The organism is Hungatella sp. (assembly GCF_046966825.1).
In genome coordinates this window covers 57672-115342 of record NZ_JBKVCZ010000002.1, presented here as the reverse complement: position 1 = coordinate 115342, position 57671 = coordinate 57672, and the positions used below count along the sequence as shown (strand labels likewise).

General features: G+C 42.0%; 49 protein-coding genes and 4 pseudogenes (2 of these 53 cut by a window edge). 43 read left to right on the top strand and 10 right to left on the bottom strand.

Translation table 11 applies throughout. The features are described from left to right. A protein-coding gene (locus tag ACLTD4_RS01455; protein WP_117623113.1) for a sensor histidine kinase crosses the window boundary here: on the top strand, window positions 1–41 show its 3' end. It extends 1108 nt beyond the left edge of the window; 41 of the gene's 1149 nt are visible here — the last part of the coding sequence; its start codon lies beyond the left edge, outside the window; the stop codon is at window positions 39–41. A 269-nt stretch (window positions 42–310) separates the two neighbouring features. On the opposite strand, the gene ACLTD4_RS01450 is transcribed toward ACLTD4_RS01455, so the two are convergent. The 5 genes from ACLTD4_RS01450 to ACLTD4_RS01430 form a co-directional block, all read right to left on the bottom strand. After that, on the bottom strand, window positions 311–439 hold the full coding sequence (locus tag ACLTD4_RS01450; protein ID WP_263870212.1) for a hypothetical protein: 129 nt from the start codon (window positions 437–439) through the stop codon (window positions 311–313). 68 nt (window positions 440–507) lie between these two features. Next, window positions 508–1206 (bottom strand): ABC transporter permease, encoded by a 699-nt coding sequence (locus tag ACLTD4_RS01445; protein WP_117623112.1) that lies wholly within the window; start codon window positions 1204–1206, stop codon window positions 508–510. Then, window positions 1203–1886 carry an ABC transporter permease gene (locus ACLTD4_RS01440; protein ID WP_117623111.1) on the bottom strand — a complete coding sequence of 228 codons (684 nt, stop codon included), beginning with the start codon at window positions 1884–1886 and terminating at the stop codon, window positions 1203–1205. Before ACLTD4_RS01440 ends, ACLTD4_RS01445 begins: the two co-directional genes overlap by 4 nt. Next, complete coding sequence (locus ACLTD4_RS01435; protein ID WP_117623110.1) at window positions 1883–2728, bottom strand: ABC transporter ATP-binding protein; 846 nt, start codon at window positions 2726–2728, stop codon at window positions 1883–1885. Before ACLTD4_RS01435 ends, ACLTD4_RS01440 begins: the two co-directional genes overlap by 4 nt. Before the next feature lie 106 nt (window positions 2729–2834). Continuing rightward, the gene (locus tag ACLTD4_RS01430) at window positions 2835–3416 is read right to left on the bottom strand and encodes a TetR/AcrR family transcriptional regulator (protein WP_002583499.1); all 582 of its coding nucleotides are present in this window, start codon (window positions 3414–3416) and stop codon (window positions 2835–2837) included. Between the two features lie 204 nt (window positions 3417–3620). On the opposite strand from ACLTD4_RS01430, the gene ACLTD4_RS01425 reads away from it, so the two are divergent. The 23 genes and pseudogenes from ACLTD4_RS01425 (at window position 3621) to ACLTD4_RS01315 (ending at window position 20770) form a co-directional block, all read left to right on the top strand. Next, entirely contained in the window at window positions 3621–4547 is a 927-nt protein-coding gene (locus ACLTD4_RS01425; protein ID WP_117623109.1) for an AraC family transcriptional regulator, read from the top strand. Window positions 4548–4560: 13 nt separating this feature from the next. After that, on the top strand, window positions 4561–4992 hold the full coding sequence (locus ACLTD4_RS01420) for a DUF3788 domain-containing protein (RefSeq protein ID WP_002591367.1): 432 nt from the start codon (window positions 4561–4563) through the stop codon (window positions 4990–4992). 88 nt (window positions 4993–5080) lie between these two features. Further along, window positions 5081–5320 (top strand): annotated as a pseudogene (locus ACLTD4_RS01415) (hypothetical protein); the annotation flags it as partial. 78 nt (window positions 5321–5398) lie between these two features. Continuing rightward, window positions 5399–5767: a hypothetical protein gene (locus ACLTD4_RS01410; RefSeq protein WP_117634548.1), complete on the top strand. Its 369-nt coding sequence runs from the start codon at window positions 5399–5401 to the stop codon at window positions 5765–5767. Beyond that, window positions 5764–6285 carry a hypothetical protein gene (locus ACLTD4_RS01405; RefSeq protein ID WP_117623106.1) on the top strand — a complete coding sequence of 174 codons (522 nt, stop codon included), beginning with the start codon at window positions 5764–5766 and terminating at the stop codon, window positions 6283–6285. Before ACLTD4_RS01410 ends, ACLTD4_RS01405 begins: the two co-directional genes overlap by 4 nt. Before the next feature lie 58 nt (window positions 6286–6343). Continuing rightward, window positions 6344–6619 (top strand): hypothetical protein, encoded by a 276-nt coding sequence (locus ACLTD4_RS01400; protein ID WP_117623105.1) that lies wholly within the window; start codon window positions 6344–6346, stop codon window positions 6617–6619. Window positions 6620–6899: 280 nt separating this feature from the next. Beyond that, entirely contained in the window at window positions 6900–7958 is a 1059-nt protein-coding gene (locus ACLTD4_RS01395) for an AraC family transcriptional regulator (protein WP_117623103.1), read from the top strand. 94 nt (window positions 7959–8052) lie between these two features. Then, complete coding sequence (locus ACLTD4_RS01390; RefSeq protein ID WP_270467780.1) at window positions 8053–9384, top strand: MATE family efflux transporter; 1332 nt, start codon at window positions 8053–8055, stop codon at window positions 9382–9384. A 3-nt stretch (window positions 9385–9387) separates the two neighbouring features. Then, window positions 9388–10344, top strand: a complete 957-nt coding sequence (locus ACLTD4_RS01385; RefSeq protein ID WP_117623101.1) for a phosphotransferase family protein — start codon at window positions 9388–9390, stop codon at window positions 10342–10344. A gap of 427 nt (window positions 10345–10771) precedes the next feature. Then, window positions 10772–10978 (top strand): annotated as a pseudogene (locus tag ACLTD4_RS01380) (chromosome partitioning protein ParB); the annotation flags it as partial. An 89-nt stretch (window positions 10979–11067) separates the two neighbouring features. Beyond that, window positions 11068–11829: an MBL fold metallo-hydrolase gene (locus tag ACLTD4_RS01375; protein WP_117623100.1), complete on the top strand. Its 762-nt coding sequence runs from the start codon at window positions 11068–11070 to the stop codon at window positions 11827–11829. A gap of 99 nt (window positions 11830–11928) precedes the next feature. Continuing rightward, window positions 11929–12393, top strand: a complete 465-nt coding sequence (locus ACLTD4_RS01370; protein WP_117623123.1) for a VOC family protein — start codon at window positions 11929–11931, stop codon at window positions 12391–12393. A gap of 47 nt (window positions 12394–12440) precedes the next feature. Next, window positions 12441–12971 (top strand): GNAT family N-acetyltransferase, encoded by a 531-nt coding sequence (locus tag ACLTD4_RS01365; RefSeq protein ID WP_117623099.1) that lies wholly within the window; start codon window positions 12441–12443, stop codon window positions 12969–12971. 45 nt (window positions 12972–13016) lie between these two features. Continuing rightward, window positions 13017–13158, top strand: a pseudogene (locus ACLTD4_RS01360) (glyoxalase); the annotation flags it as partial. Window positions 13159–13211: 53 nt separating this feature from the next. Beyond that, window positions 13212–13874, top strand: coding sequence for a hypothetical protein (locus ACLTD4_RS01355; RefSeq protein WP_117623098.1), 663 nt, complete (start codon window positions 13212–13214; stop codon window positions 13872–13874). A gap of 97 nt (window positions 13875–13971) precedes the next feature. After that, window positions 13972–14082: pseudogene (locus tag ACLTD4_RS01350) on the top strand (glyoxalase); the annotation flags it as partial. A 241-nt stretch (window positions 14083–14323) separates the two neighbouring features. Continuing rightward, window positions 14324–14929 (top strand): hypothetical protein, encoded by a 606-nt coding sequence (locus tag ACLTD4_RS01345; protein WP_117623097.1) that lies wholly within the window; start codon window positions 14324–14326, stop codon window positions 14927–14929. 195 nt (window positions 14930–15124) lie between these two features. Further along, window positions 15125–15589 carry a GNAT family N-acetyltransferase gene (locus tag ACLTD4_RS01340; RefSeq protein WP_117623096.1) on the top strand — a complete coding sequence of 155 codons (465 nt, stop codon included), beginning with the start codon at window positions 15125–15127 and terminating at the stop codon, window positions 15587–15589. Further along, entirely contained in the window at window positions 15586–16356 is a 771-nt protein-coding gene (locus tag ACLTD4_RS01335; RefSeq protein WP_117623095.1) for a TraX family protein, read from the top strand. The genes ACLTD4_RS01340 and ACLTD4_RS01335 overlap by 4 nt, the downstream gene beginning before the upstream one ends. 131 nt (window positions 16357–16487) lie before the next feature. Further along, the gene (locus tag ACLTD4_RS01330; RefSeq protein WP_117623094.1) at window positions 16488–17240 is read left to right on the top strand and encodes an inositol monophosphatase family protein; all 753 of its coding nucleotides are present in this window, start codon (window positions 16488–16490) and stop codon (window positions 17238–17240) included. 1403 nt (window positions 17241–18643) lie between these two features. Further along, a complete protein-coding gene (ltrA, locus tag ACLTD4_RS01325; protein WP_117623093.1) occupies window positions 18644–19948 on the top strand; it encodes a group II intron reverse transcriptase/maturase in 1305 nt (434 codons plus the stop codon). A gap of 185 nt (window positions 19949–20133) precedes the next feature. Then, entirely contained in the window at window positions 20134–20574 is a 441-nt protein-coding gene (locus ACLTD4_RS01320; RefSeq protein WP_117623092.1) for a sigma-70 family RNA polymerase sigma factor, read from the top strand. After that, on the top strand, window positions 20564–20770 hold the full coding sequence (locus tag ACLTD4_RS01315) for a helix-turn-helix domain-containing protein (RefSeq protein WP_002591395.1): 207 nt from the start codon (window positions 20564–20566) through the stop codon (window positions 20768–20770). Before ACLTD4_RS01320 ends, ACLTD4_RS01315 begins: the two co-directional genes overlap by 11 nt. Window positions 20771–21159: 389 nt before the next feature. Here ACLTD4_RS01315 and ACLTD4_RS01310 read toward each other — a convergent pair whose 3' ends face one another. The 3 genes from ACLTD4_RS01310 to ACLTD4_RS01300 form a co-directional block, all read right to left on the bottom strand. Continuing rightward, complete coding sequence (locus tag ACLTD4_RS01310; protein ID WP_002602364.1) at window positions 21160–21516, bottom strand: hypothetical protein; 357 nt, start codon at window positions 21514–21516, stop codon at window positions 21160–21162. 52 nt (window positions 21517–21568) lie between these two features. Then, a complete protein-coding gene (locus ACLTD4_RS01305; RefSeq protein ID WP_243008269.1) occupies window positions 21569–21751 on the bottom strand; it encodes a hypothetical protein in 183 nt (60 codons plus the stop codon). 364 nt (window positions 21752–22115) lie between these two features. After that, window positions 22116–22244 (bottom strand): hypothetical protein, encoded by a 129-nt coding sequence (locus ACLTD4_RS01300; protein ID WP_270467506.1) that lies wholly within the window; start codon window positions 22242–22244, stop codon window positions 22116–22118. Between the two features lie 162 nt (window positions 22245–22406). Here ACLTD4_RS01300 and ACLTD4_RS01295 point away from each other — a divergent pair, with 162 nt between their 5' ends. The 8 genes from ACLTD4_RS01295 (at window position 22407) to ACLTD4_RS01260 (ending at window position 43855) form a co-directional block, all read left to right on the top strand. Next, a complete protein-coding gene (locus tag ACLTD4_RS01295) occupies window positions 22407–23870 on the top strand; it encodes a GntR family transcriptional regulator (protein ID WP_117623091.1) in 1464 nt (487 codons plus the stop codon). Window positions 23871–24342: 472 nt separating this feature from the next. After that, the gene (locus ACLTD4_RS01290) at window positions 24343–25305 is read left to right on the top strand and encodes a S1 RNA-binding domain-containing protein (protein ID WP_117623090.1); all 963 of its coding nucleotides are present in this window, start codon (window positions 24343–24345) and stop codon (window positions 25303–25305) included. A gap of 69 nt (window positions 25306–25374) precedes the next feature. Continuing rightward, on the top strand, window positions 25375–25587 hold the full coding sequence (locus ACLTD4_RS01285) for a cold-shock protein (RefSeq protein WP_029466925.1): 213 nt from the start codon (window positions 25375–25377) through the stop codon (window positions 25585–25587). After that, window positions 25584–26825 carry a DUF6273 domain-containing protein gene (locus ACLTD4_RS01280; protein WP_117623089.1) on the top strand — a complete coding sequence of 414 codons (1242 nt, stop codon included), beginning with the start codon at window positions 25584–25586 and terminating at the stop codon, window positions 26823–26825. Before ACLTD4_RS01285 ends, ACLTD4_RS01280 begins: the two co-directional genes overlap by 4 nt. Window positions 26826–26867: 42 nt before the next feature. After that, window positions 26868–30497 (top strand): Ig-like domain-containing protein, encoded by a 3630-nt coding sequence (locus ACLTD4_RS01275; RefSeq protein ID WP_117623088.1) that lies wholly within the window; start codon window positions 26868–26870, stop codon window positions 30495–30497. Window positions 30498–30714: 217 nt separating this feature from the next. Continuing rightward, window positions 30715–31605 carry a transglutaminase domain-containing protein gene (locus tag ACLTD4_RS01270; protein WP_117623087.1) on the top strand — a complete coding sequence of 297 codons (891 nt, stop codon included), beginning with the start codon at window positions 30715–30717 and terminating at the stop codon, window positions 31603–31605. A gap of 65 nt (window positions 31606–31670) precedes the next feature. Further along, window positions 31671–43280 carry a SpaA isopeptide-forming pilin-related protein gene (locus tag ACLTD4_RS01265; protein ID WP_117623086.1) on the top strand — a complete coding sequence of 3870 codons (11610 nt, stop codon included), beginning with the start codon at window positions 31671–31673 and terminating at the stop codon, window positions 43278–43280. Window positions 43281–43399: 119 nt separating this feature from the next. After that, on the top strand, window positions 43400–43855 hold the full coding sequence (locus ACLTD4_RS01260; RefSeq protein ID WP_117623085.1) for a zinc-finger-containing protein: 456 nt from the start codon (window positions 43400–43402) through the stop codon (window positions 43853–43855). Window positions 43856–43964: 109 nt separating this feature from the next. Here ACLTD4_RS01260 and ACLTD4_RS01255 read toward each other — a convergent pair whose 3' ends face one another. Continuing rightward, window positions 43965–45434, bottom strand: a complete 1470-nt coding sequence (locus tag ACLTD4_RS01255) for an IS1182 family transposase (protein ID WP_412331079.1) — start codon at window positions 45432–45434, stop codon at window positions 43965–43967. Between the two features lie 116 nt (window positions 45435–45550). Here ACLTD4_RS01255 and ACLTD4_RS01250 point away from each other — a divergent pair, with 116 nt between their 5' ends. The 7 genes from ACLTD4_RS01250 (at window position 45551) to ACLTD4_RS01220 (ending at window position 52370) form a co-directional block, all read left to right on the top strand. After that, window positions 45551–45988 carry a hypothetical protein gene (locus tag ACLTD4_RS01250; protein WP_412331078.1) on the top strand — a complete coding sequence of 146 codons (438 nt, stop codon included), beginning with the start codon at window positions 45551–45553 and terminating at the stop codon, window positions 45986–45988. 19 nt (window positions 45989–46007) lie between these two features. Beyond that, window positions 46008–46376: a hypothetical protein gene (locus tag ACLTD4_RS01245; protein WP_243008270.1), complete on the top strand. Its 369-nt coding sequence runs from the start codon at window positions 46008–46010 to the stop codon at window positions 46374–46376. A 299-nt stretch (window positions 46377–46675) separates the two neighbouring features. After that, window positions 46676–47845, top strand: a complete 1170-nt coding sequence (locus ACLTD4_RS01240; protein ID WP_117623082.1) for a DUF3800 domain-containing protein — start codon at window positions 46676–46678, stop codon at window positions 47843–47845. A 62-nt stretch (window positions 47846–47907) separates the two neighbouring features. Beyond that, window positions 47908–48240: a hypothetical protein gene (locus tag ACLTD4_RS01235; protein ID WP_243008271.1), complete on the top strand. Its 333-nt coding sequence runs from the start codon at window positions 47908–47910 to the stop codon at window positions 48238–48240. 84 nt (window positions 48241–48324) lie between these two features. Continuing rightward, on the top strand, window positions 48325–48981 hold the full coding sequence (locus tag ACLTD4_RS01230) for an SMI1/KNR4 family protein (protein WP_029466921.1): 657 nt from the start codon (window positions 48325–48327) through the stop codon (window positions 48979–48981). 665 nt (window positions 48982–49646) lie between these two features. Next, entirely contained in the window at window positions 49647–51404 is a 1758-nt protein-coding gene (locus ACLTD4_RS01225) for a S8 family peptidase (RefSeq protein ID WP_117623081.1), read from the top strand. Between the two features lie 696 nt (window positions 51405–52100). Then, a complete protein-coding gene (locus ACLTD4_RS01220) occupies window positions 52101–52370 on the top strand; it encodes an LPD28 domain-containing protein (RefSeq protein ID WP_117440353.1) in 270 nt (89 codons plus the stop codon). Window positions 52371–52610: 240 nt separating this feature from the next. On the opposite strand, the gene ACLTD4_RS01215 is transcribed toward ACLTD4_RS01220, so the two are convergent. Further along, window positions 52611–52868 carry a helix-turn-helix domain-containing protein gene (locus ACLTD4_RS01215; protein ID WP_117623080.1) on the bottom strand — a complete coding sequence of 86 codons (258 nt, stop codon included), beginning with the start codon at window positions 52866–52868 and terminating at the stop codon, window positions 52611–52613. 126 nt (window positions 52869–52994) lie between these two features. Here ACLTD4_RS01215 and ACLTD4_RS01210 point away from each other — a divergent pair, with 126 nt between their 5' ends. From ACLTD4_RS01210 to ACLTD4_RS01195, 4 genes are all read left to right on the top strand, one after another. Further along, entirely contained in the window at window positions 52995–53330 is a 336-nt protein-coding gene (locus ACLTD4_RS01210) for a hypothetical protein (protein WP_029466920.1), read from the top strand. Window positions 53331–53583: 253 nt separating this feature from the next. Next, complete coding sequence (locus tag ACLTD4_RS01205; protein WP_025531834.1) at window positions 53584–54195, top strand: TetR/AcrR family transcriptional regulator; 612 nt, start codon at window positions 53584–53586, stop codon at window positions 54193–54195. Continuing rightward, complete coding sequence (locus ACLTD4_RS01200; RefSeq protein WP_117634060.1) at window positions 54192–56759, top strand: PEP/pyruvate-binding domain-containing protein; 2568 nt, start codon at window positions 54192–54194, stop codon at window positions 56757–56759. Before ACLTD4_RS01205 ends, ACLTD4_RS01200 begins: the two co-directional genes overlap by 4 nt. Beyond that, window positions 56752–57671, top strand: the 5' portion of a protein-coding gene (locus ACLTD4_RS01195) for an MFS transporter (protein ID WP_181988610.1). The gene runs 247 nt beyond the window's last position; only the first 920 of its 1167 coding nucleotides appear in the window; the start codon lies at window positions 56752–56754; its stop codon lies beyond the right edge, outside the window. The genes ACLTD4_RS01200 and ACLTD4_RS01195 overlap by 8 nt, the downstream gene beginning before the upstream one ends.

The following is a 57671-nucleotide window of genomic DNA, read 5'->3' as shown; positions in this document are numbered from 1 at the left end:
TCCCATCAGCATCATCCAAAATCTCTGTCACAGCATCTTAGCGATTTTAATACATTTACCATTTCAATCGACCTGATAGAACAGGCGGGGAATCAGACGATTATGTAATGTCAAGTACAGATTATTTGCTGTAAATGCCAAGTCAGCCCAGACTGTCACGGCAGAAGCGAAAAGACGTTATATAATAGGGCTTTTCGGGCACGGAAATCAAGCGGCAAGATTGTACTTTTCCCACATAAACAGCGTCCTATCGCATACATGGCCACAGCACCCGCAACAAGACCGGGTGCTGTGGCCCATGTACAGCTGACTAATCTCCATCATTATGTGGACGCTTTTTGGGATTCTTTTTATCATTGTATTTTTTCATAATAACCATTTTTAGTAAGCCAACGACAATCAAAACCGCGGCAATGATAATCCACCAGTATTGCTCCATAACCTACTTCACCTCCTTTCAGTTGTATTAAATCATCTGCCCCGTTCTATGCAGAATGGAGAAGTTCATTATCCTGCCAGCTTCTGAAACAGACGTTTTGTAAGGAAATAATACCAGATTAAAGCTGCCGCCAAAGCCATGAGAAAATAAAGAACCGCCTCATTCTGCACAGCTTTAGCTGCCCAGAATGATGGAAGGAAGCCAACAGCATACTGGCAGTAACTATCAATCAAGAATGGGGCTGGTATTCCTAGTAATGTAAGTGCAGCCAGTTTTGTAACTGCCATTCCCTCCAGTTTATTAGCGGAAAGGGTAATGATCATCAGAGCTACCATAATAGCCTGGACCGCCCCTAAAACGGACAAGCCTAAAACCATGATGACGGACCATCTTTCCAATGAAAAGATTACCATCACAATAAATGTAACAACCGTTGACAGAATTGCAGGTATTCCAAGCCTTGAAAAAATATATCCTGATTTTCCAAGCGGAGTTATTGAAAAATACCTGGAAACTTTATCATCAATTTCTTCTAAGGTAATCATGGCAAAAGCAAAACAAAGAAGCACTGGTGCCATGATAGAAAGGAATAAGTCAAACATCGGATAATAGGGCTGTAAAGAAAATTTTGAAGCTTTTTCTATCAATGGGATTCCAAATTTAATAAGGGCGCCAACCAGAAACGGGGTGAAACAAGCTGCAAGCATCATGGGATCCTTTTTTATCTGTTGGAATACCTGCCCTATGCTGTTAAATACTTTTTTCATATCTTCACACCTCCAATACTCCGCCACATTTTTGATACCATCTTATGTGCTGCCGGATATAACACAAAATTTGCCGCAAGAACCAGAACCAAATCCAGAAACGGGTTCTGGCTGTACCCTGTTATTAAATTCATGCAGGCCATAAATGGAAAGAACCGTAAAATTTTCGGCAGGTCTGTAAATAATCCTGCAATGGGGGGAACAAAGCATAAAATCTCAATGGGCATAATTACAATTAAAAATTGATTCAGGTTCGCAATCTTCGTGGCAGCCATGATACCGAGCATAGTAAAAATCGATGATGTTAATGCTGTCCCGATTATGATACCTGATAGGTTCCTATTTCCTGCCGCAATTCCCAGTATCAATGCGACTACACAGGATATAAACATCAGTGAAAATACCTTGGCAAGGATGTACTCGGATACTTTTGCCGGCGATATGGCAATCGCATGGAGTACCTTTTGACTTTTTTCAAGTAAAACAATCGCTCCCATGAAGAACAGCCCCATGGCCGCCGGATCGGAATAAATCATAATTGCGACTGCATTGTGTTTCCAGTTATCCGGTAAAGCTGTAATGCCGAAGACATAAATCACCGTCAAAACAAAATAAATAAAGTAAAAGCCATATTTCCATTGGAAGTGGATATCGCCGCAGACTAATCTTCTTAATTTCATTGCAGCGTCCTCCCTGTTATATCCACGAAAATATCATTTAATGTCGGCTCACTGCTGTGGACAGAGCGAAGATTATTGCTTCGGATTAGTTCATTTAGCTGTTTATCATCCGCAGTTTGTGTAAGCATGCATTCACCCGTCTTTTCTCCATTTTCAAAATAAGAGTACCGGATTTTAGCAGCGCCTCTTGACATGATAAGATTATGTGGGGTATCCAGGGCGCTGACCTTTCCTGATACGATAAAAGCAACCTGATCGCACAGTTCAGTTGCGTCAAACATATTGTGTGTGGTAATAATAATCGTCTTCCCGCGTTTTTTCTCGGCAAGGATAATATCTTTCATGAGCCTGCTGTTGGTAGGATCAAGGCCGCTGGTGGGTTCATCAAGAAAAAGAATATCCGGATTGTGGACCAGGGCTTTTATAAAGTTCAGCCTGGAACGCATACCTTTTGAAAAATCGGATACCTTTTTATCACCGTCATTTTCCAGCCCCACCATTCTTAAAAGTTCTTCAGTGGAACGGAGCGGCCGGTCATACAGGGAACCAAAGTAGTTCAGATTTTCGCGTGCGGTGAATTTCTCATAACAGGTGGAAAACTCAAAATCAACGCCGATACGCTCGTAAAATCTGTTAGTCCTTTCGCGGATTTCCGTTCCAGCTACTTTGACACTCCCTTTATATCTTGTGTTAAGACCGGTCAGGACTTTCTGTATGGTTGATTTACCGGCGCCTGAGGGCCCCAGAAAACCGAAGATTTCCCCCCGTCCTACGTGAAAACTCACATTTTCGACAAAAGGTTTGTTTGTGTAGCTGAAACATAACTTGTTGACTTCAATCATTTTTACTTCCTCCTTTTTTGAATATATGACGATTAATAAAATATAGTCATATGAAGATTAAAAAAATGTTTGGCTACCTGTCAGCCAAATAACCAAACAAGTGCTGCTATTTCTTAACAACCTGTTCCACGATACCATCAACTAAAAGTGTTTGTATCTGTTCTAATTCTTCATCTTCCCTGAACTGCTCCAGGCAGGTCAACACAGAATATAGAGATTTAATCAATACAGTATGAGGAACGGTAAACTGTACTCCCATTTGCTGCAACATTTCCAATATGCGGATATCATTGTACATATGGTTACTGAAAATATCAGGGGACAACTTTCGCTGCAGATAATCCATTATGGATAAATCAATCTGCGACAGGATGGGAGAAGTAATGATTCCGGTAAGACTCATCATAATGACGTCTTTGGTTAAAGCCTTTTGCGTAGGATAATGCTTCTTCTTCACCACTGTTTCAATATTTTCAAAAAGTTTCTGCTGTAATTGAAAGTTGATTTCGATATACAGGTGTTCCTTGCTGGGATAAAACGCATAAAAGGAGCCTTTGGAAATATTGGCGGCAACAGCTAAATCATCAACAGTCACTTTCTTTAATCCATGCAGGGAAAAAAGTTTTTCGCCTTCGGCCAGTAGTTTATCACTAATAAATGCTTTTTCCTTTTCAGTAAAGCGTGGCACTTTTATCACCTCCTTATGACTAAATATTTAATATAGTCATATAGAATATACCACTTATGGCCCGCATTGTCAATTATTATCTAAAGTAATTGAAAAAAAATGCCGCAGTACCCTAGCGATTTCCTGAAAAAAAGCGCATTGTGTGATAAGCCCGGTAAAAAATAAGATGATATAATGTGAACATCAAATACAGGAGGTACAACAATGTACGCATGGGAAGCAATCGAACAATCCTTAACATTTATCGAGGAACACTTAACAGAAGAAATTTATACGGAGGAACTGGCAAATATAGCCGGCCTGTCCCCTTTCTATTTTCAGCGTTTGTTCAAGCGGCTGGTAAGTAAACCGGTTCAGGAATATGTGAAGCTCCGCCGCCTGGCAAAGGTGATTGAAAATCTGGGTAATACCGAACAGAGAATACTTGACGTTGCCCTGGACTATGGCTTTACAAGCCATGCAAATTTTACGCGGGCCTTCAAGGAAACGTATGGAGTCACACCCGAAGAGTACAGGAGAGATTTACCAATGCTCAACACATTCGACAAGCCGGAAGTTTCCATGAATTACGTCTTAGTAGATGAAGGGGTTCCGCTGGTGGTAGGAAATATCGTCTTGGAAATCCAGAGAAAAACGTTGACGGAACCGGAACTTTACCTTGGCTTTGAAACAAAAGTCCGTATTTCCGAACAGATTCCGGCTGGTGAAAGCACAGGTGTAGATGTGCCGGGACAGCTCTGGAAACGCTACCATATGGAGAAGACGTTAATCGCAGCAGACATTGATACAAATGTGGAAATGGGAATGTCCCATACGGAAAATACGGCACAGGGCCTTTTCACGTATTTTGCGGGCGGTCTTGTTCGAGATATCCCGCATAATCAGCAGGGAGACTTTGTAAAGAGAGAACTCCCGGCGGGAGAATACATCGTTTGCAGGATTGAAGCAGAAAATTTTGAGGATTTGGTAACGGTTGCCTTGAATCAGGGGGGGAAATACCTTTTCGGTACATGGCTGCCGCATCACAGCTTAACAACGGAGCCATTCTCAGCAGAAAAGTATTATCGTGACTTAAAAGATATGGCCTGTATGGAAATTTGGATCAAGCCCATACCGTTGGAAAAAGGGTAGGAGGGATATTGGGATGGATTGGAATATGCTTTATACAAACGGCGATGCTCCATCTCTGAAGCAAATAGCGGAGTATATTGACAATCCGTTATGGGCAGAGTTTGACAGCCGCATCCGGTCCGCTTACCGGATTGAGCCTTATATGGATTACAGCCGCTGTTCCATGCAGCCAGGCTGGAATATTAAATACAAGAAAAGCGGGAAATCTCTTTGTACCTGTTACCCAATGCAGGGTTATTTTATCGCTCTTGTGGTGATAGGAAGCCGTGAACTTACGGAGGCAGAATTATTAATGCCGTTATTTTCTGACTATGTGCAGAAAGTATTCAGAGATGCAAAAACTGGTAACGGACAGAAATGGCTGATGTTAGAAGTACGGGATAAGGAGATTATGAATAATGTTTTTGAACTGATAAATCTTAGAAAGAGGAGTATATCGCCTTAGGAACTTCTTAATCATTCATTTACCATTCCATAGAAAATCAATTATCTCAAATTAAAAAATTGCCTGCTCATCAATGGTATGCTTAAGCTTCCTGAATAAGCTGAAAGCATACTCGAACATCGAATATTTGGGAGAAGTCATTGAGCATAGCTGGGGACCGCGTGTGATCCGGTTCTATGACTTGGACGAGCATTTCATAGAGGTTGGAGAGGATATGCAGATGGTAGTAAAGCGGTTCCTTGCTTCTGGAATGACTATGGAAGAGTTATCTTATCTGACATTAGGGATGGAAAAAAGACATTTAGTGTACCAAATGGAAGAGTCTTAGTAAATGGGGCTGATGTAGGCAGAGCTCCAAATGGCTGGAATGATGCCTCCAATAACTATAATAGGGAGAAAACATATAATGAAGCAATTAACTCTTTTCCATAAAGTAATAATAATGTTTATGCTTTTACTTTTGCTTACGGAATGTTGCGCTACCCCAGATACAGAGCAAATGAATGATAGTCAACCAGTTATGGAAGCTGTTAATATAGATGAAGAAAACGGCGTGGTGACGGGGGATTTGTTGCAAATTAACAAGGAAGCCGTTAACATAGATAAAGGAAATGCGGATACAGAATATTCTTACAGCATATCTTTAGTTGATACATCAGAATTCAAGGATTTGCCGTGGCGTGATGAGTTTTCATTTCAGGTTGTTCAAGTCAGGGATATGCAAGAAGATAAATTGCCCCTTGAAAATATAATTAGAACATTAAAGAAGCGATGACTTCCTGGATTAGAGGAAAGGTTCTAACACCAAACACGGTTAATTTGAAAATTACCTGTCATGTGGGTAAATATCTTTCGGTCGGGAACTCATTTATATATCAGAGCGTTCGTGAGGATTTTATCAATGATTATGTTACAATAGACATGATGACCGGTCAGCGTGTTCAGCTTGATGATTTACTGGAAGTCAATGAAGATTTTGTGGAATTTCTTCAGGAGAATCCTGATATTATAAAGACGCTGGATGATCTGGAACCATGGAGATGGGTGGCAGATTTAAGTGAATATTCATCATCTGAACTATTAGAAGAACTTAATAAATGTTCCTATACACAAGAGGAATTGATTCAAAATGGCTACGCTCCAATTGAAGAGTCACTTGGTCCACTCCTTTTTAGAAATTCATTCTTTCTACAAGATGGAATGCTTGTGATTTCCTTATGGAGAGGAGGAGAAGGATTGATCCCTTTGGATGTTGATGACATAAAAGATTATTTAAAAGTAGAAGGATGGTAAAATATTACGAAAAAGGCATATAAGGAAAAATGCTTAAAAATTAAAGGCGGAGGGAAAGATGGCTAAAAATCGAAGTACGCTACATCTTAATGGTGAGGCGGTTGGAAATGGAGGAATCAGATATGTGAAAGGGAGCCAACCAGGCGAACATAGTCCGGCGTCTCAAGTAACGCAGAGTTATAAACAGTATATACCTCAGTTACTGGGAAGTGTCGCTGCAATAATTGATCCTAATGCAGACCAGGCATCTGAATACTGGCTATATAATGCAACTCCCCATTATACCCAGGTAAACGTTATAAGAGACGCTGAGGAATTTTACGACATATACTGATGTGCAGAAAGCAAATTCAATAAGCAATGGAGTATATCGGTTATGTCTCAAAACGAAAACAGGCAGATTTTAAATACTATGGGGGTGCCTGATCAGTGGAAGGAAGAAGGCGATAAATGGAAGTATTGGAATGGCATAGAGCATGTGCTTATATTGCACTTTATAATTCGTTATGCTATGATTGGCAGAAAAGTAGTACTTTTGGTTATTAATAAAGTCAGATTGATAAATAACCGATAGAATTTGCTAGATACTCTTGCTGGCGAGGGAGTGATGCCATATGGAAAATACGAAAAATTTTAATGACATATTGGCTTTATCAAAAAAGCTGGAAACAGAACGGCTGGATCGTGAATTGAATGTGATTATGCAGGACGAATATGAATTGGACGATGATTTACAGAAGTCATTGAAAGATGGCACCTATCAATTTCCAAACGCTTTACAGGCGGAAATAAATAAGTGGATTCTAATAAGAGTGCAAAACCAGTTTTCGGCAAAAATCCATATCAAGAGAACACCCGTATATTTTCACAAGCACGATTTTGTAGAAATTCTTTATGTATACAAGGGACACTGCAAACAATTCATAGAAAACCTTGAAACCTGTATTGTATTACAGGAAGGCGATTTATTCATGTTGAATCAGAGCGTTATTCATGCTTTACAGCAGGAAGATGAACAGTCTGTTTTGATTAAAATTATTGTTCCTATGGAATGGATTTCCTATGATTTTATTCAGAAAATGAATCATCATAGTCCCCTGTTTGATTTTTTCGTGAGCGCAAAATCTCCACAGAGAGAGTATTATAACTATTTACAGTATTGTCATTGTATGGGTGGCGGGAAGCTTCTCATAGAAAAGATAATGACAGAATACTACTTGAAACAAAGTTGCTATGAGGCCGCAATAAAAAGTTGTCTGCAACTTCTAATGATTTTTCTTGAAAGGGGACCCAAAGAATACAGGTGCTGCAGGTATCGCCTGCCCCACAGTTCCTTGCAGGCCGGTGCAATTCTTCAATATATTTACAATCACAGTGAAAATGTCACATTGGAAGAATTGGCTCATGTTTTTTCTTTTAGTCAAAGTTATTTGAGCCGAGTTATTAAAGAAAATTGCAGGATGAATTTTCAGGATTTAGTCAGAGAAAGCAGGCTGGAAAAGGCGGCTGTTCTTTTAAGCAGCTCTGATTATTCGGTGGAAAAAATTGCACAAGTGGTAGGCTATCAAAATGCTGTCCCCATTTATCAAGGCATCAAAGAAAAGTTTGGGTGTTCACCTACTGAATATCGAAAAAACTATAGTAAAATGAGTATAGAAAATTCCACAAATTAATGAATAGAATATAATTGCCCTTATATGTAAAATGTATAGATGTGACCTGATGAAAGACTGCACTCTAATACTTTTACAAAGAGGAATCTCTATTATGGCAAAGGAACAAGTTAAGAATAGATTGGAACAGGATTCAATCGGAAAACTCATGCTGGAGCTATGTACACAGACGACATTTTCCATTATGATTTACAATATCTATACCATTACAGATACGTTTTATGTATCAAAAGGAATAGGAAGTGTAGCAAGCGGCGCTATTGGGGTTTTTTCGCCAGTTCTACTCTTAGTGAATGGTATCAGTTCTACTTTGGGAACGGGTAGCGCTTCTACTATATCCCGCAGGTTGGGCGAGCGGAATCCGGCTGGCGGGAAAAAGGTAGTGGGCTGTATGATGTGGCTTTGGGCTCTGTGTTCCCTGACAATTACAATTACAGGACTTGTTTTTTTGAAACCGTTGTTGCAGTTATTGGGCTGTACCTCTGAAATTTATCCATATGCCGTAGAATATGGGCAGATTATGCTGATAGGCACTATCATCAGCACCGGTTTTTCTGGTATTATGCGGGCAGAGGGAGATGTCTTTTATTCTACTATACAATGGTGCTGCCCGGTAATTATTAACCTGCTTTTAGACCCACTGTTTATATATGGCTTTCAAATGGATATTTCAGGTGCCGCAATAGCAACCTTAATTGCACAGCTTTTTTCTGCTGGAATCAGCATCTACTACTTTTTTGTCCGCAAAAAAACCCCCTGTCGGGTGACACTGGGAGACATAAAGTGGAGTGGGCAGGCGTGTAAAGAAATATTGTATATTGGTCTGCCTGCTTTTCTTAATAGCCTCGGAAGTAGTTTGGCTGGTATCGTTGGAAACCAAATATTAGGACAAATAGGCGGTACGCAAGCAATCAGTACATATACATTGATATCAAGAATACAGTCGTTTCTTTCTACACCGTTCTTTGGAATTATGCAGGGTATCCAACCTATGCTTGGTTTTGATTGGGGACGCCAGCGTTTTGAGCGGGTAAAAAGGACTGTGTCCTATGCTATATTTTCTGGATTTGTATATGGCTGCATTATTGCAGTATGTATCTATTGGGGCGCAGGAGACGTTATAAAATTATTTTCTGCAAATGCTGAAATTATCGCAATGGGAAAATCTGCATTACAGATTATATGCTGTTCTTTGGTAATTGGCGGCATAATGCCTGTAATTCAGGCTTACTTTCTGGCACTGGGATATGGAAAAAAAGTCCTGCTTTTGTCGTTGGAAAGTATTTTTATTATTCGTCTGCCGCTTTTACTGGCAGCATGGTGGTCGAATAGCCTTGATATTGTATGGTGGCTGTTAGCCTTTGCGGAATGGCTGATTGCTGGATTGGCCGTATATAACTATAAAATTGAGAGAAAGGGGCAATAAAAAATGGAGAGCCTGACAAAAAACAAGCAGAACAAGGAAACTATATCAAAAATGTTGGAAAAATACTTTACACCGCTTAGAATGGTGAGTTTTCACGAACTAACAGAAGGGTATTTTAATATGGCCTATGAAATTCATTTGAGTAACGGGGAACAGGTAATATTAAAAATTGCGCCCTCAAAAGAAATGCGCGTTATGACTTATGAAAAAAATATCATGTTCAGTGAAGTGCAGGCAATGGAACTGGCTATTCGTCATGGCGGGATACCTGTACCTAAAGTCATGGGTTATGATAACAGTTGCACCATTTGCGATTCACCTTATTTCTTTATGGAAAAATTAGAGGGAAAAAGCCTTAATGCTGTAAAAGACAGCCTTCCGTTAGCACAGATTAACCACATCTATATTGAAGCGGGAAAAATAAATAAAAGAATAAATGATATACCCTGCCCTGTGTTTGGATATCCCGGACAGTCTGCATTTCAGGGAAAAGAATGGTATCCGATTTTTCGTAAGATGTTGGAGGCCGGGGTGAATGACGCACGACAAGGAAACGTTGATTTGAAAATATCAATCGACCAGATGTGGCGCTGCCTTGACAGAGATAAGATTATTTTTGATGAAGTGACGGAGCCGAAGCTGGTTCATTGGGATTGTTGGGACGGAAATATTTTTGTTCAGTCTGGAAAAGTAACAGGTATTATAGATTGGGAACGAAGCCTTTGGGGTGATCCCCTCATGGAAGTGGGATTCCGCACGTATTCTGATAATACCTATTTTCAAAAAGGCTATGGAATCAGAAATCTAACAGAATATCAGCAGAGGAGAGCCTTGTGGTATGATATGTATTTAATGCTTTTGGTAGCGTTGGAGTGCGAGTATAGAAAGTATGAAACAATGGACAGCTATTACTATTCAACACAACTGTTGATGAAACAGTTTAAAAAAGTGCAGAACTAAAAGCTGAATCTTACAATCATAAAGTAACACTATGATTTTGACAAGCAGCTATCCCCTATTCCGTAAAATATAAGAAAGAATTTAAAGGAAAGTTCATACATTATCTCCACATCACATCCCTGCAAAGCAAAAACCATAAGTGAAGGCAATATTAGAGCAAAAGTCTGATATACCTGTAAAATGCATTCTACACTGCTTAATTTCGTTATATACAAAAGTAAATTTTGTTTATTGTGGTTTCATAACTAGCCTTCTCTCTGCCTGAATTATACCATGGCAAACTAGTTCTGTCAGTATCAAAATGTACCAACCTAGTTGCATACCTTACCAATACGACTATTGCCAATATGTCAGGTAAATAGTTATAATAAAACCGTAAAATTATAATGAAAGAGATTAAGAGCCATGGAAAAACAAAACCGCAATCGATGTGGATCTGATGATCAACATCGTAAAGGAACTTCATGAGTTTGGGCGATCAGACGCCTGGATCTCAAAGCATTTGGGAATGGATAGAGATGAAATTTTGCGTCTCAAGCAGATTACAGGTCTTGCCGCGCTATTCAGGGATATAAAATTTGGAGAGGCGTGGCGCCCTGTAGAGGAAGAGACGGAAAAAGAGTCAATAATATAGATGAGTGAAAGTATAAACGCCCTTTGGCAGAAAAATAAGTGCTGTTCTGCAAAGGGAATCAGATATTAATTATGGAGGTATGCTTGCAAATGGATAAATGGTTCACGATTGATCAGATTGATGAAGGTACATATATTATCAGCGAATACCGGCATTGGGAGGAGACGCATTGCTATCTGTTAAATGGCTCCAGCCGCAGCTTATTGATTGATACGGGTCTGGGAATCTGCAATATTTATGATGAAGTAGTGAAGCTGACAAATAAGCCTGTTACGGCCGTTGCCACCCATATTCATTGGGATCATATTGGCGGCCATAAGTATTTTCCGGACTTTTATGCCCATGCGGAAGAATTGAGCTGGCTGAATGGTGAGTTTCCGCTGACAATAGAAACAATCAGAGAGATGGTGGCAGACCGCTGCGATTTACCAGACGGTTACGATACAGGCACTTATGAGTTTTTCCAGGGGACGCCAACTAAGGTATTGGAGGATGGAGAGAACATTGAATTAGGTGGACGGAATATACAGGTATTGCATACCCCGGGCCATGCTCCGGGGCATATGTGTTTCTGGGAATCAGACAGAGGTTATCTGTTTACCGGAGACCTGGTTTACAAGGACACTTTATTTGCCTATTATCCGTCAACAGACCCGGACGCATACCTTGCTTCTCTTGAAAAGATTTCGGAGCTTCCGGTCAAAAAGGTTTTTCCTGCGCATCATAGTTTGGATATTCAGCCGGAGATTTTAATCAGAATGAGAAATGCGTTTAGGCAGTTACGGGAAGATGGTAAATTACATCACGGCAGCGGTACATTTGACTATGGAGATTGGTCAGTATGGCTATAAAAAGAAGGAAGCAGTATAATTTCATTTAGTTGTGTGTGTTATGCAAAAGGCTTTATCAGAACTAAAGAACAGCAAAAGAGGCTTGAAAGGAACATTTATATGAAGTATGTATGTACAGTTATATCAGTAGCGGACATCAGCGCCGCAAGAAAGTTTTATGAGGAACTGTTCGGGCTAGAGGTCTATCAGGATTACGGAAAGAATATCGCTTTTACCTGCGGTCTGGCATTACAGCAGGATTTTGACTGGCTGGTAAGTATACCAAAAGAAAAGGTATTGAAGAAATCCAATAATGCAGAAGTGGTTTTTGAGGAGCAGGATTTTGATGGCTTCCTAAATAAGCTGAAAGAATACCCGGAGATTGAGTATCTGGGAGAAGTTATCGAACATAGCTGGGGGCAACGTGTGATTCGGTTCTACGATCTGGATTGGCATCTCATAGAGGTTGGTGAGGATATGAAAATGGTAATAAAGCGGTTCCTTGCTTCTGGAATGACTATGGAAGAGGTATCTGCAAAAATGGACGTATCCATTGAGGATTTGACAAAACTTCTAAACAACTAATATATGGTAAGGGAATAAACAATCGGGATTTTGGGGGGAGAAGTGCGATGTGTAAAATATTGTTAGTCAGACCGTCTAAACAATATGCAGACCAAGTTATGTCATATAAAGAAGAAATGTCACAAAATGGAGATAGTTTTGACGGTTGTGCTGGTCTTGAAAATGTACAATCATTTGAGGAATGGATTGATTTTGAAGCAAGATTAAAAGCAAAATACAAGGACAGATATGTTCCATCAGAAGTGTTTTTGGCTATACGAAAAAAAGATAACTATGTTGTTGGCATGATTGATTTTCGACACCCATTATCCGACTTCCTCTTTAATTTTGGAGGTAATATCGGATATAGTGTTCGTCCATCGGAACGGCAGAAAGGCTATGCGTCCGAAATGTTAAGATTGATTTTACCTATCTGTCGTGAGTTTGGAGAAAGCAAAGTTTTACTAACATGCGATAAAAAGAATGAAGCATCACAAAAAACGATTGTAAAAAATGGGGGCGTGTTGGAAAAAGAAATCCCTGATACAGTAGGACTTAGTGAAAGTGGAATTATTCAACGATACTGGATTTCAATATAGACCCTCTTTCATCAATTTAAATTTGCCGGTAAGTAACACAATAGAGATCTGGATGGGCATCTCATAGAGGTTGGAGAGGATATGCGGATGGTAGTAAAGCGGTTCCTTGCTTCTGGAATGACTATGGAAGAAGTCTGTTAAGATGGACGTATCTATTGAGGATTTGACAAAACTTCTGAATAGTTAATTTACAGTGGAAAAATAAATTTGAATCTCGTGAACTAAGCAGGGAGGAAAAGTATGAATAATAATGTTTATTTTAAATCAAAATGGTTTGAAAAATGTATTAGAAATTATTTGGAAATTGAAGCAGATGAGCCTATTACAGAGGCAACGCTTGCGTCCATCAAATATTTGTATGTGTCCACATCACATGATTACGAATTAGCTTTTGGAAAGGAAAAATTGCCTATGCAATTTAAATTTAGCAATGCTGGAGATGAGTGGCGGAGTGCTTGTATCGCAGATACCGGACGATTCCAAAGTTTGAATGAATTTGCAGAAATACATAATTGGGGCTCGGATATAGTTTTATATCTGAAAAAGGAGATTTTAGAAGAGGAAGAAGAATTGCAGGCAGATGCACCTACGGTAGACACTATAGCCATGGAATTGTTTGAGGAAAGTGTTAAAACCTATTGGGCAGAACAAGAAGACTATGAAGGTTTGGCAGATGCAGAAGATTCCATTGATATGGGAATGTTAGAAGCAGATGACTTTGCATATTTGCCCAACTTAGAAACGATACGTTTAATGTCCTGTGAAGTGGATATACATAGTTTAAAGTTCTTAGAGTCTTTAGCAAATCTAAAAGTATTAGAAATTGGTGAAGTCAGACTTCATGGATTGGCTGGATTGGATAAGTTAATTGGATTGGATAAACTATGTATTTGGACGAATTGATGATAGAATATCGCACTAATATAATGTACAAATTCCAGTTTGTCGAGGGATTTGTCGTATAAATCAATTCAGGTTTGCCGGTAAGTAACACAACAGCGATCGGGATGGGCATCTCATAGAGGTTGGAGAGGATATGCAGATGGTAGTAAAGCGGTTCCTTGCTTCTGGAATGACTATGGAAGAAGTTTCTGCAAAAATGGATCTATAAAATGAATATATAGCCACCTCATTGGTATAATGCGCACTTGCTAACTTCAGGTTTGTTGGTGAGTAACACAACATAGATCTGGAGTGGCATCTCATAGAGGTTGGTAGGGATTTAGAAAAGCTGCCGTGTAGCTGAGCGGGAAAGAAAATAAGAAGTTGTGTGGCTTGAAAATTGTAAGTTGCTTTTATGCGTTCTTGGCATAAAAAGGTGTATTTTAAATTGAAAGGATGGGCGAGTGCTAATGAAAGAAATCATCAACTTCATTGAAGCGAATGTGGATGGCAAAACGCTGTTTACAAAGGAATTAGTTTACGAACTTGAAAATGGTGCGTTACAGGGCGTTTACTCAGATCAAATATCTTTCTCTAATCTAAAATATTCTCAGAGCGGATTTCAGTTGGATATGTTTATTGTATCTAATGAGAAGATATGGCTCATGGGAAAGGATGGAGAACGGGAAAAATTGCGAAAAGATTTCAGCGGTGTATCCCTGTTCCGATTTGAACTAGCGGAGCGAAAAAGCACCAATAGTTTGACTGGCTGTTTTCGTTTCATTTCAGCATCAGGGAAAAATGTGGCAGCAGAGGCTATCGTAAGTGGGATTTATGATGTGCATCTTGAAAATGATGTGCTGAAGTTATCGGAAGATCAGGTCTTGTATCGGGATCAGCCGATACAAGAAGGGCATTTTAAGCCTGTTGCATTTCAATCGGAACATTGTTTTTATGTTAAAGCTAACAAGCTACACTATGAATACAACGGCAAGTGTTTTGATGTGGACTCAAAAACTATGCGGCGTAACGATAGCTCCGATACCTTTCCTCCGTTTATTTCAATCGAAAAGTAAGAAATGACGAATCAGTTTGACAGGGGCGCAGAGATGGAGGTTAAGAAATTTTGGAATGCAGTTTTATGGCAAGATTAAGATCCGGCCTTATTTCAAGTAAACAACCTATATAAATTGGCATTGCATCAATGAGTATTTTTCAAAAAAGTTGGCTTATAACAATTTAACAAATCGGGATTTTCAGAGGTGAATGGAATGATTCATTTGGAAAAGATAAATGGCGAAAATGTCTGGGATATTCTAAAGTTAAAAGTCTCAGATAGTCAGAAATCTTTTGTTGCTGGCAATGATATCAGCATTATTGAAGCGTATACCACTATTACAGCCAACGGGTATGCTTTTCCGTTTGGAATTTATGAAGATAAACATCCGGTCGGCTTTGTGATGATTGGTTATGGCAAAGATGATTATTGGAAGGATGCACCTGCTATAGCAGATGGAAATTATAACCTGTGGAGATTGATGATAGATAAGAGCTATCAAAACAGAGGATATGGGAAAAAGGCTGTAGAACTTGCGTTAAGATTTATCAGAACATTTCCCTGTGGTAAAGCCGATTCCTGTTGGCTGTCATATGAGCCAGAGAACACGGTTGCCAAATCGCTGTATGCCTCTTTTGGATTTATAGAAACCGGAGAAAAAGATGGAGAAACCATATGAAGATAACACAAAACTTAATGCGGGTGAAGGAACTTTTGCTTAACCCACCCACGTTTTCAGATAATCAGGCCCGACTGCAAACAAATCTGGATACTGATTTTCTCAAACTAATCGCTATCGTTTCAATGCTCATCGACCACATTGGTAGCGTTTTTTTCCCGGAGGTAAGGGTGCTGCGTTGGATCGGACGGCTGGCGTTTCCAATTTTCTGTTATTGCATGACAGTAGGACTGCTATATACCCACGATATCAAGAAATATTTATTCCGTTTGGGAATTTTTGCACTGATTTCACAACCCTGTTATATCCTTGCTTTTCATCCGTATGACTTTTGGGCGCAGTTTACTAACTGGAATATTTTCTTCACTTTGTTTCTAAGCCTTTTGGCGATGTATGGATGGAAAGAACGCAAATGGTGGCTGTTCTCACTATCCTTTTTCGTTATTTCATGGTGGAACTTCGATTACTCCAGCACCGGGATTTTTTTGATGCTGGTGTTCTATCTCTGCCGCAACAATCCGGTAGTAGGGGCCATGTTCTATCTGCTGTTTACGGTTCCGCCAGCGCTTCTCGTCCATTCCGGTGATTTTCGGAATCTCACCTTGGGTGGTCTTACAATGGATTGGACTTTTGCAATGGCCTTTGCCGCTTTGTTTATCTTCCCCCGTACCTATACAAACCTGAAGGTTCCCCGTTGGTTATTTTATGCCTTTTATCCAATTCATTTGCTAATAATTGGTCTAGTTCGGCTGGTTCTCAAGGTGTAATGTTAAGCTTTGTCAATTCGTGTTTGGTGAGTTCTTTCAAACCGTATCTTCTTAACCCTTTAAATTAATAAGCATGGTTTGCAAATCTCTATTTTGCAACCAGGTATTTGGTGCCTATGGAGGAAACGCATATGGATATTCAGAAAATTATCAGTTTAGTAACAAAAACGCAAGGGCTAATTAAAAACCGTGAAATGGCCGCTCATGTAAAAGAGAAAGGTCTTGCAGATTATGTAACGCAGGTAGATATTGCCGTACAGAATTTCTTAAAAAAGGAACTGTTTGCCCTTGCGCCGGATATTCAATTCCTTGGAGAAGAAACCGGATTGCAGGAAATAAAAGCGGATAGCTTTTGGATTTTAGACCCTGTTGACGGGACGACAAACCTTATGCACGACTATCAGCACAGCGTTGTATCTTTAGCCCTTTGCTGCCAGGGGGATATTATTATGGGAATTATATACGATCCCTTCCGCGATGAAGTGTTTTCTGCAATTAAGGGAAAGGGCAGCTTTCTAAATGGGCAGCCCATACATGTATCAAATGCAGAAAAACTATCCGACACAATGATTGGGCTGGGAACAGCAAAAAGAGAAGTGGCCGATGAAAATTTTGCCCGGTTCCGCAGGGTGTTTGGTCAGTGCCAGGATGTCCGCAGGATTGGCTCTGCCGCTCTGGAACTGGCATATACCGCCTGCGGCAGACAGGGAGGCTATTTCGAGATTTACCTAAATCCCTGGGACTATGCAGCCGGCATGCTTATGATTCAGGAAGCAGGAGGCAAGGTAACTGATTTTACAGGAGAACCGCTTGAACCGAAAAAGGGGAGCAGTGTGGTGGGAACAAATGGATTTATCCATACAGAACTGTTAAAGTTACTGTAAGCTATGTGTTCACTTGGGTACCCTGATGTAGGAGAAGGTTAGCTTCTGGGTATCATCTTCTCAAAGCGAAAAATCAGAAGCCAGTCCAGAAAGTGGTGGAACTAACAATGTTCTATTCAATTCTCGGAAAATGCGGACTTAAATGTGGAGGCGGTTTACCCATTGCAAGAGCCGCGATCATCCTATCAGTCATGGCCTAATGTAACTTTAGATAGGATAAGATTCTAGCTGCTGGTAGTCAGGTGCTTTGTTGTGTGGAAACTATTCTGTTCTTAGGGAGGATGAGAATTATAATAGAGTACTGGAGTTCCTTTGAGTCTCATTTCCTTTGAGAATTTGAACAGATAGGGCCTCGTTGAAAATCCTATAGTATACTGACTAAAAAATGTGATCAGATGACTATTAGGATAATTTATTAAGCCTGAGCGAATTATGAGACCGTGTGCAGTTAAAAAGTTATGATGATTATCTAAAATTGGCTTACCAAAGAGCAGGCTGGTAATCTGTTTTTGGAGGCGTTATGAAAGGCTTTGAGAGACAAAACCAACTGCTATCCCTCTATGGATTGATTTGTAGGCTTTGCCTATGCTATTAATTAAGAATTGTCGGTATTCCTTACGTGTGTTGTAGAAAAGGCAGTGTATCAAAAAACAATAAATTAGCTGATGGTCTGGACTCTTCAAGTACATTACCTCTTTATGGATGATGGACACTATTTTATTAAGTTAATATAGAACCGGAAATTAAACATAAACTATTATCCCTAAGTATAAAGGTATATAACTTAGAGAAAGGAAGAGTAGCAAAGAGCCAAAGACTTAAAGAATGCGATATAGCAAAAAGCCAATATCAACAATTCTTTTTAAGGGGAACAGTACAAAGCTGTTCCTCTTTTGTTTGTGTGCCAAGCATGGCACTAATCTTGCTGGTGAAAGTCCAGCCACGGGTTTTTACCGCCAAGTGTAGCGAATCACAAGTCGGTATCAGTAATGATATAGATGGAGGAAGTGGTGTAGCAAAGTTCTTGAGCCTACGAACAGAAACTTGATAAGGCGATTAGGTGGGGAAGGCTGCAAACCAAGCCGAAGCCCAAATGGTAAACGTAAACCGAAGTTGTAAATCAAGAGGTTGTGGAATGAAAGATTAGTGTCTTACCTTGGGAGACCCTACCCACATATCGTAAGATATGGTCGAAAAAGGTTTGGGGAGGGAGTCAGATGAAGTCATAGTAGGGGTAAAAGCCGAAGGACTGAAACGATTTATAGTACGAATCGTTATTAAAAGAATGATGCATTAGCCAGAAATCAGATGGACTGGAAAAGTAGGAACGTAACCGAGGAATACTGTCTGGATCGAGAGGGGTGATGTGCATAAATTTTGTGATAATAAGAGGAGTAACAACAATGGAATTAATAGATGTGATTACATCAAAGGAAAATCTAAACAGAGCTTATAAGAAAGTAGCAGCGAATAAAGGGGCAGGTGGAGTTGACGGAATGAAAGTCTGGGAACTTGGTGCATACATCAAAGGAAACAAAGACGAAATTGTTCAATCAATCAGAAACCGAACCTATATGCCCAAACCAGTACGAAGAGTTTATATTCCGAAAGATAATGGAAAAATGAGGCCATTGGGGATTCCAACGGTTTTAGACAGAGTAATACAACAAGCAATTGCTCAGCCAATTATAGATATTTATGAAGAAATATTCAGTGAGTTTAGCTATGGTTTCAGACCTGGAAGAAGTTGTCATGATGCCATAAAACAAGCACTGGAGTATCTGAACGAGGGATATGAATGGGTGATAGACATAGATATAGAGCAATTCTTTGATAAAGTAAATCATGACAAATTAATTCAAATTCTTAGAGAGCAAGTGAATGACAGTACCACATTGCACCTGATTCGGAAATATCTGAAAGCAGGAGCAATGGAAAAAGGGCTGGAAAAAGCAACAATAAGTGGAGTGCCACAAGGTGGTCCCCTGTCTGTAGTGCTGTCAAACGTATATCTTGATAAATTAGATAAGGAACTGGAACAAAGGGGACTTCGGTTTACGAGGTACGCAGATGACACAATGGTATTCACTAAAAGTGAAAAAGCAGCCAACAGAGTAATGAAATCCATAACAGAATGGATAGAAAGAAAGCTGTTCCTAAAAGTTAATGTTACAAAAACGAAAGTAGTCAGACCAACAAGAAGTAAGTATCTTGGCTTCACTTTTCTCAAACATGGAGGGGAATGGAAAGTAAAACCCACAACAGAAAAGAAAAAGAAACTGAAACAGAAGCTAAGTGAATACCTTAAAAGAAATAAAGCTATTGCACGACCGCTGGCTGAAACAATTAAACGAGTGAATGAAATAGCGAGAGGGTGGATTAATTATTTCAGAATCGGAATGATGAAACAATTTATGGAAGAGTTTGGAGCATGGCTAAGGCACAAGACGAGGGTGATAGTTCTAAAACAATGGAAAGTGTCTAAGAGAATATACAAAAATCTGTGCTATTTAAACCATAAATACAAGTGTGGATTTGACCATGAAGCCATATATAAGGTAGCAAACTCAAGGCTCGGTTGGTATAGACGAAGCGGAATGAATGTTGTTAATTATATAATCAGTCCGGAAGTACTGGAAACAAGAATAAAGGACGGAGCAGGACTGCTCAATCCTTTAAACTATTATCTAAGAAATGTTGGAATATAGGTTGTAGAGCCGTATACGAGACCCGTACGTACGGTTCAATGAGAGGGAAATAACACTCGCTGTTATTTCTCTACTCTATTCAAAATAACAGTATACACCCTCATGAGCAGGGGAATATATAGGACAAAGGTCCGTGGCCCACCATAGTCTTTCTGAAAAGAGTTAATTCTACATTAGGAGGGACTATGAAAGTGAAAAAGAAAGATAATATCAGATACCGTTTTACGGGGTATGTATTAGCAGCTTTAAAACGTGCCAAGAGAGATTACATACGCCGTGAAATAAAAATAAGCAATCATGAAAGCCCGTTAGAGAAGCTGCTTCCAGAACCGTTGTGTGATATAACGGACAGTAAGCCATTTTTATGGGAAGAAACGGAGCAGATTCCACTGATACCGGATGAAGTTCGTCAGTATATGGAAAGCCAGATTGGTGAGTCAGGAGAAACGGCGCTTGATGCTCTGACAGATATGGAAATTCTTGTAGTGTTTATGAAGGTTTTTAGACAGCTGACATATCAAGAGATCGGCAGGCATTTGGGCATGGACTATAAAAAGGCCGGCTCTGTTTTCAACTATGCGAAGAAAAAAATGAGGAAAGGATGGAAAATACGGAATGAATTTTAAAGAACTGTTAATGAAGGCTAAGCAGGGAGACAAGGGGGCAAGAGAGGAACTGTTTTTGATGTACCGTCCCATGGTGTTAAGCAGGTCCAGAATCAAAGGAATATTTTCAGAGGACTTATATCAGGAACTTTCTAAGACCTTTGTATCCTGTATTGAACAGTTTTCTATTGAGGGGACTGAAAACGAGCAAAAATAAGACTGAATTTCCTTCTTAATTCGCAGTTAACGACAGGAGGACCAGCAACTATGAGTCTTTAAGGAGACAGAGAGTAAGGGAATACAGCATGCAGAGGCAGAGGTATTCCCTTTTCCTTTAATAGTAATTATCTTTATGTATACTGCTACATTTATTTCAAGGGTATCTGATACTTGTCCCTTAAGCAGCTTAATAGCAATAGGGGGAGTCAGGACCATAATAAAGACTAGACAAACACTAAGAAGAATTATCTTTGTGCCTCTAAAACCTAGCTTTACACGCTCATTTTTACGTGCAACACAAACAGTACGCCTGTCTGAATCGGCAGACAACTTAATGAGTCAGCGCTTTGGGGAATAGGAAAGCCGCCCAAAGGCGGCTCCTAGCTTTCAGCATTTTACAAAATAGTAGAACTCTATGTCATCTATCGTAATCCACACATATGGGTTGCCCAATATGTCCCTTACACCGTTTACAACCTGTGTGAACGCTTCATGGAATTTTTCATAACTTTCCACTTCGACTGGATTCCATATAATTATAAAGTTAGCTGTCAAACCATCCAAATCAGGTCCTCGTTTATCCCCACAAAGGAAATAAGATTCGCTTAACCATGCATTTACATATATGCCTGTACTCGCGTATACTTTTTTGGCGGCCTTTCCCCAAATCTTAACCAAGATGTTCTGAGTGACGATTTCCGGTATTAGTCCCGCAATGACAACGGTATATCGTTTTGTACGCATATGAATACCCTTTTTTATTAGTATATTCAGTAAACAAAGAAAAAGTTATTGGCTATGGTTTCGCAGCCAGTTTATGGCATTTGATGCGTAAAGTGCACTGCACCTCTGATCCCATACCGCCTTGTGTAAACAATACTATTTTATAAGGCTCATAGCATTCCTTCATGTAGCTGGCAAGCTCCTTGACCATTTCACTGTCGTTTTGCAGCGGTGGTGCGGAAGCAATTTCTTTCATACAAGCTTGTCCGCGAAAGAGAGAAGCTGTCTGAATGGAGATTTCTTCAATTCTGTCAAAGATATAGTTCCTCCGCTTTTTTCATATTATCCCTTTTACAGCGTCTATGAAATCTCCCGTCCCTTGTTTCACGCCCCGACTTTTGGACAAAGTGGAACTGTTGAAAAACGTCAATAAAAAAGGAAATATTAAGGGAAGGAGCAGGGAATATCAGGCAAGAGAGAGGCGGGAGGGTAAAAAAAGAAGGCATCGTATACATCGGCCAGCGCAACCACCTGGGCAGCTATGGGGATTTCATCTCCCTTTAATCCCAGCGTGTCACGGCTTCCCTGTCCAGAAGAAGGGAGAAATCTGTTCTTTGCTTTTAAAGGATAGAAATTGCTTCTACACCATTAGCAGCTTCTGCCACATCATATTGCTCTTCCAGGATATCCACCAAAAGAGCGAGATTCATTTCTGAATCGTCCACAATTAAAATTTTTTGTCTTTCCACGGTTCTTAAACACTCTCCTAATAATTTTCCGGTTTTATTATATATTTTATCTCTACATGCGGGCAATAGTCATGTTGGTAAGGTATGCATATAGGTATGTGCTTTTAATGCTGACAAAATAGGTTCATCATGATATAATTCAGACAGATAGGGGGAAGAGTTATGAAACCACAAGAAACAAAATTTTCATTTGTATATAACGAAATTAAGCAGCGTATTTTGGAGGGCTATATACTTCCTGGAAATTCCTTGCCCTCTTCAAGGATGTTGTGCGAGCAATTCCATGTAAGCAGATATACGGTTAATCGTGTCTTTGACGCATTACGGAAGGAGGGGTTGATTGATATCCAGCCTCGTCTTGCCCCAATTGTTGTTTCGGGAAAAGGTACATCTAATTCATCAAATACTGTTTACGACATTTTAAAACAAAAGGAATTCATTTTACAGGTATACCAGACTTTTGCACTGATAATGCCTCCACTTCTGGTTTTTGTCTCACATAACTGCGAATTGGAAATTCTGCCTCATTATAAACAAGCCATGAGAGAGTCACGTTTAGGGATTTCTGCTGGAGGATGGCGCCCTCCTTCACATTTTGGGGCGGATATATTAAAAATCGGCGGTAATGAGTTGTTTAGTGAACTCTATTCAACATTTGATTTTTACAATAAACTTACATTTTTCACAGAAGAATGCCCTTATTTCTCTGAACACTTTTTACAGGGTTCAACATCTGTAACAGGAGTCATCATAGATATATTGAAAGGCAAGGATCCATTAGTAAAGCATGAACAACTATCAAACGTGTATCAAAAGCTTGCAGACTCTATTGAAAGTACATTAAAATATTTGTCAGATACCACCCCTATATGTCTTGAACAAACTGATATATCATATTCGTGGAATCCTATGCGTGGTCAGGATTACTATTACTCAAAAATTGTTGATGAGTTGAATCTAAAAATTGGCCTTGGAGAATATTCTGTCGGAATGTATCTTCCATATGAAAAACAGCTGGCCAGCCAGTATGGTGTCTCTTTATGGACAGTTAGAAAAGCATTGTCAGAACTCGAACAAAGAGGTTTCGTAAAGACATTAAATGGTAAAGGCACTATTGTTATAAAACCGGATGATACGAAACTTCATCAGCTGGCTCTTAATTCCGGATATGTAGAAAAATCTTTGCGTTACCTCCATGCCTTACAACTAATGGTATTGATTATTCGTCCAGCAGCTTTAGTTGCAGCTCCACAATTTACGAAAGTAGAACTGGATGAGTTAGCAAACAGATTTACTTCTCCTGGCTCTATTTATTTAACGGATATTTTGGAATTTATAATGAAACATACTACGTTAAAACCTTTATATGTTATATTATCTGAAACCAATCATCTTCTTAAATGGGGGTACCAGTTTGCTTATTATCCATCCAAGAAACATACAATTTTATATCTTAATAAGCAAGTCATTCTTGCGTTTCAGCAGTTAAGGGAAGGGAATGCAGACTCCTTTGCGGATGGCATAGCCGATTGTTACCGTTACTATTTGAGTCGTATGAAGAAACACTTGGTAGAAAAATATAAGTTTCGTAATGTAGCTAATATTCGGGTTCCAGAAAAATACTAGTTAGTTGTACCGAAACTTTCTTCTCACTACCTACAACACCGGGAACCTCTGATTTGACGGACTTTTGCAAAAGAAAAACGCCGCAATTTGTGACGTTCCCCATAGTTGCACAGACAAAAAACGGAGGATAAGGGAGTAACTGGGAATGATAACAAGGAGGAAGGGATGATAGAATGCTGCATATAAATGCGGATGATTACAAGAAAAGTAAATATTGTCCATCTGATGTTGGAGGGATAGGAGGATTTATATCAGGAACTGTCCAAGACCTTTCTAAACTGCATTGATAAGTTTCTGATTGATGTCACCGAAAAAGGACCAAAAAGAGACTGATTTGCGTCCTGACATGAATTGACTTGCGATTTTCAATCTTTTATAATGGTATCATCGGATTTGAAAATCTGGATAGAGAAAGCAGCTGGTTCGCCGGCTGCTTTTTCTGACTCAAAAAAACAAGAAAGGTGGTATATGCATGAGGGAAGACAGTGAAGGTCGTCTGGCAGAGGAGGTGCAGGGGAGGGAAAAGCGTGGACATGTCCATCAAATGGGAATCCTTACCGTAGATGCTTCCGGAGCAGCGGCAAGGCAGGAGAGCGGGGATATAACCTGGCATGAAATGGTGAATGCCTACCGCACAAAGAAAATCCTGTCTGGAGGATTAAGTGGTATCGAGCGCCTGGATGGCGGATGGGTAGTAGCAGTCGTCTACTATAAAGATTACCGTGTATTAATCCCCATGGAAGAAATGATGATTAACTTGGAGGGAGACGGAAGAGAAAATTCCAATACGTTAAACCGTCAGACCCGTCTTGCTAACAACATGCTGGGCGCAGAACTGGATTTTATAATCCGGGAGATGGAGGAAAAGTCAAGAAGCGTGGTTGCATCCAGAAAAGAGGCGATGCTTCGTAAACGCCAGCAGTTTTACCTGGGACAACAGGAGGGGCCCCCTATGATTGTGCCTGGCCGTGTTGTGGAAGCGCGAGTTATTGCCGTGGCACAGAAAGCGGTCCGGTTAGAGGTCTTTGGCGTGGAATGCTCCTTAAAAGCGAGGGATATGTCCTGGGAATGGATGGCAGATGCCAATGAAAAATTCTCCATCGGGGATGTTGTCAGCGTGATGATGAAGAAGATATCCGGAGATTCGATTGAGAATCTGAAGGTAGAGGTAAGTGCCAAAGAGGCAAAGACCAATGTCAACAAGGAAAATTTAATGCGCCTGCGCCGCCAGGGAAAATATGTAGGAAAAATAACAGATGTATTTAAGGGCACCTATTTTATCCAACTGGACTGCAGGGTCAATGCGGTGGCACATTCCTGTAATACAGCCAGCCTTCCGGGGCAGGGAGATGAGGTTGGCTTTTTGGTAACCAGAATTAACGATGAGCGGGAAGTGGCAGAGGGGATTATCACAAGAATTATTAAAAGAAAATAGGAATTTTGTACCTGAGACAGTACCAGATGCTGTCTTTTTTATTTGCACAAATATGAAAGGAGTTTTAATATGCTGAAAGGAATCGTGAAATGGTTTGATGTACGGAAGGGGTTTGGATTTATTACAGATGAGGACAACATTGATTATTTTGTCCATTATTCCGAAATCCAGGGAGATGGTTTTAAACGGCTGAAGGAGGGGCAGAAAGTGAACTTTGAGCCAGGAGAGGATGACAGGAAACGAAGTGTTGCATTATCAGTGACGGTGGAGGAGCAGGAATGAATTGGCGAATCAGGATGAAAAAGCGGCATGCCTTGTTTGTTTTGGTTGCCACCTGTTCTGCTATCAGCTATCTATTTGGCTTTATAGCCCATGCGGAGACAGTCAGAGGTGAGGAGGGGAGGTTTGAGACAGGAGATACACTGGAGGTTGAGACTGGCCTCGGTGATGGATACAGCACATTGGGATTCACCTGTCTGGATACGGATTACCGGGGTGGATATCTGTTTGTGTCGGATGAGGTCATTCCCTACTCCCTGTGTGTCCGTTATGCGGCTTCCAATAACGATTATACCTACTCGGATGTCAGGACATGGCTTAACCAGCAGTTTGCTGATACCTTGTCAGTATCAGGGGACCTGCTCCCCGTAAAGCTTTCAGAGGCTGGGGATTCCATATCAGACCGGGTTTTCTGCATGTCTGTTGATGAAGTAAAGAACCCTGCCTACAAAGCGATTACCAGAAAGATCTGGACACCGCAAAGAGGAATGCGCTACTACTGGACCAGGTCGCCTAGAGAGAACACGACAAACCAGGCCTATATGGTGCAATACAACGGACACATTGCTTCCAGCCGGGTATCATTAACAGAAGCCGGGGTCCGCCCGGCCTTTGTCATACAGAAGGGAGAACCAGATAATACACAGGGCAGAATCTGGTATACCGGTGATACGATGGAACGGTCAATTGCCGGGAAATCCTATACCTTCCGCTGTATTGACCCGGATTACTGTGATGCCGGAAGTAACCGGAATGGAGCGCTGTTTCTCTGTGACACCATTATTGGTGGAAACGAAAGCCCTTTTGACGGGAGGGAAAATGCCTGGGAAGCGTCTGATTTAAGGGCATGGCTAAACCAGGAATTGGAGGATAGGGAAAAGCTTGCGGAAACAGTTACAACCTGCCCATTTATCTATGCGGGAAAAAGTAATAATTACCAGATTTCAGCCCGGAGATTTACAAAGCGCAGCCGCCCGGGAATTAAAGTCACGGACCAGATATTCTGCCTTTCATTGGAAGAAGCGCTCCGGTATCCGGATATCTTATGGAGGCTTGGTGGTGCAGAAGAGAATAATTTTATAAATGCAGGAACCTTCACGGCGGGCTATTGGCTGCGTACTCCTGCGGCCGGCGATGGAACGAAGGGTTATGCTGTTACCTATGACGGCCGGGTGGCACCGGAGGATATAACCAATAAGAAAATCGGTATCCGTCCGGCGTTTGTGGTAGTTCAGGAATAAAAATTTGCACATAGGGAATTTTCTGAGAAAAAGGAGAACAAGATGAAGAAAAAGATGAAGAGGGGGCAGGCAGTTTTATCTGCATGGACCTTGATTGCAGCAATGGGGGTAACTCCGGTTCTTTCTGTATCATATCCAAACGGTATCGCTACCGTTTATGCAAAGGAGGCCGTTAACGAGGCGGTAGAAGAAGCCGGTGCAGCTCCAATGGCCAGTCCGTCAGAAGCCAGGCGGGAGAAAGAAAAAGACAGCGCAGAAGGGGAAATGGCGCAAGCAGGTATCACCCAGACGGACCAGAAGGCGGACCAGGATACAGGAACTTCAGATTTAGAGGACAAAACAGAACCAAAAGCGGAAGAAGAGGAAAACGAGGCAGGAACGGAGGAAATCAAAACCAAGGAACCAGAGGCAGGGGCAGCAGAAGTCATTACAGATAAAGATGAGCTTATTCCGGTCACTCCTTCCAATGCGACTCCTTCCAATGCCATGTTTTACAAAGGTGCCTTGAATATTTGGGGCGGTATGGAAATGAGTGACCATTTTGATGGAGAGGGAACCGAGGAAGAACCTTACGAGATTAACTCGGATAAGGATTTGAAACTCCTGGCGTATCATGTTGCCAATGAGGAAGTGGACGGTTATGAGGGGTGCTATTTTGCTTTGACACGGGACATATCCTTAAGCGATACTGCCTCCTGGCTGCCGATTGGATATTTTACAGAAGCCGGGGACAGCGAACCGAAACCATTTAAGGGGAATTTTAACGGACAGGGATACCGCGTGTATAACCTGAAAATCAGTGATACGACTCAGGATTATGCCGGGCTGTTCGGCAGTGTCCATGGAGCGGTGATTGAAAATCTGACGGTGGACGGACAGGTGAATGCTCACAGTAAGGCGGCACTTCTGGTTGGAGAGACGAACGACAGCACCATAAGTAATTGCAGCTCCAGAGGACAGGTGCGTGGCGTAGGTGTTATCGGTGGGATTGTTGGGGAAGCATATGACAGCGTGATTTTGGAGTGTACCAATACAGCTGGAGTCTTGGGGGGAACTGATGCAGACGGCGTAAATGAAGCTTACGCTGGAGGAATCTGCGGCTCTGTCCAATCCTCCTTTATGAGTGACTGCACCAGTGATACCACAGATAGCTACAGCGCCCTTTACTCAGAAGGATATGTAGGCGGAATTGCAGGCAATATCTACGAAACGGAAATATATAATACATATGTGGAAGGTAAGGTTGGCAGCACGTCAGCGGATTATATCGGTGGTCTGGTGGGAAGGATGCAGAGCGGCCAGGTTAAGAATGGCCGGTTTGCAGGGACCATTGGAGCATCTACTTCATCGACATTAAAGACAGCGGGACTCTTTGTGGGATATATTGAAGGTGGGACCATTGATTTAGGAGATGACCTCGCCTATCTCTATACGGATAGTGAGGACAAGTACTCATTAAATCCCTTTGGAAATAAATTAACACCGCAAATTCGACTGGAACATCACATCGGAGCATATTATTCCAACCAGCGGGATTTTTCCCTCTACCAGATGGGAAGTTTTATAAAGCAGACAAACCGTTATTTTTATGAGGAACTGGAAACGGGAGTTTTGGAAATTGGAAAAGAGAATATCCATCACTATGCTCCCAGTAAGACTGGAGATCCGGTCAGGGGGTATTTGATTACAATTCCGGCTGTGGACCATGGTACACTTTCTGTGCTGGAATCCCAGAATAATTTTGCAAAAGAAATCAACTGGGCAAACCCGGGAGCTGTAGCGAAGGGAGCCAAAGTCCTGGTGTATACAAGTCCTTTAAATGAAACGGAGTCAGAGCCCCCTGTATATTATGAATTGGTGCCGGATTCCCTGTTCTGGACAACCGATGATTTTGACAAAGAGGAAATCATTCATACCAATGGGGCTGAAACCTCCTTTACCATGCCGGAAGGAAACATTACCCTGTCTGCTAAATACCGGGCAATGACCAATGGTGTTATCCTGGATAAGACGGAGCTGACGTTTGAGGTAGAACAAATACGCAGCGGTTCCCGTTGGAATCCGCAGATAGGTTGGAAGGTTACTGTTCCGCAGAAACTGACGGCTACCGTGATACCGGATACGGCGGCAAACAAGAACATCATTTGGAATGTGAAAGATACGGATGGCTCATCTACCGATATCATCCATGTTACGGAAAATGGGGAGGTATCGGTCAACCAGTCGGCAAAGTGGATTCAGGAGCTGATAAAAGCCGGTGTGACCAATCAGGAATTATATCCGTCCAAAAAGATAACAACAGAGGGAACCAATTATGCGTCTGTTACGGTAACCACAGAAGCCGGGCAGAAGCGTTCCAGTGCGTTTGTTACGGTGAATTTCAAGATTACTGACGATACGGTTGTCCCGGTATCAGATGTCAAGCTCGACCAGTCTGAACTGGCATTTGAGATTGTCAGGACATTAGAAGGGGACCGTTTGAATCCTACAGAACGTTATTCCGTCACACCTTCAAAGCGTCTTTATGAAACGATTACTCCGGAATATGCGGACAACAAAAATGTGAAGTGGTCTGTAGGTGATGCGGATATGCTCCGGATTGATTCAGAGGGTATCGTGAGTGCCAAAGAGAATGCTAAGTGGGTTTTAGATTTAATCAGGGCAGAAGAAGAGAGAAATGAAGAGCACCCTTACGCAAAAAAGGAAGCGTCTGGTACCCGTTCCAATTATGTGACGGTTACAACGGAAGATGGAGGAAAACAGTCGGTATGTGCAGTGAATCTTTCCTTCCGTACCGATGACCGGACCATAGCACATGTAGCATCGGTAGCCTTAGATAAAAGCGAACTTAAGTTCAGCATAGAGAAGGTGATGACCGGCAGCCGGGCCAACCCGTCTGTTTCCTATCAGGTGACGGATGCCCAGCAGCTTACTGCTTTTGTGATGCCAGAAGAGGCGGAGAATAAGGAGGTAAGCTGGAACTCGGAGAATGAAGCAGTGGTATCCGTATCAGGTAATGGTCTGGTGACAGTTTTGCCGGAAGCAGCATGGATAAAAGCCCTTGAGAAGGTCGATGCAGATAATCTTGCAAGGGACAAGTATTATGTATCCACGGCGGCGGGAACAATGGAAACCAGTATTCAGGTGCTTACCTTGGATGGGCAGAAGTCCGCAGAGTGCAAAGTCATTGTAGCGTTTAAAACAACAGATCAGACACAGCGGCCATCAAGCGGTTCATCGGGTGGAAGTTCCTCCGGTGGTGGTGGAGGCGGTTCCAGCCGTTCTGTCATAGGAAGTGCTATGAGTCCAAACTCTGACAGTGCTGGAACCTGGATTCAGGATAGTACCGGCTGGTGGTATCAGAATAAAGATGGAAGCTATCCGGCTGCCTGCTGGCAGCTGCTTACCTATAATGGGACAAGTGAGTGGTACCATTTTGATGAGAAAGGATATATGCAGACCGGATGGTTTACAGATACAGACGGGAACCGCTATTACCTCCATGCCGTTTCAGACGGGACCAGAGGACGTATGTATACCGGCTGGAACCTGATTGACGGAGTGTGGTACTATTTTAACCCCACATCAGACGGAACCAAGGGCTCTTTATTCATGAACCGCCAGACGCCAGACGGATACCGGGTAGATGCGTCCGGGGCTTGGGTAGAGTAGTTGGTAAAATTGTATAGGAAGGAAAGGTGTGGAGAGAGTATCTTCATGCCTTTTCTTTTGTAGCCATTTTATGGAGTTATTGGGCGCTGGATTCGTGAGAGTTGGATTTACAGGAAAGGAATGCCTTTGAAGTAATCCCTTTTTAAAAAAATTCAGAAATGCCCTCGACATAGATTCCAGAGACTTTGTATGCTATGGATAGAAGGAGGTGCTTATAATGAGAAAAAGTACAGGTTGGAAGCTGGCATTCATATTCCTGGCAGTTACCCTAAACCCGATGTCGGCGTATGCAGGAACATGGAAGAATACTTCAGCCGGCTGTCAATACCAGAAAGATGATGGAAATTATGCGAGGGCGGAATGGATAACAGAGAATGGAACATCGTATTATCTGAATCAGAATGGAATTATGGCTGTAAATACTACTACACCAGACGGATACCTGGTGGCAGCAGACGGCAGTTGGGTGACTGAACAGCAGTCGCTTGGCGGCTATGTCCGAACCCCGTATGATAACCGGCCTTATTATTACGATCCAGAATGGCAGGTATATATCTTTGATGAAGATACGGACTATGCGTGGGTGAATGACACACGGGTATTGGCTGCGGTCAGGGGAATTATCCCTGCATCGGAGCTGTCAGAAAAGAACCAGGTAGTTTATGAGGAGGTGTGCAGGTTTCTGACTGGTTTTGACTATGGCGCCAGTGATTATGAAAAGGCGACCAGGATTTATGATGAGATTACATTACGTGCGACCTACAACCGGGGAAAATATACACAGGCAGATGATGAGGTCTACAGCATTCTGGTGAATGGGACTGGCAAGTGTGTTGGGTTTGCCAGGGCCTATAAACTTTTGGCTAATGCAGTAGGGCTTAAGTGCGCGCTTCGGGAGGATTACGTGCACATGTGGAATGCCGTATATATAGATGGTCAGGCAAAGAGCATTGATGTATCTTCAACGAGAACGGATGCGTGTTTTTATCTGGATGTAGTGGAACTCAAATGTCCGTTCTGCGATTACAGAAATGTATTCGGATTAAGGGAGGTTTGCCACCCTTGTCCAAACTGCAAAGCGCAGTTGTATAATCCTGATATGAATTAAATAGCCTAAGTCAAGCCGGCACAGCAATGTTAGTCTGTGCCGGTTTTTTGGAAATGAGGAAAAATATGATACGACACGATAGCTTTTTCAAAAGGCTGAAGCGTGGTGGCTCGCTGTTTTTAGCGGTGTTACTTGCGGTTCAGTCTTTTTTTAATGTTGGATTTGGTATTATTTCAGCAGATGCATCGGAGGGAGAAAACAGAGGAAGTACGTTTGCCTATTATGGCTCCCAGAATCTTTTAAAAGAGGGAGCAAGTTTTCCCTTTTATGGAAAAAACCATAATCGGGTTGGCCTTTGGCCATATGGGATTACCAATGTAGAAGGCGGCCATTCAGCACCTGGATACTGCCTGGAACCGAATAAGTCCATGCGTTCGGGCACTCCGGGGACGATTGTAACATATGACCTTGATGCGGATGGTGACAACCTGCCCCTTGGGCTGACAAGAGAGGATGCGGAAATTTTATGGTACGCCCTCTCATCATCAGGTAATTTTGAAGGAGGCATTTCGGGAAATGGGAAAATCAGCCAGGGACATTATATTTTGGGGCAGGCAGCTACCTGGGCCATTACGTCAGGAAATTGGAATGGGTTAGATGATTTCCGTAGCCAGATGGAAGTCCTAATCGAGAACCTGAAAGATCCTATGCTTGCGGTATTGACAAGAGGAGCATTGGAACAATTTTTTAAACAGGTTAATGGAGCCGTGGAGGAAGGAGCCGTTCCACCCTTTGCATCTAAATTTCAAAGCCAGGCGCCGGTACATAAAATGAAGGAAAACGGGGATGGGACCTATAGTATTACATTGGAGTTTGACGGTGATGACTGGAGGCAGTCCACGCTTGTTTATGATTTGCCAGAAGGGTGGAATGTGTCTCTGGAACATGGCAGAATTACATTTACATGTACGACAGGTAATCCCGATATTGGCCTTGTGAGGGGACATTTTCAGGATGGCTCCCTGGGGGCTCAATACTGGGTTAAGCCAAATAGCTTTAAAATCTGGTATCCGGATGGTTGGAACGAGAGCAGTGCAGTAGATGGGAAACAGGCCATGATTACAATGGCAGGGAAACAGGAATCGTGGGAGGTTTGGCTGTCTTTTGGAAAAAGTACAACACACCGCGGGGAAGGAGACTATGAAATTCCATATACCCAGTACCTTCATGAGGAGACCTTTAAGCGGGATTATGTTATTGAACTGGAAAAGCAGTGTTCCGAGACAGGGAAAACTTTGGAAAACTCCACCTTTGAAGTATTAGAAAAGTTTGAGTTTTCGCAGCTTGACGGGACAAATCTGGAAAAAGACCAGTTTATGAAAATGGTGCCCACATCAGAAGGGAAATTTGAAGATTTAACTGTGTGCGATGTGGGGCTTTGTACAGATGCCAACGGACATTTTTCGCATTCGGATAAGAAGCTTTATAAATATGAGAAGACTTACTGTGGGGGACACCCAGATCCAGTCATTCATTATGTGGATGGAGACTCTGACTCGGCCGATGAAGAAAAGGAACGCCGGAAGAAGAAAGCCTGGGAAGCCTGGCAGGAGTGCGTGGACTGGTGTGAGGAAAATTGTGATTTCCATTCCATCGATGAGGGCGTTGCCAGAGACTTAATGAAGGAGGACCGGGATGAGGCATGGAATACCTATATTCACCTGAAGCGTATTTACACAGTCAGGGAAACAGACGCCAGAACCGGGTATATCCTTCATGACCTGCACAATGATGATGTCTCCATTGAAATTGTTGAATTTTCATCTTCTCAGTCAGAAGGAGAGGGTGCCATTACCGGCTATTACCCTGGCAATCGGGCAGCTTCGGTTCGAGAGATGGAGGATGTGCCGCAGTTGTCAAAATCGGAGAAGGTTACAGATATTGTTCAGGCGGGAATGTCAGATGAAGGGAATCAAACCAGTGATTCAGTTACCGGACAGGAAAAAATATCTGAGGATAAAGGGAATGAACAAGAGCCTGCTTTTAAGGAGCATGAGAACACAAAGAAACATGAATCGGAATCTTCCGGTGACACAGCAGAGACCGGCGAGGAAGGGGCGAAGGAGGTGGATGCCGGGTCTGAGGAAACAGCAGATACAACAGAAATAAAAGAGTCTGAAGAGGCATCCCAGCCATCAATGGAAAACAGAGAGGAAACAGATGAAGATGCCAGTCCTGAAGCTGAAACGCAGCATTCTGGAAATGAAGCTGAATCAGTGGAAGAAGAGACCATAACAGAGGACCTTCCTACCGTGGCAACCAAATCCCAGATAGGGATAGAAAAGGACGTGGCCACACCATCAAATGCGTCCAAGTATGTGGTTTCACGCCCGGCCTCTATAAAAGTTGGAACAGGCGGACACTGGGAATGGGATGGTGTCCAGGAAGACAGTGAGGTGGCAATGATTGAGCAAGGCAGCTATCCTTCCGGGTACATTGGTTACGCTTATCTGGTGAAGGATCACAGGACAGAAGGAGAGCTGCATATTAATAAGCGGGATAAAGAACTTTTTGAGCTGGAAGAGGACAGCTATGGAAAAGCCCAAGCAGATGCAACCTTAGAGGGCGCTGTATATGGACTATATGCGGCAGAGGACATCAGGCATCCAGATGGGAAAACCGGTGTTGTATTTTCTGCGGGGGAGTTGGTATCCATTGCCACAACGGATAAAAATGGTGATGCTTCATTCTTAACCATAACAGAAGTATCAGAAACCTCAAGAGAGGTACCGAATCTCTATACGGGTAATGAAGTGCGGAATGGAAATGGCTGGATTGGACGTCCGCTTATTTTAGGCAGTTATTATATAGAAGAAATCTCACGCTCTGAAGGTTATGAACGTTCTGTAACCGGCAAGAACTTATCTGAGAGCAATCGAACAGGAAAACCTATTGTCTTAACCGCGTCAGGGAGTGCCTATACAGATGGATTTACCCATAGTATTAATGAATGGTTTGAGGATTCCTATGATTTTACGGTTAAATATTATAAAACAAAGGGTTTCGATATTCTGCTTTCCGGTCTCCCGGAGCGTGTCAAGGCATATGAGGTGACAAGAAAAGAGACTGCATCACAGGAGCAGGTGATAACTGGAACAGAGCGCGTAGAGAAAAAAGATGCGCAGGGAAATATCCTGTACCGGACTGCCGAGGGTGGAGAATACAAGTTAGACGAAACTGGGAATAAGATTATAAAATCAGATGATAGCGGCAATCCGGTGTTGTCTGACCGGGCGCTCACCCAAACGGTTTCGGCAGTGAACCGATTAAATGATTATATCTCATCCATTGAGCGGGAGGAACCGTCCGATTTGGATATGGAAGAATCAGAAGATATTGACGAGGATTATATTTTGTGGGAGACGTCATCGGCTCTTGCTCTTTCGGGGTATAAGAGTGGGCTGTCTGATTACCCGTTTAAAAAACTCAGATTATCTGGAAAGACAAATGGGAAGATGATAGATGAGATTCTGACCTTCTGCTCCTCGGAAAGTTTTTGGGATGCATATGATGTAGATGCAGTATATGAGGAGGAGGGAACCTGGTATGCAAGAATTCGTTATGGATATAAAGCATTGGCGAACCAGCCAGCCATTTATGAAAGCGGCAGTGGTCTTTTAGTAATCCGAAAGGAATATGAGGGCGGGTTTTATTATGCAGTCTATGAAGATGGACAGTATGATATGGACGGTTACCGCTTCACAGTAGAGAAAAAGGAACTGGACCTGGAGGCTTTGGGGCAAGACGAAATTCTGTTAAAGACGGTTTATGCACCTGTCTATGAGACCTATGCGGCTGGGGAGTTCATATTGGACAGTGAAGGACAGAAAATCCCGCAGATGGAGGCGGTTCCAATCTATACCAGCCAGGAGGTGGTTTCCTATGAGGAAATTCTGACCCCTGTAAAGACAACCGCAGTGGAGGGCCAGGTGAGCATCCATGTGGATACGGACGAGGAATTTACAGAGGGGGGAAAACATGAGAGAACTTACCGGGTAGTGACAGAACAGAAGATAACAGAATATACAGCAACCGTGAACGTCATGACGACCAAACCTGAACAGGAGAGTGGCTCTTATCTAAAGTTCCCTGTATTATTCTATCCGGGCCAGTATGAAATCTATGAAGATAACGGCACACGGAAAGAGCCGGTTATTATGCTGGAGCGGGTGATTAAGCAGGCAATCGAGGTGAAAAAGGATATTGCTCTGGACTCCTATGAGCATAATACCTATGAGATTCACCGTGACCCGTTTACCGTTCTTTTTGGAGGGTATAATGGAACACAGGAGACGAAGACGCTTCCCGGCTTTTTCTTTAAACTGTATCTGCGTTCTGATTTAGAGAAAACAGACAAGCTTATGAAGAAGGAAGATGGCAGTTATGACTATGTAACATTTTTTAAGGAGAATCCCGATGCTGCGTCTGAGCTTGCAATTGAGTGGGATTTGGAAAAATATGATTCAGACGGGGATATGACAACCGTACATGCAAACCGGGGCGGCGGGAAGGACGACTACTGGGGACAAAGCAGGATGCTTCCTTACGGTACATATGTTTTGGTGGAGCAGCAGCCAACAGGCATCCCACAAAAACATTATGCGATTGATGCGCCCCAGGAGGTAGAGATTCCTTTTGTTCCACAGATAGATGCCGATGGTACAGTACATGATAAAATCCCATCTAAGGAATATCTTTACGATTCTGCCATGACACCGGAGGAATTGACTGAGCGTTATCAGATTCGATTTAATGAAGAAACCCATATCATATATGCACATAATAATGACGGCGATTTTGAAGTGTTTAAGTATGGTCTGGAGCCGGACAGCAGAAGGGATTGCCAGAATGAGACAGTAGCGGGGTATTATCATTACGGCTCTATCAGCGAGGATGCTGGAAGTGCAGACCAGGTGTATTATGAAACTTATTACGACCGGGATGGAACGATAGCGGATTATGGTGTAACAATGAATGGAGTGGTTACCATGACCGGAAAGTCTACTGCCGTGGACCGGATGTACGCGAAAGCACTTGTACCCTGGAGTGTGTTAGATCCCAGATTTGGAGAAGTAATCAACGATGACGGCGATATCGGAAACCGGGAAGCTGGCCTGGAGACAAATGGAACTTTTAATTTTATTTCCTTTGCAGTCAAGGATTTTGAGAATGAGTTTTACAGCTCCAGACTCAGGATTGAGAAATTGGATTCTGAAACAGGAGAAAATATTCTGCATGAAGGAGCACTCTTTAAGATTTATGCAGCCAAAAGGGACGTGAATGGAAATGGTGCTTCCGGTGTGACAGGAAGCGGAGATATCCTGTTTGATGAGGATGGAACGCCTCTCTATGAGGAACGTGAACAGATTTTCATGCAGGACGACACCGGAGCGGAAGTGGGGGTTTTTAAGGCTTACACCACAATCCGGGATGGAGAAGTTGAAGGAGAGGACGGAAGCCTGCATACAGAGAAGCAGTGCGTGGGGTATCTGGAAACGTATCAGCCGTTAGGCGCCGGCGCTTATGTTCTGGTGGAGGTAGAGGCACCGGATGGATATGTGAAGTCGAAACCTATTGCATTTACGGTATACAGCGACAAGGTGGAATATTATGAAGACGGCAATCAGGAGAAAAAGACGCAGGCGGTAAAATACCAGTACATGCGTCCCATTGGCGCTGACGGGAAAACCGTTGTAGAGGATACGCACCAGATTATTGTAAAGAATGCACCTACACATATAGAAATCCATAAGCTGGAAAACCGTGCGGATGCCGTTACATACCGTGTAGAGGGAGATGAAAAGCAGCTAAAAAACCGTGGGGACGTGGATTTACAGTATAAACCCAATGGGGAATTTGCCGGTTTTGGTTATGTGACAAAACGCCTTGAAAACGGTCAGGAGAAGATATATGTGGAGAATGCAACACTGACATTGTATGAGGGGCTGGAAGTAAAGCAGACTGGAGACCACGAGTATGAGAAAGTCAAGGTGAAGAGAAATCTATTTGGCTCAGTAACGGGAATCCAGGCGTATGATACCGGCGTAGATACTAATATAAGACAGACTGGGACAAACGCAGCAGGGCAGGCGGAGTGGGATATTACAGAAGAGGATAATCCACCCGTGGACATATGGTATTTTGACTTAAAATATGATCCCACAGAACTTGATGAACAGACCGGCATCCTCTATGGACTGGATGACTGGGGGAACCGTCTCTGTATGTTGGATTCAGAAACAGGTATGGCTTATGTGACAGATAAAACCGGCGCAGTGATTGTCTGGCCGCTTGATGAAAATGGGGATAAAATCATTTCCCAATCCGTAGAAGTATATACCAACGGGGAAGGGAATTCATCTATCAACATGGATTTGCAGCCAGTACCAGATGAAAACGGGCTTCCTATCTATTATAAGGATGGCGGTGTTACATGGATTGAGAATGAATGGGTGACGGACCATGGTGCCTGTGAAATTGCAAGAGTAAGGCAGGGCGCCTATATCCTGGAGGAGACAGCTGCCCCGTTGTCAGACGGTTATGTACAGTCCGCAGCAGTTGGTGTGATTGTCCGTGATGTAAGCGAGAAGCAGTCCTATGTGATGGAGGACGATTACACAAAGATTGAGGTATCAAAGCTTGATATGACTTCCAGAAAAGAGATTGAGGGCGCGGTTTTAACACTCTACGAAGCATACCGCGTCTATGATGATTCCGACCGGGGGTGGCATTTGGAAATTCTCCGAGATATGGAGGACAAACCGATTGTAGCGGAACGATGGGTGTCAGAAGGAAACGTTCCACACTGGATTGACCATATCATGCCGGGAGATTATATTCTTCAGGAAACAAGAGTGCCAACAAAGGCCGGCTATGTGACGGCGGAGGAGGTGGAAGTCACCATATTGGAAACCGGTGAAGTACAGAGCTATGTAATGGAAGATGATCATACAGCGGTAGAGGTTTTAAAGCTGGACTCCCGGACCGGGGCAGTGATGGATAATCTTCACCGGGCTACACTGGCTTTATACGAAGCCCAGGTAGATGAGAAAGGGGAAGTGCAGTATACAGATGATGGAACGATACTCTATCATCAGGAAAAGAAGGTGTATGAATGGCAGACAGATGATGGAAGTGATGTGAGAAAAACGGCCCATCAGGTTACCATACCGGGTGGACACAGCTACACGGCCTATGATTATGAGATAGAGCAGGTTCCGGGAACCAGTCAGGCAGTTTGCTATATCACGGAGACAGGAGCCATGCGTTTTGAGTATCTTCCGGTGGGGAAATATGTGTTGGTAGAAGAGCAGGCTCCTTACGGCTATACAGTGGCAGCACCGGTTTATGTACCAGTCCTTGATGTGGGTTCTAAGGAACGGGTGCAGACCATTACCATGACAGACGAACCGATTCAGGTACTCCTGACAAAAGTGAATGTAACAGGTGGAAAAGAAATTTCCGGAGCCACAGTTGCCGTCTACCGTGCAAAGGAAGATGGTACACTTGCCAAACACCAAATGAAAGACAAAAACGGGAATCTGTTGTATGTAACCGATACGGACGGCAATCTGTTGCAGGATGAAGATGGGAACCATATTCCGGCTATGGAGTACGAAGAGGCGTATCTGGTGGAACGCTGGATTTCCGGCTCAGACGGAATATACACGAAGCGGGACCAGAAAGAAGGCAGGATACCGGAAGGTTATGAAATCGGGGATTTAAGGCTTCATGAGTTACGTCAGCCGGCCGCAGGGAATTACTATTTTGTTGAGGAACAGTCTCCCTTTGGATATGTGAGGGCTGCAGAACTGCCGTTTGCGATTGCTGATACACTGGAAATTCAAAAGATTGAACTGATAAATGAACTGATTCTGGGCCAGGTTGAGATTATCAAGACCGATAAAAGGAATCCGGAACAAGTTTTATCAGGTGCAAGGTTCCGATTGTCCAATCTGGATACCAATGTGGCGACCATTCTGATAACGGATTCCGATGGTCGGGCAGTCAGCTCCCCGGTCCCCATTGGAGGGATAGGAACAGATGGGGCGGTAAGCCTCTATCATTTCCGGATACAGGAGGTGGAAGCGCCTGACGGTTATCTGCTTGACCCGACAGTCCACGACTTCCAGTTTAATATAAAGACAGACCAGTACCAGACGCTCACCTATCAGTATGAAGCAGCGGATAGCCCTAATAAGGTTATCATTTCTAAAAAGCAGCTTACAACAAAGGAGGAACTGCCGGGCGCCAGCTTAGAGGTCCGCAGAGTCACAGAGATGGTTGACAAGGACGGAACGGTTATACGGATTGACGGTGATGTGATTGAAAGCTGGATTTCCACGGAGGTCCCGCACGAACTGGAATGCCTGACAGAGGGACTGTATGTCCTAATCGAGACACGGGCACCGGAAGGGTATATAGAAGCAGAGAAAGTGTACTTTACAATATCCGGGAACATGACAGTGGCTGATATCCCTATGGTGGAGATGTTTGATGATGACACCAAGATAGAAATCAGAAAGGTGGACAATGAAACCGGAAATCCTTTAAAGGGCGCGAAGATGCAGCTGATTTTGGAAGCATCCGGGGAAATCATTAAGGAATGGATTACAGATGAAACCGGAGCGATTCAGTTCTTCGGTCTCCCGGCAGGCGTGTACTTAGTGAAAGAGGTAGAGGCCCCGGAAGGATACCAGATACCGGAAGGTCCCATGCGGATTACCGTGACCAAAGATTATAAGCAACAGACGTTTGTAATGGAGAACAGGATGACCGAATTGATGATTGACAAACTGGACGAGGAGACCAGGGAACCGGTAACAGGAGCAGTGCTGCAGCTTACAGATGGGGAAGGAAATCAGGTGGCGAAATGGATTACCACTGGGGAACCGGAACTAATCCGCGGCTTAAAGGCAGGCTGGTATATACTGGAGGAAATCCAGGCGGCAGACGGCTACCTGCTTTTAAAGGAACCAGTGAGAATCGAGATTACGGAGAAAGCAGGAATACAAACCGTTACCATTACAAACCGGAAACTTGAAGTGGAAGTGGCAAAAACAGATAAAGAGACCGGAGAAAACCTGGCGGGTGCAAGACTTCAGTTGATTCGAGATGCCGATGGCATGGTATTGAAAGAATGGGTAAGCGGGAAGATGCCTGAAATTTTTAAAGGACTTTCTGCCGGAGACTATACAATCAGGGAACTGGCGGCTCCAGAGGGCTATGCAGTAACAGGGCATTTAAACTTCTGCGTGAGTGGAACCGAGGAAAAGCAGGAGATTATCCTGGTAAATGAAAAGATTGTGGTGGAACTCCAGAAGACGGACACCTTGGAAGGCAGCCCAGTGGAAGGGGCGGTTCTTCAGCTTCTAAAGGCCGCGGGGACAAACGAGGAAACTGTAATGAAAGAATGGGTGTCAGGAAAGGAGCCACTTATTCTAACAGGAATACCGGCTGGTATCTATACAATAAGGGAAACACAGGCACCGGAAGGATATGTCCCAATGAAGGATATGAAAATTGAGATCCTTCCTAATCAGACCATGCAGCATTTTGATATTAAAAACCAGCCAATTCAGATAGAGATAGGAAAGGTTAACGGAGAAACAGGAAAACTGCTGGGCGGCGCTGTTCTTCAACTGGTAAGAGATTCGGACGGTACAGTAATCCGGAAATGGACAACCAGGGACGGTGAGGCTGAACACTTTAAAAACCTTGCGGGCGGTACGTATATAATACGTGAGGTGAAGGCTCCCTCCGGCTATAAGAAAATGGAGCCGCAGGAAATAGAAATAAAAGATATTGAGGCGATACAGGAATTTGTGGTCAAGAACTATAAACTCACCCATTCAGGTGGCGGCGGTGGCAGCACTCCGAATCACCCGAGACCCTCAGCGGAGTATATGGAACTGTTTAAGATTGATGGAAGAACTGGACAGAAGCTTGCAGGGGCAAAGATTACCGTTTACAATCCAGACGGCAGTGTCTATGCGGAAGGAATTACAAATTCAGCAGGAACATTCCGGTTTAAGAAACCTTTAAAAGGAGCCTATACATTTAAAGAGACGGAGGCACCAGAGGGATACTATCTAAATGAGGTACTGCATGCGTTTGCAGTAACTGAAGATGGGACCATAGAAGGGGATACGACTATGGAAAACTACAGTAAAACAGAAATGATAATCTCTAAAGTGGATGTAACAACAGCAGAGGAACTGCCTGGCGCCGAGATTGAGGTCACAGACCAGGACGGAAACCATATCTTCTCCGGCATTAGTGATGAAAAGGGAAAAGTGTATTTTCCGGTCCCGTCTCCGGGGGAGTATCATTTCAGGGAACTGACAGCACCGGAAGGGTATGACAGAAACGAGACGGTCTTTTCATTCACGGTGTTTGAGGACGGCAGTATAATTGGCGACAACACCATTACCGATCAGAAACATTATGGAACAATCACGGCCAGTTATGAGACAAATAGAAGGGGAGAGGGTGATTTGAAGGTCGGTGAACTTAATCATGCACCAAAGACAGGAGATACCAGCTATTTTGTAGGGGTGTTCATGGCATGGCTTGCATCAGTAGTCAGCCTGTTAATTGTTTCTCTCTCAAAGTGGAGAAAAAAACAAAAGAAATCAAAAACAGGGATAAAGGCTGGCATGTTTCTATTGTTGGCAATAATGGCAGTTAGTACGCCGGTGATGGAGACTCAGGCAGCGGAAGATGTAATTGAAAATATATATGAGGAACACCAGTATACAACGGAAAACCCCGATTCTAATGAAGCAGAAAAGCTGTTTGAAAAAGAAATTGAGAGAGACGGAAAAAAATACCGTCTCTCAGAAATCCGGACAGAAGTACTGGAAGAACAGGGGAAAAGGAGTTCTGGAAATTCTTTTGAAATTGCAACGAACCCGTTTCTTGATGGAAAAGTGGAGGTTAGGCCGGAAGAACAGATAACCCGGAATGGAATTACTTATCATTTGGTAAAATCCCAGAAGGAAGCAGCCGTTATACGGGCTCATGAGGAACAGGTAAGTGAGGAAGTCTTATATGAAGCAGTGGAATCCAAGGACATGATACCGTCAAAAATCAAGATGACGGTAACAGATGAGAAAACCGGGCAGATGATGGAGACTATTGCAAAAATTTCTGGCCAGACATTTGGCGGGGAGCGCCTGGATGATACATTTTCCTTTTCAGCCGTGTTCCATGAATATGGGCTGGACGGGTATTGGATTGGGGACCAGGTTTTTAAACTGAGTGGGACTGAACCAGACTTCACCGGATATGAAGGGCAGCTCCTTTCTCTGATTGAGGCTGATGCTGAGCATTATACCATAGAAGCAGCAAGGTGGGATGGGGAAGCTTACACAGATGAAGTGGGTATCCTATGCCGGAGGGTTGTTATAACTGGTACCAAGAAGGTGAGTGACTGCACAGTGATGTATGAGGGAAGTGCCTATTTTCCGGAGGAGGAAGGGGTACGCCTGATTTCTACCTATGATAGCGGAGAAGAAGGGGTAAAGCAATACACCATGAAAGCAACGGGGGTTTACATACCTAAAAAGAACCATGGAGCAGTGGTCGCTACCGTGATTGGTGTTACCAGTGTCGGTGCAGGTACTGCAGGATATACCTATTATCAGAAAAAGAAGCAGAATCAAAACGTATAAGCAACGAGGGGAGGAATGGGACATATTTCTCCCCATAAAAAAATTATGAAATGCCCTTGTATTAAGGATTAACCGTTTTATACAATAGAACTATATTAAGGAGGAAGGAGATAGAAGAAATGAAAAGAAAACAGAAAGTAGTCCGGATACATCCGCGTAAGAAACATAACCTTGCAACGCCCGTTTGTCCTTACTGTGGACGAGACGCTGTTTTGCGGCCAGCCGAGTATGTGTATGGTGATGATACGATAACTGCAGGAAGCATGCTGTATGTATGCAGCGGATATCCGGATTGCAATTCCTATGTAGGAGTTCATAGAGGAACGAAAAAGCCTATGGGCTCTTTGGCGGATAAAGAACTTCGTAATAAAAGAATCCGCGCACATCATGCCATGAACAGACTGATTGAAAGTGGGTACATGTGCAAAAATGGAGTTTATGCCTGGTTATCCTGCAGCTTAAACCTGCCGATTAAAGAGACACACATCGGACGTTTTTCAGATTATATGTGTGAGCAGACCATCATGGAGTGTGAGCGAGTATTAGAAAATTGGAAAGGAAAAAGAGCTGCATAAAGGGGGGCATAAGCACATGAGATTAGAGCCATCAGATAAACCAATGTACCACAGAATGGATCAAAGGGATATAGCATTGATTATGATACCTGTTTTTGGAATAGCAGCCTCATTGGGGCTGCTCAGACTGTAGACAAAATGGTTCCTGGTGCGATGCACCCGGAACCATTTTGAATTTTATATAGAGATATATTGGTTCGAATATACAGACAAAAGAACAGGGTTTCCTTAGCCCGCCCTTTCTCCATTTCCAGATTGCCAGTTTCTTTAGATTCATACATGCAAATAAAAGGGTCAGCTCCATTGTCACTTTTGCCAATCCTCTGTACTGTGTATATCTCATTCCATGTTTTTCTTTTCCGTCTGCAAAGACTCGTTCGATGGTTTCTTTCCGTTTCTGATAGATTTCTTTCATCCCTGTCTGATGACGGATTTCCTCCACCTTTTCCATGTACCCCTCCCATACATGGCGGCTTACCACCTTTACATGGTCTTTGCTTCCTGTACATTGGTTTTGGTACGGACAATCCTTACACTTTTTTCCATCGCTTTTGTATTCTCGGTATCCATCACGGTTTGTTGTGCTGTATTTTAGGATCTGATTATTCGGGCATAAATAACAGTCAAAGTATTCATCATATACATAATCGCTTTTTCGAAAATACCCTTTCTTTGTCATTGGACGTTTATAGGGCATAACCGGAACCTTTCCTTCCTCGATTAGCGTTCTTGCGATTGCTGGTATCTTATAGCCTGCATCCATTACATAGTATTTAGGATATTTTACCCGTTCGCTTACTTTCCGGTACAGTTCCCAAAAGGATACGCTGTCGTGGACATTCCCTGCTGTCACTTCAAAATCTATGACATAATTATTTTTATCACAGCAGGTATTGGCTGCATAAGCAAACACCTGCTTGTGTTCCCCTTTGTGGAACCAGCCACTGTCGGGATCGGTAGTGCTGACCTTTTTGTTTATGGTCTCTGGCGTGGACTCTTTTTCTTTCAATGGCTTTTTCCCGTGTTCCAGCCTGTCCTTCTCTATTTCCTCCTGCAGCTCCTTTTCGTAACATCGGGCTTCTTTTTCCATGGTTTCATTCTGATATTTATGAGGGTTTGCACTGGCTTTGATGTGGGTACCATCAATAAAAAGACTTTCCGTATCCAGGAAACCACAGGCATCCACCTCCATTAGAATCCGGGAGAATATCTTTTGAAAAAGATCCGTATCCTTAAAGCGTCTGGTATAGTTCTTCCCAAAGGTAGAGAAATGAGGGATATCCTCATACAGGCCGTATCCCAGATACCAGCGGTAAGCAAGATTCACTTCAATCTCTTTGATTGTTTTGCGCATGGAAGGGATGCCAAACACGTATTGGAGGATCACGATTTTCATTAATACAACGGGATCAATGCTTTCCCTGCCATAAGGTTTGTAGAGATCTTTAACCTCGTCATAAATAAAGCTTAAATCAATGGCTTCCTCCAGCTTTCGAACCAGATGACCGGAAGGGACGAGGTCATCCAGGCTTGCAATCTGTACCTGAGAACGTTCTGAATAATCTTTTTTCCCCATCATAAGAAAAAACCTCACTTTCGTATAGTACTATTATACTACATCGAAATCCTGAGTGAAAGAAAAAAGACAACCGCCTCCTATTAGGAGGCTAGTTGTCTACAGTCTGAGCAGCCTCATTGGGGCTGCTTTTTCTTGCGGCCCGTTTTCCGGCCATCATCGGTGGACCATTCATCGTACTTGGGGTGTGTGGTATGTTTGTAAGCGCAATTCGCTATTGGAAGCTAAAGCAGTTGATTATGCCATTAAGCGGATGCTACTTAGAAATTCAGACCAGTTGTTTTGTTGTAAGGCAACCTTGGAAGAAGGAACACTACGAGCAATGCAGAATCTATTTTAAGGAAGTTCAGGCGCTAATAAGGGAGGCCAAAGCAGGTGGTTTTTATCTACAGATTCCAGAAGGCGGTGAGAGTGAAATCCGTGGGTTTGGAGAAAACCGGCGGTGTTTTTTCTATGTCAGCCCATTTGGTTACCCGGAGGATAAGATGCAGGCCATGTACCAGACCATAAAAGAAAGGCTGCCTGAAACGGCAGAAATATATGAATATGAAACATGAATGGATGGGAGTTCCGGAAATGTTAATGAAAAAGCTAATCATAAATGCAGGTGTCATACTGGGCATACTGGCAGCGGGAGTTTTAATGGAGACTCATCAGGAGGGAGAAGGTGTTTTAAAACTCACAATACTGTGCGTGACCGGCCTGGGTCTTTACTTTCTATACCTTTGTCAGGTTATTTTCCAGAAGAAATATGAGACGCTGGTGGGAGAAGTGACCCTGATACAAAACTGTAAGGGCAGAAAAAGATATTGGGAAATTGAGGTGGTAGATGGGGAAGGCAGGGTAAAGCAGCTTCTGATACCGGTTCAGAGCGGGGTGAGAAAAGGGATTGTGTACCGATTTTTCTTGAAGAATGATATTTTGCTGGGGGTGGAGGAAATGTGATGAGTTATAGAAATATATGGTAATCTGAGGGTGAAGTATGTCAAAGATAGCCGTATCCTGCTTGACTACTTCAGTAGTAATAGCAGTAAGCGTATGTAATAAAATCAGCTGACTTGAAAAAGTAAATTCCAGTGCATGAGTAAATTCCACGCCCCTTAGGAAGTGGAATTTACTTTTTCATTTCAGGTGTAATAAAATCATTGTATGATTTATTGTTTATATGCCAAATTTTTGGTATAATTCAAAAGATAATATGCATATTTACATATACTCAAAACTCAGAAAAGTGGAGAAGGTTAATGGGAGAAGATGAGGAAAAGATAGAAATAGAGTTAGAACATGATGATATAGATGAAATGTATTATCAAGGTTTGTGGGGATTCAGAACAGACGAAAAGTATCAATTTTTTTATGATGAGAGTAATAATTGTAGAAAGTTTTGGATTAAGCCAGATGGGGGAAAGGGATTATTTAATACGGATGCCTATGAAGATTTCGTTTTGGCAGGTATTGTGCATGAGAAGGAAGATTATAGAGTTACTCTTGACGAAATAAAGGATTGTTTGGGTTTACAAAAAAATGTTAGAGAAATTAAATTCAAAACACAGTTTGCTTCTGGTGATTTTCTGGAATGTATGAAAAAGAAAAGATTAACATCTCTGTTCAAGTGGATTGACTTAAATGGATTATATATTCATTACCATTATGTTAATAATTTGTACTATGCGGTGGTAGATATAATTGACTCAATAGTGGACATAAATGAGGTAGAAGAGTATGGATTTCAATATTTTCTGATAAAGAGTTCATTCTATAAAATGCTGAAAGGGAAAGAACATAAATTGCAGAAGCTCATGTTCAGATATTGCTATCCTAATATTAGGAGTGAGGATATCAGGGGATTCTGCACTGGATTGACAGCTCTTTTTGACCGAAGATATGATTTGAAGCCAGAGGAGAAGTTTATCTCTGGGTTAATACAAAGGGCCAGCAATAATGAATCATTAATATTTGTGCAAAATAATACAGATTTCATTATGAAAGAGAACTATGTGGAATTCTATATAAATCCAATTCGTATGTTTAAAAACTCGTATCATACCTTTGATGAGGAATTAGCAATTCAGGAAGTTTTGAGTCAATATAGATTAACCAGAAACGGAAAAGAGGTAACCAATTTCAAATTTGTTAATTCTAAAACCGATGTGCTGGTTCAGATATCAGATGTAATAGCTGGTGTAATGGGGAAATTTTTGAGTTATATTAATAAAAGTGAGCTAATAGGGATTCGGAGGGATGTTAATGGACTTAATAGGACTCAGATAGAGAATATAATGCTGCTCAACGGTTTGCGTGATAAATCAAACAATAAAAACGTGGGGTTTCTTCAGGCTGTTACGGCACAATATGAGATTGATAAAATGAATCATTTTCTTGATTTAGTAACAGCCAGAAATGAAGCTACGTGATTACTGTATTGATTAACAGGCAAAATAGAAAGATTCGTTAAATCATAATTAGGAGGAAGTAGATGAGCAACATAGAAATTAAGCAATTAAGCGAAAAACAATATCTCCAAACGATGAGTAGCGGAATGAAGGATATCACGAAAGTTGCAGAATCTTTAGTAGATATCTGGAACTATGCGGAATATCTATTGCAAAATAATTTGCTATCAGAATATGGATTTCAAATGAGATTAATAGAAGCGGTTTACGTCAACAGTGAGAACACATATCAACATATCTTGCTTAGTACTTACCAGAAGAATCTTTATGTTGTGATTGTTGTAGATGTAATCAATAAAACTATTTTAGGACATTATATTCTTGACTTAAATGAAAAGTATGGCTTGAATAATTAAAAATTATATTGCAATTTGCTGGGGAGAGAATTGATTATTATATTCATATACATTAAAGAATAAACCACTCAAGGAGATGATAATATGTTGTCACAGGAAGAAAAAATCTATGTCGAACAGGCCTGCCTAAAATTAAAGGAACGTGGTTGGTTTCCTGGAGAGAAATTTGATCTATCCACTATCACAGAACAGGAAATTGCTGGTTTTGAGCAGCAACATCAAGTGACCCTGCCATCTCTTTACAGAACATTTTTGACCTCTTTCGCACTCCCTCAAAAAAGTATTCATATATGTGCCACTATCTACGACATGGGAGATTTTGGCCCCCTATGGTTAAGGTTTGACTGTCCGAGAACAATGAAGGACATATCAGAGCAGATGGAAATCCTGCAGGAGATTCGGGATTTTTGTGAATTGCCGGAGGGTTGCTTTCGGAATCTGATTCCGATTGGAGACTGGGGCGCGGGCTGGGGGCCTTTGTGTATAGACCTTTCTAAGCCAGAGGAGATGGTGGACGGGGACGATGAAGACACATGGTCTTTGGTATGGTTTGACCATGAAGATTTTGATTGGGATGAGCAATACCTTGGTGAAGATGGTTTGCTTCACGGGCAGGCGGCTTTACCAAGTCTAAAAGTATTATTGGATTGGTATTTTTATGGGGAATTGGAAAACAAGTATGAACAGGAGGAAGGTGTAACTCCTACCTATGAGTGGTATCAGGACACCTTGAAACTGTAAAATTTCTGCAATTAAATCTACAATACCCCTTTCATTATCTACTAATAATATTTTATTGCTTATTTTATCACTTCCTTGCTTTTATTCTTTTATCTAAAGGCTTTTTTGCAGTTGCATGTATAAGCCGGAGAATACTGGCACCTGGATATGTCCGGTAACATATCTCTTTTTAAATTATATTTCGAGTTTTGGAAATATTCAAATAAAAATCATTTAATATTGTACATGGACACTTGTATACGGTTTACCCTCTTTTCTTTACTGATCCACTTCGGAGCTAGTGGTAAAATCATACTCTCCATATTGATGATGAAACACCCTTGCAATTTCCATTTATGTGGATAGGTACGACATTGATGAAAGCTATGCTTAGTGAAAAAGGCTATAAGTGGACTTCATTAGCAGTATAAAAGGCTAACTATGCCTTGAGAATGTAAGAAGGTTGGTTTTGATCACATTTTTTGATATTTCTATTACAGCTAACAGGCAAATGGTGCGTGATGATATTTTTCTTTGTGGGAAAAAGTGAGGCGGGAACCATCTGCTGTAATGTGTACTGGCAGTTTGTAGGAGCAGTCCATCGCTTGTTTTCTTTATGATGCCAATAGTGAAAGGTTTCCAAAATTCCGCATATACTGTATCAAATCCCCTGCATGAGGTACACCATGGCGGACTGCCCTATTAACTCAGCCTCAGAGACCATTGCTGACTTTATCTACCGTAATGGAAGCCAGCGGCAATTTCCTGGTAATTCAGAAGATATTCTCTGTATGGACTTTGTAAGCACTGATTTCAGCATTATATATACCCCGCTAGATACCGTAGAACCTATATCACTAAGTAAGTTTACCTATTATAGTATCCCTGGACTGTACACACTGTTAGATAGTTCCAGCATGGACGCTTCCGGCATTTTGGCAACCCATGCATCACCTGCCCTTAGCAATCAAGGGAGAGGTGTTATAATTGGCATCATAGACACGGGAATTGACTATACCAATCCTTTATTTCGTAATCAGGATGGAACTACCAGAATCTTGAGTATTTGGGATCAGAGCCTTCCAGAAGATAAAAGCCTCCTTCCTGCCGGTGTACCCAACCGCTATAATGCCAGCGGGGCAAGCTACGGCACAGAGTACACGCAGGAGCAGATTAACGAGGCACTGGAATCTGATAATCCGTTTGCCGTGGTACCTTCTACCGATACCAACGGACATGGAACCTTTTTGGCGGGTATCGCTGCTGGAGGAATCCTGCCTAATCAGGATTTTACAGGAGCTGCACCGGAATGTGAACTGGTAATCGTCAAATTAAAACCAGCCAAACAATATCTGCGCGATTTCTATCTTATCAGTAATGATGCGGATGCTTATCAGGAGAATGATATAATGATGGGCATTAAGTACCTGCGTGTGGAGGCATACAGCCAGAGAAAACCTCTGGTTATTTTACTGGGAATCGGCTCCAATCTGGGCAGCCATGAAGGGACGTCTCCATTGAATGTAATGATTCAAGATATCAGCCGATATTTAGGAATGGCTACGGTAATTGCTGCAGGCAATGAAACTGGCCGGGGGCATCATTACATGGGGGCTGTACCGATAGGGGAAGAGTCCGTTGAGGTGGAAATCCGAGTAGGGAATGCGGAATCCCAACGTGGATTTGTAGTAGAACTCTGGGCCGACACCGCTGATACATATTCGGTTGGATTTGTCTCACCCAGTGGTGAATCCATAGGCCGCATTCCTATCATAGGCAGAAACGAAACCTCTATCCCGTTCCTTTTGGAACCCACGGTTATTGCAGTTAATTACCAGCTGATTGAGACAGGCGCAGGCAAACAGCTTGTTTTTATCCGTTTTGAAGCCCCAACTAATGGAATTTGGAGAATACGCGTGTATAATACCCAGTATCTTACAGGGCAATTTAATATGTGGCTTCCGGCCCATACCTTGATTTCTGATGAAACCGTGTTTCTGACTCCCAGCCCATATACGACCATAACCCTCCCGGGAGATTCTCCCTCTCCAATCACAGTAGGAGCCTATAATCATTTAAATAACAGCATCTACATTCATTCCGGCCGTGGATATACAATAGGCGGATTGATAAAACCGGATTTGGCGGCTCCAGGGGTTAATGTAAGCGGGCCATCGATAGGGCGAAGGAACCAAGACTCCATTCCCATGACTACCCGAACCGGAACCTCGGTTGCTGCTGCCCATGTTGCTGGTGCAGTCGCTAATCTTTTAAGCTGGGGCATAATAGAAGGACATAACATAGCAATGAGCGAAGCCACTGTCAAAGCATTTTTAATAAGAGGAGCAAAACGGAATCCAGCACTATCATATCCCAATAGGGAATGGGGATATGGGGCTCTGAACTTATATGAAACTTTTTTACGGTTAAGAGAAATAAGATGAATTATCTAAAGCATCAGATTCTTATGCATATCACGGATACGGGGGAAGTTGATGGATGTTTTGGCTGAGGTGCTAAAAAATAGTCTTATCGGTGGTAAGGGATTAATTTTGAGGTAGCGGTGTGCCGCCACAAATACGCTTGCACCGTATCGGTTAACGCCTTTTCCTTTTATATTTCATGTAGAGGACGGTTGGCTCGATATGCTTTTTCAGAGTAGCCAATCGCTGGTCAATGGGGTTCAGCTTAACCCGTATATCCATCTGCCTCCCAATCATGGACGAAAACTTTTCATCAAGTCAGAAATGGCACGGTTCTTCTGCAAATAGTTGAACAAACCATATGTGGAGGGTTGAAAATTGACACATACTATATATAGTGATATCATGAAAGTGGTACTGATTTGTGTGTGTTTATAAACTACATTCAAATGTTTGTTCCGGTGGTATCTATACCGGAAGCTAATTTTTAGGCGTAAGCCTTTTATATGAACGAGCCAGGCAGAGTCTCTGTCTGTAAAGTAAGATATCAGAAATCTTTGCGAATTTCTGATGTCTTATTTTTTTGCTTCCAAAAAGGAGAGTGGTAATTTAGGAAAAGATAATTAAAAATCAAGTAAACAGAGACAAGAAGTATAAGACGCCTGATATCTGGAAAGAGAACAAATATGTGATCAGAGTATTTAATTAGGAGGATGTATGAGATACGATTACAGGAAGATTAAAACTGAGAAAGTAGAAGTCAAAGGTATTGTTTGCGAATTTTATGATATGAGAATCGACAGAGCAACAGTACCAGATGGAAAATATCTGTATGAGGTGGCGGGCGATGACGACAGCGGGGCAGAACCAGCAAGGGTAGGAAAAGGTGTTCTGGTTAATTTTTATGGTTCCCTGATATGCAACCAACCACTATTGTTGGAGGAAAAAGTAATGTGGTTAGAAACAGGAGATTTTAAATATGTTTAAAATGAAAACCGGCAGATGCACACTACTGGATAGAACTTAGCGGGGAAGATTTCTCTGCTTGTAAGTAAGACATCAGAAATTCTGAAGAAGTTTTTGGTGTCTTACTTTTTGATCAAAAAGGAGTGAATGGAAAAAGAATGAGAAAGAGCAATTATGCCTGTGGAGATAGCAGGTTACGAGGTCGATGAAGCAGAAAATCCATTGGCTTTAGACAATGAGGAGTTCACTCCTAAAAATATATCAATCAAAATGTGAGGATAATTCGTCACGTAAGCCACGAAAAAAATCATCAAAATTCGCATTAAAAATGGATAATGCTACTAACTCGCTAACTTTTATATTCATGCGATTGGTTTCTAATTTTGCATAAGTGCTCTTAGAAATATTAAGATTCATAAGATGCAATTTGGCAACAGTTTCATCTTGTGTTAAACCAGCTAAATGTCGCAGAAATTGAATGTTGTGGCCAATATCCATATCTGGTCTTAGTTTTTGCATATATAATCCCCCTGGTATGTCTGCAAGTTTCGTAATAACGAAATATATTCTTGATTTTATAACCATTAAGAATTATAATGTTTCGTGATAACGAATTTTATACAATGGGGTGAAAAATATTTATTTATGAAAAAGGCTGATATTGAAAGATTACTGTTTTACTACTTATGCGGAAATGAAACGGCAAAAGAAATGTCTCAAGGAAATAATATAACGTATGAGGAGTTCGATAGAATTACCTATATACTCATAGAGTTGAAATTCTATAATTTATTAATGGAATTCTGGGATGAATTTTATAATCAATTCCAAGAGGATATTGATAAGTCGAATACAGAGGATTTTTCTGATAGCTTTGAACGTGAAATAAGCAGATGTGAAAAATGGCTATATCAATTTTGTGAAGAAGCACCAACACAAGAGTTACAAGGAATTTTAAAAGAAATATTTGATATATCATAATAGATATATCCCAAAATGGAGAAAGAAAGGAATTACGCCTTACTTTTTTTATGGAATATGAATTTACGCATTACCTATGAGATTATGAAGGAGAAGATGTCTCTGCTTGTAAGTAAGGCATCAGAAATTTGAAGAAGTTTCTGATGCCTTATTTTTTATATAAAAAATTAGACTTGACAAGCGACCAACGGTCGCTATATAATGAAAACGAAATAAGAAACGACCGATGGTCGTTATAAGGAGGTATCATAATATGCCAAAAGGAATTATGCTTACACCAGAACAACAAGAAGAGCGCCGAGAAGAAATAATCAGTGTTGCTTTGCAGCTCATAGAGAAAAATGGATTCCAAAAAACATCAATGAGGGAAATTGCGATTTTAGCAAACATGGGAAAGTCCAGTCTGTATGATTTTTTCAAAACGAAAGACGAGATTGTTGTATATGCAGTTGAGAAAGAAATAGAAGAAACAATTAAAAAGGTTCATAGGATTATTGCCGATGAATCCTCGCCGGAACAGTGTCTTAGAAAAATCATGCTGAATCATCTTGGAGTACCAAAGCAGTATCGAACGGTGCTGATGTGGTTAAATATAGAATCTGACTATTTAGAAGAAGATTATCGAAAGCGGCTGAAAACTGCGCGTTACGCATATCAGGATATTATAAAATCTGTAATTGAAAATGGAGTGGAATCAGGCGTCTTCCGTAAGACGAATGCCGATCTTATGACGGGTTTGTTAATTAACTCCATTATATCAATCATTTACACATCCCGACCATCAGCCAGTCCGGAGAAAATGCTTGATGAAACAATGGATATATTTCTACACGGAATTATGAATGATGGAGATGAATTATTATGATTTATTATACTCTACCCTTGTTGCATAAACAGGCAACCCTTGAAATGGTCGGCGGAAAAGGTATGTCTTTATCAAAACTTTTGACAGCGGGTATCCCTGTGCCGGAGGGCTTTCATGTTACGACTACTTCATACAAGATTTTTGTTGAAAAGAACCATATTCAGCCTCACATTAATAAGTTGCTGGACGGTATTGACTCTAACAATACCAGCCAGCTTGAAAATGTATCTACGCAGATAGGGATGCTTTTCCATAATGGAGAAATGCCGCAGGAAGTATCAGATGCAATTAAAACCGCATATGCCGGATTGGGAAATATAGCGGTGGCTGTCCGTTCCTCCGCAACCGCCGAGGATTTGCCCGATGCTTCTTTTGCAGGCCAGCAGGAAACCTATCTTAACATACAAGGTGAGAATGAAGTTCTTGACGCTGTAAAGAGGTGCTGGGCTTCCCTATGGACAGCCCGCGCTATTGCTTACCGCGTGAAGAATGATATAAAGCAGGAAATTGTCGCACTTGCTGTTGTAGTACAAAAGCTTGCGTTTTCCGATGCGTCCGGCGTTATGTTTACGCTAAACCCTATCAATGGCAGACGCAGCGAAATGATTGTTAACGCCGCGTGGGGACTTGGCGAATCGGTGGTTTCTAGCTTAGTCACCCCTGATACAATCGTTGTAGATAAAAATGCTGAACGAATTGTATCGTATGAAGTAGCAAACAAAGAGATTATGACAGTCCGCAACTCAGATGGAACAGAAGAAATCCCAACTCCTGAACAGATTAGGAAAAAACATGCTCTTACGCGCAATCAAGTTATGCGATTGACACAGCTTGGAAAAAAAATTGAGAAGTATTATGAAATGCCTATGGATGTAGAGTGGGCACTGGAAAAAGATAAGTTGTATATTGTTCAGGCTCGCCCCATTACTGTCCTACCGCCGGAATGGACGTTACCGGAAAAGGATGTTATATATACAAGAGGCAGTCTAGCGGAACACTTGCCAAATCCTGTTACGCCCTTATTCGCCACACTTGGGCTTGAAATAGTCAACCGTGCATCGGCGCTTTTATGGATAGATATGTTTGGTAAAAGTGCGAAAAAGCTACTGCCAGAAAACGGAGCATATACGATTATTAACGGATATGTTTATCTTTCCGCTAATTCAAAGCCTCTTTTGATTGCTGTCAAATCCCTTTCCCCCCGATCTTTACGCCGTGCGCTCACGAACAGTGTTGCACGCTGGGAAACAGCACGAAAAGAATTTGAGGATGTGATTAAACAATGGGAAGAAAAGCCCATGCATATGCTGAATGCTCATCAAATAATGGAGGGGATTCAGACTGTATTTTATGGAGCGTGTATTTATTTCACGAGGATTCAGCTTACATTGCCAGCCGCCTCTATCAGCGAAACATTATTTACAAAATTTTTTCAGGGAGCGGCTCGTTGCGCTGGTATAACAGATACTTCTGTTTTCCTGCTTGGATTTGATACGATTGCTCTGCAAGCCGAAAAGAACCTGTGGAGTCTCTCGGAATGGGTAAAGCAAAATAATACTCTCAACCTTTATCTGCAAAGTAATCCAACAGCAAAGATAGCGGAAAATTTTATGTCCTCAGTTCCGCCTGACGAAGTTTCGCTGGAAGTATGGATAGAATGGAAAAATCGAATCAATCAGTATTTTAAAGAGTTTGGTCGTACCGCTTATGAATTTGATTTTGCATATTCCACACCGCAGGAAACACTTACACCAACCTTTGAATCCATAAAAACCTTTGTAGAAGGAAAAGTTGAAAGTCCTTTTTTACGTCAATCCAAATTTGAAAAGCATAGGAAACAGGCAGAAGAAGAAATTATACAACATATAGGTAGCTCACGCAAAAAACTGTTTTTGAAGTTGCTCCATTGGGCGCAGGAAACTGCTCCTATGCGTGAAAATGCTATTTATTTGATGGGAATGGGGCATCCTCTGATTCGCCGGATGTTTCATGAAATTTCAGCACGCCTTATACGTGGCGGAGCTACTTCGCATATAGATGATATTTATTGGCTCACAAAATTGGAATTGGAAAAACTCATAATACAGTTAGACGAAAATATACCTTTATCCGATAGAAGAAATTTGATACTTGAGCGAAAAGCGGAACTCAAAAAGTATCAGGGCTATGTGCCACCAGCTCAGTTACCTGAGAAGAAAGTAAAAAGCATATCACATGCACCCCAGAAACAAAAAGATGGAAAAACCATGTTGAGGGGGATAGGAACCAGTTCTGGTGTCGTGACAGCTCGTGCCTGCGTACTAAATAGTCCGGCAGATTTTAAAAATTTCCAGCCGGGAAGTGTTTTGGTTGCCGTTACTACAACTCCGGCTTGGACACCCTTATTTGCCTCTGCAAGTGGAATTGTAACGGATATTGGAGGTCCTCTCAGTCATTCAAGTATTATTGCACGGGAATGTGGTATCCCTGCCGTTATGGCGACACACACAGCCACGAGAAGTATTAAAAATGGACAAATGATAACGGTGGACGGCTCGGAGGGGACGGTGACGATTGATGAATAAAAAGCCGATTTTCGCTTTAAAGCTTGCTACTTTGGTGATTGCGTTAGGATATAGCTTAATTCTTCCGGTCATGCCATTTTACATGGAAAATCTAGGTGCTGGCGGTCGTGAGCTTGGATGGCTCACTGCCGTATATGCTCTGGCACAAACAGTATGCGCACCTTTTTGGGGTGCACTGTCCGACCGAATTGGTAGAAAGCCGATTATCAGCATTGGTATTATAGGATATTCCATCAGTTTGTTCCTGTTCGGTTTGGCTTCATCCTTTTGGACGCTATTTATAGCTCGCAGTTTATCGGGTATTTTGTCATCTGCTACGTCCGTTGCATCTTTGGCATATGTTGGAGATTCCAGCTCGGAAGAAGAAAGAAGCAAGAATATGAGTCAACTTGGAGCTTCAATGAGCGTTGGCGTAATGATGGGACCATTATTGGGAGGCATTCTTGCAGGCTATTCGCTTGCGTTCCCATTTTTTACAGGAGCCGGCATTTCATTTATTGCCTTTCTGCTAATTCTAACACTTTTGCCAGAGTCAATTGAGCGTTCAGGACAGACGGAAAAAAGAAAAACCTTTGATTTTTCAGACCTGAAAAGTATAATTTTTGGCTCAGCAGGAATGGTTTTGATACTTATTTTCGTTGTGCATTTCTGTCAAACAGGCTTGCAAGGAATTACGGGGCTGTATGTCGTAGATAAGTTTGGATTTTCCACTAAGCAAGTTGGTGTTATATGGATGGCTCTAGCAGGTATTTTGATTGTAGTACAAGGCTTTTTGACTGGTCCTTTATCAAAAAAAATTGGTGAGAAGCGACTAATACTGATAGGTATGTTTTGCAAAGCCTTAGTAGCGTTTGCCATGGTATTGACAACTGGGTTTGTTAGTGTGTTGGTGGTTTTTGGCTTATTTGCGGT

Excerpts from the sequence above, each read along its gene's own strand:
- ACLTD4_RS01450 (WP_263870212.1), bottom strand. The coding sequence starts at position 439 with ATGGAGCAATACTGGTGGATTATCATTGCCGCGGTTTTGATTGTCGTT.
- ACLTD4_RS01445 (WP_117623112.1), bottom strand. The coding sequence starts at position 1,206 with ATGAAAAAAGTATTTAACAGCATAGGGCAGGTATTCCAACAGATAAAA.
- ACLTD4_RS01440 (WP_117623111.1), bottom strand. The coding sequence starts at position 1,886 with ATGAAATTAAGAAGATTAGTCTGCGGCGATATCCACTTCCAATGGAAA.
- ACLTD4_RS01435 (WP_117623110.1), bottom strand. The coding sequence starts at position 2,728 with ATGATTGAAGTCAACAAGTTATGTTTCAGCTACACAAACAAACCTTTT.
- ACLTD4_RS01425 (WP_117623109.1), top strand. The coding sequence starts at position 3,621 with ATGTACGCATGGGAAGCAATCGAACAATCCTTAACATTTATCGAGGAA.
- ACLTD4_RS01420 (WP_002591367.1), top strand. The coding sequence starts at position 4,561 with ATGGATTGGAATATGCTTTATACAAACGGCGATGCTCCATCTCTGAAG.
- ACLTD4_RS01410 (WP_117634548.1), top strand. The coding sequence starts at position 5,399 with ATGAAGCAATTAACTCTTTTCCATAAAGTAATAATAATGTTTATGCTT.
- ACLTD4_RS01405 (WP_117623106.1), top strand. The coding sequence starts at position 5,764 with ATGACTTCCTGGATTAGAGGAAAGGTTCTAACACCAAACACGGTTAAT.
- ACLTD4_RS01400 (WP_117623105.1), top strand. The coding sequence starts at position 6,344 with ATGGCTAAAAATCGAAGTACGCTACATCTTAATGGTGAGGCGGTTGGA.
- ACLTD4_RS01395 (WP_117623103.1), top strand. The coding sequence starts at position 6,900 with ATGGAAAATACGAAAAATTTTAATGACATATTGGCTTTATCAAAAAAG.
- ACLTD4_RS01390 (WP_270467780.1), top strand. The coding sequence starts at position 8,053 with ATGGCAAAGGAACAAGTTAAGAATAGATTGGAACAGGATTCAATCGGA.
- ACLTD4_RS01385 (WP_117623101.1), top strand. The coding sequence starts at position 9,388 with ATGGAGAGCCTGACAAAAAACAAGCAGAACAAGGAAACTATATCAAAA.
- ACLTD4_RS01375 (WP_117623100.1), top strand. The coding sequence starts at position 11,068 with ATGGATAAATGGTTCACGATTGATCAGATTGATGAAGGTACATATATT.
- ACLTD4_RS01370 (WP_117623123.1), top strand. The coding sequence starts at position 11,929 with ATGAAGTATGTATGTACAGTTATATCAGTAGCGGACATCAGCGCCGCA.
- ACLTD4_RS01365 (WP_117623099.1), top strand. The coding sequence starts at position 12,441 with ATGTGTAAAATATTGTTAGTCAGACCGTCTAAACAATATGCAGACCAA.
- ACLTD4_RS01355 (WP_117623098.1), top strand. The coding sequence starts at position 13,212 with ATGAATAATAATGTTTATTTTAAATCAAAATGGTTTGAAAAATGTATT.
- ACLTD4_RS01345 (WP_117623097.1), top strand. The coding sequence starts at position 14,324 with ATGAAAGAAATCATCAACTTCATTGAAGCGAATGTGGATGGCAAAACG.
- ACLTD4_RS01340 (WP_117623096.1), top strand. The coding sequence starts at position 15,125 with ATGATTCATTTGGAAAAGATAAATGGCGAAAATGTCTGGGATATTCTA.
- ACLTD4_RS01335 (WP_117623095.1), top strand. The coding sequence starts at position 15,586 with ATGAAGATAACACAAAACTTAATGCGGGTGAAGGAACTTTTGCTTAAC.
- ACLTD4_RS01330 (WP_117623094.1), top strand. The coding sequence starts at position 16,488 with ATGGATATTCAGAAAATTATCAGTTTAGTAACAAAAACGCAAGGGCTA.
- ltrA (WP_117623093.1), top strand. The coding sequence starts at position 18,644 with ATGGAATTAATAGATGTGATTACATCAAAGGAAAATCTAAACAGAGCT.
- ACLTD4_RS01320 (WP_117623092.1), top strand. The coding sequence starts at position 20,134 with ATGAAAGTGAAAAAGAAAGATAATATCAGATACCGTTTTACGGGGTAT.
- ACLTD4_RS01315 (WP_002591395.1), top strand. The coding sequence starts at position 20,564 with ATGAATTTTAAAGAACTGTTAATGAAGGCTAAGCAGGGAGACAAGGGG.
- ACLTD4_RS01310 (WP_002602364.1), bottom strand. The coding sequence starts at position 21,516 with ATGCGTACAAAACGATATACCGTTGTCATTGCGGGACTAATACCGGAA.
- ACLTD4_RS01305 (WP_243008269.1), bottom strand. The coding sequence starts at position 21,751 with ATGAAAGAAATTGCTTCCGCACCACCGCTGCAAAACGACAGTGAAATG.
- ACLTD4_RS01295 (WP_117623091.1), top strand. The coding sequence starts at position 22,407 with ATGAAACCACAAGAAACAAAATTTTCATTTGTATATAACGAAATTAAG.
- ACLTD4_RS01290 (WP_117623090.1), top strand. The coding sequence starts at position 24,343 with ATGAGGGAAGACAGTGAAGGTCGTCTGGCAGAGGAGGTGCAGGGGAGG.
- ACLTD4_RS01285 (WP_029466925.1), top strand. The coding sequence starts at position 25,375 with ATGCTGAAAGGAATCGTGAAATGGTTTGATGTACGGAAGGGGTTTGGA.
- ACLTD4_RS01280 (WP_117623089.1), top strand. The coding sequence starts at position 25,584 with ATGAATTGGCGAATCAGGATGAAAAAGCGGCATGCCTTGTTTGTTTTG.
- ACLTD4_RS01275 (WP_117623088.1), top strand. The coding sequence starts at position 26,868 with ATGAAGAAAAAGATGAAGAGGGGGCAGGCAGTTTTATCTGCATGGACC.
- ACLTD4_RS01270 (WP_117623087.1), top strand. The coding sequence starts at position 30,715 with ATGAGAAAAAGTACAGGTTGGAAGCTGGCATTCATATTCCTGGCAGTT.
- ACLTD4_RS01265 (WP_117623086.1), top strand. The coding sequence starts at position 31,671 with ATGATACGACACGATAGCTTTTTCAAAAGGCTGAAGCGTGGTGGCTCG.
- ACLTD4_RS01260 (WP_117623085.1), top strand. The coding sequence starts at position 43,400 with ATGAAAAGAAAACAGAAAGTAGTCCGGATACATCCGCGTAAGAAACAT.
- ACLTD4_RS01255 (WP_412331079.1), bottom strand. The coding sequence starts at position 45,434 with ATGATGGGGAAAAAAGATTATTCAGAACGTTCTCAGGTACAGATTGCA.
- ACLTD4_RS01245 (WP_243008270.1), top strand. The coding sequence starts at position 46,008 with ATGTTAATGAAAAAGCTAATCATAAATGCAGGTGTCATACTGGGCATA.
- ACLTD4_RS01240 (WP_117623082.1), top strand. The coding sequence starts at position 46,676 with ATGGGAGAAGATGAGGAAAAGATAGAAATAGAGTTAGAACATGATGAT.
- ACLTD4_RS01235 (WP_243008271.1), top strand. The coding sequence starts at position 47,908 with ATGAGCAACATAGAAATTAAGCAATTAAGCGAAAAACAATATCTCCAA.
- ACLTD4_RS01230 (WP_029466921.1), top strand. The coding sequence starts at position 48,325 with ATGTTGTCACAGGAAGAAAAAATCTATGTCGAACAGGCCTGCCTAAAA.
- ACLTD4_RS01225 (WP_117623081.1), top strand. The coding sequence starts at position 49,647 with ATGGCGGACTGCCCTATTAACTCAGCCTCAGAGACCATTGCTGACTTT.
- ACLTD4_RS01220 (WP_117440353.1), top strand. The coding sequence starts at position 52,101 with ATGAGATACGATTACAGGAAGATTAAAACTGAGAAAGTAGAAGTCAAA.
- ACLTD4_RS01215 (WP_117623080.1), bottom strand. The coding sequence starts at position 52,868 with ATGCAAAAACTAAGACCAGATATGGATATTGGCCACAACATTCAATTT.
- ACLTD4_RS01210 (WP_029466920.1), top strand. The coding sequence starts at position 52,995 with ATGAAAAAGGCTGATATTGAAAGATTACTGTTTTACTACTTATGCGGA.
- ACLTD4_RS01205 (WP_025531834.1), top strand. The coding sequence starts at position 53,584 with ATGCCAAAAGGAATTATGCTTACACCAGAACAACAAGAAGAGCGCCGA.
- ACLTD4_RS01200 (WP_117634060.1), top strand. The coding sequence starts at position 54,192 with ATGATTTATTATACTCTACCCTTGTTGCATAAACAGGCAACCCTTGAA.